The sequence below is a fragment of the Flavobacterium oncorhynchi genome (genome assembly GCF_002217355.1).
Classification (GTDB): domain Bacteria; phylum Bacteroidota; class Bacteroidia; order Flavobacteriales; family Flavobacteriaceae; genus Flavobacterium; species Flavobacterium oncorhynchi.
Genome location: NZ_MUHA01000024.1, coordinates 1 through 57671 on the forward strand (window position 1 = coordinate 1; position 57671 = coordinate 57671).

Sequence of the window (57671 nt, forward strand, 5' to 3'; positions counted from 1 at the left end):
TTAGCGTGCTTTGCGGTAAATTTTTCTTCTGCTCGAAAGAACATAAAACTTGAAACAAAAACTACTTCAATATCTGTGCAGCGTGTTCTTTTGTTTTTACTTTTTCTATCACTTCTTCAATAATTCCCCTTTCATTAATTACGAAGGTTGTTCTGTGAATTCCGTCATATTCTCTTCCCATGAACTTTTTTGGTCCCCAAACTCCAAATGCATTGATTACTGATTTGTCTTCATCTGCTAATAACGGAAAAGGAAATTCGTATTTATCTTTAAATTTCAATTGCGCTTTCTGACTATCAGCACTCACACCCAAAAGCTCATAATTATTCGCTTTAAAACGTTCAAAATTATCTCTCAAATCACAAGCTTCAGCCGTGCAACCAGGTGTGCTCGCTTTTGGATAAAAGAAAACTACTAATTTTTTTCCAGCATAATCTGCTAGTTTATGTGATTTTCCGTCTTGATCTATTCCTGAAAAATTTGGTGCATTGTCGCCGGCTCTTAGTGTTGTCATATCTTTTTATTTAAAATTTTAGATTTCAGATTATTGATTAAACAAAGATAATCACAAGTCTTAACTCATAACTTATAATTCATTATTTTTACGTCTTTAAAAATAAGGAAATGAATAAAGAAGCTCGCGTGCAATTTGTTATAAACACTTTAAAAGAACTCTACCCTACCATACCTGTACCGCTTGATCATAAAGATCCTTATACACTGCTAATTGCTGTGTTACTTTCAGCACAATGTACCGATGTTCGCGTTAATCAAATTACTCCTCTTTTGTTTGCAAAAGCTGACAATCCATATGATATGGTGAAAATGTCTGTAGAAGAAATTAAAGAAATTATTCGACCATGCGGTTTATCTCCAATGAAATCTAAAGGAATTCATGGTTTGTCTGAAATTTTAATTGAAAAACACAATGGCGAAGTGCCGCAAAGTTTTGAAGCATTAGAGGAACTACCAGCTGTTGGTCATAAAACAGCAAGTGTTGTAATGTCTCAAGCTTTTGGAGTTCCTGCTTTTCCTGTAGATACTCATATACATAGATTGATGTACAGGTGGAATCTTTCGAATGGAAAAAATGTTACGCAAACTGAAAAAGATGCTAAACGATTGTTTCCTAAAGAAATATGGAATGATCTACACCTGCAGATTATTTGGTATGGACGCGAATACTCACCTGCACGAGGCTGGAGTTTAGAGAAAGATATTATCACAAGAACAGTTGGAAAAAAATCTATTATTGAAGAAATGACAAAAGTGACGAAATAGAAAAAGGCACAAAGTTTAAAACCTTTGTGCCTTTTTTATCTTTATTCTTTAATCATTAAAATTTACATACCACCTTTTAAGGCATTATATTCTTTTGTCATATCAAGTGATCTGTAAACTCCCAAAAGTGTTTTTGTAGCTTCTGAATTTTTTGGTTCAATGGCAAGTACTTTCTTCAAATACGGAATCGCACTGCGGGTTACATCATCTTTTACTGCACTCAATTTATCATATTTCTTCATTTCTGCCGGCGTTGTTCCTAAAGATGAAATTTCATCGGCTAAATCTTTTTTCTGCTGCAATTTTAAGTACGCTAAATTTATATAAGCATCAATATAATTTGGATTCAACTCCAGAACATAATTATAAATCATTTCTGCTTTAGCATACTCTTTCTTTTCTAGATAAGAATAAGCTAGATTATTATTAATCTCAATCTTTTTTGAAGGAACCGATTCTGTTCTTGGCTTTTCGTAAACTCCTTGCTGAATAGCAGCTTCTCGGGCTTTTGGCGAAACAAACATATCTTCTTCTTTTGTTTTCTTGTTTGTTGCATAGTACAAAACTCCTTTTCCTGAAAAATTGATTTTTTTGAGCTGCTCATAATATCGTATCGCTGAATCAAAATCTCTGGCATTTACAGATGAAGATGCGGCATTAAATAAGTTCAGTGTATCTTTTTTATCAAACAAATAAACTTTATAACTTTTCTCTGCGCTTTCTTTAAATTTACCCGCATTAAAATCTGTCATTGCTCCATTAACCAAATTAGATTTCATCTCTTTTAGCGCCAAATTTGCTTTAACAGTAAATTTAAATTTACCTGATTCATTTTCGTATAAAAATACATCTTGATAAGCTTGTGATGCCAATGTAAAATTACTGGCCGCATCAATGTTTTTTCCAGCTAAATCTTTTAATACATTTCCTTTTAAAAAGTAATAATCAGATTTATCCTCATCAGAAGCATTGAGTATAAGATATTCTGTTTTATTCAAAATTGTTAAAGCTTCTTGACTTTTTCCTTTCTCATACAAGGACTGCGCTTCTTTAATTTTATCTTTTTGAGCAAATGCTCCAATTGTTACCAATAGTAAAGTTGATAACAGGATTAGTTTTTTTTTCATTTTTGGTTAGTTTTGGTTGGTTGTTAAATAGACTTAATGGCTGTTTATAAAAAGAATAAGCATCAAAAAAAAAGACGCCAAAACTTTTATTTAATATACTCTGGTACGCATATTAAAAAACAAAAAACTCTTTTTCCATCAAAAAAATAGTAGAAACCAATAATGATCTCTTCTATTATCTATCTGACTTACAACAAACAAAACAATGAAGCGTAATTTTTTTCCATAGATTATCGGTGATTTGGGTTAAACGTTTTTTCTTAAATATTAACATTTATATCTAAAAACGAGCTTCTACACTTTAATAATAAAAACTTCATGTTTTAATAATATAAATGAAATAAATAATACTTTTTAACTAAACTAAAATTAAATCTCGAACAAATAAAGAAAACCTGATTAAAATATGAAAATTTAACAATACAGAATAAAACTATACAAAAAATCTGATATTGTTTGTGAAGCAAAAAAGACTAAGGTTACTTTTTTTGCCATTTAAAATTTAAATTCATCAGACTGATGAGATCAATTACCAGGGAGTTTAATAAAATAAAAAACTCACTATCTGTATTTAAATACAAATAGTGAGCTTTCAACCAAAACGACCATTTGGTTTTCTTTCGAAATAAACATCCGACTGGGCAAGCGGGCTGTTTAATTTGCTATAATTTCAAAACTTTTATTTTCAATTTTCACAACAGTTAAAGCTTGTGAATAATTCAACAAAAAAGAAACTACTTCTTTTTTAGGTTTTAAATCTTTAGCAGCTGCTGCTTTTTTTGAGTAAATTTTCGCCATACCAATAAAATGTTTTATACTAGTATAACGAGCTTATATTCAAAATAGTATTAGTTGGTCAAAATAATTTGATGTTTATCGATAATTTTTCTCAAATTCATCAATGCATAACGCATTCTTCCTAATGCAGTATTAATACTCACATCTGTTAACTCCGAGATTTCTTTAAAACTCATATCCTGATACATTCTCATTACCAAAACTTCTTTTTGATCGTCTGGCAGCTCTTCGATTAATCTTTTTAAATCTACTTCAACCTGATCTAAAATCATTTTGTTTTCGATGTTTAGCGAATCATCAGACATGATTGAGAAAATCGAAAATTCTTCGGTTTCTCTATACATTGGCATTTTTTTGGTTTTACGAAAATGATCCACAATTAAGTTGTGTGATATACGCATAACCCAAGGCAAAAACTTACCTTCTTCATTATATGAATTGCTTTTTAAAGTTTTGATAACTTTAATAAATGTGTCTTGAAAAATATCGTTTGAAATATCTCTATCAGCAATCTTCGAATATATAAAACCATATATCTTAGATTCGTGTCTTTTTATCAATGTCGCAAGAGCACCTTCGTTGCCTTCGACATAATTTTTCACTAATAGAGCGTCTGGAATATGCAGATCAGCCATAATACTTACTTTTTTAGGTTCTATAATTTTGGAGTAAATTCTCTAAAAAGTAATTTTATTGTATAGGCGTATCTTTTTTATAATGTTAATATTGTGACCAAATTTAACAAATTATTATTTTAAAAAGCAAACAAATGCAATAATAATTAACATTTAACCGTTAAGTTTTTTAACACATCGTTCTGTTTTGTTTTAAATCATTAAAAAAAATGGAAATTTTAGTAAGTACAACGCTTTTCAAAAACAAGCGTAAATAACTTACATTTAAACATTTATACTATTCAAATCTGCATTATTTATAAATTTCGCGGTCAGTTTTTTTATTGATATACTCTTACGTAATCTATATAAAACTTTTGCGGAAAAATGGCATCGTCTACTTCTGGTCCTCCAAAATTTCCTCCAACTGCCAAATTCAAAATAATATAAAATGGCTTATCAAAAGGCCAGGTATCTTCGTTTTTTATAGAAGGATTAAAGGTATATACTAAAGTTTTGTCTACAAAAAATTCAATTTTATCTTTATCCCACTCAATAGCATACACATGATAACCTTCTTCAATATTTAAAACTTCAGTTCTTTTAGTGTTGATTGTATTCCCGTGACTGTCTTGTGTATGAAGTGTCGTGTAAATCATGTGAGGATCTTTGCCCACATATTCCAGAATATCAATTTCACCGCTTTTTGGCCATTGCACCTCGTCAATATTAGCGCCAAGCATCCAGAAAGCAGGCCATATACCTTGTCCTACGGGCAATTTTGCTCTTGCTTCTATCTTGCCGTATTTAAACTCTTTCTTACCTTTAGTTGTAATTTTTGTCGAAGTATATTTATTTCCTTCTTTTCTGGCTTCGATTACCAAATTGCCGTCTTTTATTTCATGATTAATTTTGGTATAAATCTGCCTTTCATTATTACCAAAACCACACGAATTCGGGCAGCCGTCGCCAAGTTCAAAATTCCAAAACTTTTCATTTATCTCTTTCTTATTGAAGTTTTCTTCCCACACTAATTTCCTTTTTGCTTCTTGTGCGTACGAAAAACTATAAATGAGTATCAATAGGACTATTTTATTCATAACTATTACTTTAGAAATTATTAAAACAGTTCTAAAATAGAATATTTTATAAACACTAACCGTTTTTTAATCAAAAACTTTGAGATAAGAAATTGGAGCTAACAATGTGATTCTGTTAAAATTTGGAACAATATCCTTAACTAAACTCAATTCAAAATTGATTACTTTTGTAAAAATTGACATTTTTTATGCAAATCGATCTTTCTACACTCGACCCAAAACAAAATATTATAATAAAAGGAGCACAAGTACATAATTTAAAAAATGTAGATGTTGCTATTCCGCGAAATAAACTTGTTGTAATTACAGGTCTTTCAGGATCAGGAAAATCAAGTTTAGCATTTGATACTTTATATGCCGAAGGACAACGTCGTTATGTAGAAAGTTTATCTTCATACGCACGTCAGTTTTTGGGGCGTTTAGACAAACCTAAAGTAGAATACATTAAAGGTATTGCGCCTGCAATTGCAATTGAGCAAAAAGTGAATACCACAAATGCTCGTTCTACAGTAGGAACTTCAACAGAAATCTACGATTATATTAAACTTTTGTTTGCCAGAATCGGGCGCACTTATTCTCCTATTTCTGGTCAGGAGGTTAAAAAAAATACTGTTTCTGATGTGGTCTCTGATGTAAAAACATTGGAAATCGATAGTAAATGGCTCCTTCTTGCTCCTATTCATCTTGAAGAAGGACGACAGCTCGAAGATAAACTTAAAGTGTTATTACAACAAGGTTTTGCTCGTATTCTGGTCGAAAATGAAATGGTGCGTTTAGATGAATTTTCTACAGAAAACCTACATCAATTAGACAACAAAGATATTTTATTAATTATTGATCGTATTGTTGTAAAGGAAGAGGAAGAATTTTACAACCGTCTTGCTGATGCTGTTCAAACTGCTTTTTTTGAAGGAAAAGGAATTTGTTATCTGCAAGAATTGGGTTCAGATAAACGATTTTCTTATTCTAATAATTTCGAATTAGACGGTATTACTTTTCTTGAACCAAATGTTCACTTATTCAGCTTTAATAACCCGTATGGAGCCTGTCCTGTTTGTGAGGGTTATGGAAATATAATTGGCATTGATGCCGATTTGGTTGTTCCTAATACTTCACTGTCTATTTTTGAAAGTGCTATTTATCCTTGGCGAGGCGAAAGTATGAGCTGGTACAAAGATGAATTAGTAAAACATGCCTATAAATTTGATTTCCCAATTCACAAACCTTATTTTGAACTTTCTGATAATCAAAAAGACTTAATTTGGACAGGAAATCAATATTTTCAAGGTCTAAACAGTTTTTTTAAAGAACTTGAAGAGAAAAATTATAAGATACAAAATCGTGTAATGCTGTCGCGCTACCGCGGAAAAACGAAATGCCACGCTTGTCGCGGAAAACGCCTTCGCGAAGAAGCTTCATATGTAAAAATCAACGAAAAAACAGTTTCAGATTTAGTTGATTTACCAATAAAGCATTTAGTTACTTTTTTCAAAAATATCGACTTAAATACTTACGAGCAGCAAATTGCCAAACGTTTGATGGTCGAAATCAATAATCGTTTATCGTTTTTAACTGAAGTTGGTTTAGATTATCTTACCTTAAACCGAAACTCTTCAACACTTTCGGGAGGAGAATCACAGCGTATTAATCTAGCCACTTCATTAGGAAGCAGCTTGGTTGGCTCTATGTATATTCTAGATGAACCTAGTATTGGATTACACCCAAAAGATTCTGAAAGATTAATTAAGGTTTTGCTTTCGCTTCGTGATTTAGGCAACACTGTAATTGTGGTAGAACACGATGAAGATATTATGAAAGCGGCTGATATGATTATTGATATTGGTCCTGAAGCTGGAACTTTTGGAGGGAAATTAGTTGCTCAGGGAACTTATGAAGAAATCCTAAAATCAGATTCGCTTACTTCTAAGTATTTAAATGGAGATTTAGAGATTTCAGTTCCTCAAAGAAGAAGAAAATTCAAAAACCATATTGATATTATTGGTGCAAGAGAGAATAACTTAAAAAATATTAATGTTACTTTTCCTTTAGATATTTTAACTGTGGTTACAGGAGTTTCAGGAAGTGGAAAAAGTACTTTGATTAAGAAAATCCTATTTCCTGCAATGCAGAAAAAACTGGAAAATGCTGCTGAAAAAGCAGGGCAGTTTAGTGAAATTAAAGGCTCTTTCTCGCAAATAAAACACATTGAATATGTAGATCAAAACCCGATTGGAAGAAGCTCTAGATCAAATCCTGTGACTTACATAAAGGCTTATGACGATATTCGTGATTTATATGCTAAAGAAAAATTATCAAAAATAAGAGGTTATCAGGCGAAACATTTCTCTTTTAATGTTGACGGCGGACGTTGTGAAACTTGCAAAGGAGAAGGCTCTATAAATGTTGAAATGGTATTTATGGCTGATGTTTCTCTGCCTTGTGAAACCTGCGGAGGAAAACGATTCAAAAAAGAAATCTTAGAGATTAATTTTGACGATAAAAACATCAACGATATTCTGACTATGACGATCGATGATGCTATTGCTTTTTTCGAAAAAAATAAACAGACAAAAATCACGCAAAAATTACAGCCTTTACAAGATGTTGGTTTAGGATATGTGCAATTAGGTCAATCATCCTCTACTCTTTCCGGTGGTGAAGCACAGCGTATCAAATTGGCCTCATTTTTAGTAAAAGGAGCTACAAAAGATAAAGCTCTATTTGTTTTTGATGAACCAACAACGGGACTTCATTTTCATGATATTAAAAAGCTTCTGGCATCATTTGATGCTTTGATAGAAAAAGGACATTCAATAATTGTGATTGAACATAATCTTGATTTAATAAAATGTGCAGACTGGATTATCGATTTGGGACCTGAAGGCGGAGAAAACGGTGGTCACTTATTGGCCGTAGGAACTCCCGAAGAAATTGTTAAAGTAAAAGAATCTGTTACAGGAATTTATTTGAAAGATAAACTGTAGTTTTCTATACTTCAAAAAAAGAAGCCATAAATTGTATCAGCTTATGATACTAATTTATGGCTTTGTTATTTTAAAATTAGGAACGTTTACGCCAGTAAACATTTTTCTTCAAAAGGAAAACCATCTTCATCGATGGCAACTAGTACTTTTTTTTGTTTTGAGGCCTCGATTGTAAGATACAGCCATGCAAATGACCATAATCCGAGGGTTAAACAAAAAATAATAAAATTCAAACCGTGGTTAACTGCTTTTCCGCCCTTTGAAAGAACTGCGAAAAGTAATTCATCATTTCTCTCTTCTAATACAAATCCGTTATGAACTTTGTTTGAAATCATATTCGAAAACACCTGTACACTTTGTTCCGGACTGAGCTGATTGTTTTTCATAATCCTTCATTTTGGTTTAGTCTGTATGCGAAATTTTCTAAATTCTCAACAATTCCCAATTAAGTACTGCATTCAAAAACAAACATCAGCAGAACCTTTTTATATTCTATTAAACCATTTAGTTTTTTTTCAATAAAATGGAACGTTAAAAATTTAACCTAAAATTATATTTTAAAATTAAAACTACAAAATAAACAACTGTTAAAATTGATTCTTTAAAACAGTATATCAATACATTAACAATAACTTAATCTTTATTTCTAATGTTAAATGATGAAGGTTTATAATCATTTTTTAAATAATTTTCTGGTATAGTGGTCATGTTACCGTCTCTTAAAGCACTATAATGCGGCGACATAATTTCGATTCCAGCTTCATTAAAAGAATCTTGAATATTTTGATGCAATGAAGAATAAATTAAAGGCTGTTTTGTAGGTTGTTTTGTATAAACGTTTATTTGATACGATACATAAAAGTCGTCTAAACTGGTCTGTAAAACAAAAGGCGGCGGTGTCTGTTCGATCATTTGTGTTTTTAGTGCAGCATCTATCAAAGCCTTATGGATATCTTTCCACGGAACATCATATCCAATGGTAACTGTTGTATGGATTAATAATCCATTATTAACCTGTTTTGTATTTGATGAATAATTGGTTGAAGTACTTGATAAAACTGTTGAATTTGGGATTGTTATATCTTCAAATTTAGGCGTTCTAATTCTGGTAACTAAAGCTGTTTTCTCGATTACTTCACCGCTTACATCTCCTATTTTTATAAAATCACCTATTTTAAACGGACGCATATACGTAATTACTAAACCTGCAACCATATTCGCAATTGCGTTTGAAGAACCTAATGAAAATAAAACCCCGACAAATACAGATACTCCTTTAAAAATTGGCGATTCTGAACCAGGCAAATACGGAAAAATAATAACTACCATAAAGGCAAGCAATAGAAATCTAACAATATTAAATGTAGGCATTGCCCAATCGTTGTAGAAACCGTCAATTTTAATATTCTCTTTTTTAATTTCTTCAAAAAAGAACTTAATCACTTTTATGGTATATCTAAAAATAACAACAATAACTATAATGGTGACTAAACTTGGCAGAAAATCAACAAACCCCATAACGGCTGATTTTGCAGGCGTAAGAATCCAACGCAGCAACGTTGTCGTGTAAGCTTCTGTAGCAGGAAAAATGCTAAACAACAGCGGAAGTGAAAGATAAACTATTAAAACAAGAATAATACCTTTTACAAAACTATACAACTGCATTCCGAGCGCCTGTTGCTTTTGAGGCGATAAAATTTTAATATTATTGTAATTAAAGCCTTTAAAATACTTGTCGCTGTTTTTTAGAATATAGAGTTTTACTCGGTTAAAAAGTTTACCAACAAAATATAATATACTGCCTATAATCAAAATCAATAAGGCTGTATACCCAAGTCTTTTTGGCAGCATCGAATAATTTTCATTTTGATAAATTACTGCTTTCTTTATTAAAGACAAATTGCGTTTTGCAATAAATTCTTGGGTTTGGTTTTCAGCTTTTGCATCGACGTCAAGAATTGACATAATAATAAAATCATCTTTATAAACTATGTCTTGAGAAATATCTGAAGGAATAATTACAAGTGAATCTGAATCAAAAAGTGAATCCTCATAAAGTTTTCTAATTTTTTCGGTAATCGCTTTCGCCCTGTTTTCGGCAGAAAAAGAACCCACTTTGTTATAAACAAAGAATAAAGTATCCTTAAAAGGATTTACTGGAAATTTTGCTTGTTTTAGTTCAACAGCAGCTTTTTTTGATACATCTAGACTATCTTTTTGAGCAAAAGCTAGAGATGAAAATAAAACAATGAAAATCGCTAAAAAACAAAGTAATTTCTTTTTCATAAATGTTAGCTGTAATTGGTCCTTTCTAACAAATATAAAAACAAAATAGATTCAAATTTAAATTACTTTACTGTTTCGCAATAAAATCGTATTAAATTTTAATTCCGATTTTTCTTAAAATGGTATCGATTACTTTATTAATATCTGGCGAAATATTAAATTTATAATTCAGATACACATATAAAATGGTTACCAAAATCGATTTCAAAGCAATACTAATCAATTGATAAAATGGAAACTCCCAGAAATAAAATAATAGAAACAACACAAAAGTTAATACCATTGATGAAATTGTCTCTTTTGTAAAAGGGTACAAATGAAGTTTCTTTACCACAAAAAGAAGTTTTGCTAAACTGTATAGAGTAATTGATAGTAAAGTTGCAAAAGCCGAACCGAATATTCCGAAAATTGGAATAAAAATCATGTTTAAAATGACAGTAAGAACAACTAACATTAAACCAAGATACAAAACCATTCGGTAGTATTTTGTATTAAAAATAATAGCATTATTGTTTCCTAAAATCAGGTCAAAATATTTTGATAAACCAATCATAAATACAACCGAAATTCCGCCGCTGTATTCTTTAGGCACCAATTCATAAAGCTGATTGATGTTGACAAAAATACACAGCATTACAAATCCACCTACCATTTGTAAATTGATAGAAGTCTTTTTATAAAGTATATTCAATTCATCATACTTATTTTCATGCATTAATTTTGCCGTTATCGGATAAACGATTTGATGCATCGCACGACTTGGTACAGAAATTACCAAAGCAATGTAAGTCGCCACAGAATAGAACGCAATATTCTCAATCTGCATATATTGGTTTAGCATCATCTTATCGCCATCTAAAAGCAAATTAGCAACGCTTCCTGATAAAATAATATAAAAGGTATATATTAATATTTCTCTTGTATTTGCTGGTATTGTAAACTGAAAAGTTGGTTTCTGAATGCTGAATGCATATAGCATAGTTATCAAGAATGCCAAAAAATACAAACCTGCTGTTGCGTACACAAAACCTTCTACGCTAAGCCAATCATAATAAACGCCTATTAATAGGAATAATGAAAATAATCGCAATCCAACTTCTTTTACAAAGTTTCCAAAAACGGAATGCATATTTACTCGCAGCCAAGCATAAAAAATTTCAAAATACGCCATACATAATCCTATAAATGGTATTAACCAGATATAACTTTTTACGATTGCATTCTTTTTTGACACGAAGAATAAAATCTCGTCATAAAAAACAAGGCCAATCAGTAAAATTGGTATTATTAACAAAAGGGGAAATAAAACAGTAAAAGATAAAAAACGAGATTTTTCCTCTTCGGTTTTATACTGCGAATAAAATTTTACTAATGTATTTTGCATTCCAATCGCAAACAAAGGCATGATAACATTTGCGCAAGATGTCACATAATTAGTTAAACCATAAAAGGTTGCTCCTAAAAAAACAGGATATAAATAAAGTGTATTAATGGCTCCAATTCCGAAACCTATATAGGTAATAATAGTATTTTTGAAAGACTGATTTAAGACAATACCCATTTTTTTGATTGCAGAGTTTAGATTGTAGAGTTTAGATTTTTGATTTTCTGCTCTCTTTTAATTTTGAAATTGTTGTTTTAACTAATTAACTGTGCTAATTGTTTGGTAAGGTTTTTTCTTGAATATTGCTGTAAACCAACACCATAAGATTGTAATTTTCCTTCCAAAAATTGATTATAAAAGTTCAAAATTACACTTTTTAGTTTCACTTTTTCAGAATAATCAAAAAATACTCCTGTATTAGTTTCTGTAATAATATCGGCAAAATCAGAACCTTGCGGACCAATCGCAATTATTGGTCGATTTGAGACCATGTATTCAAACAATTTTCCTGGTATAATACTTTTAGTATCCTCTGAATTTATTTCGATTAAAAGTAAAACCTGTGACTTTTTTTGATGCGCGATTGCTTCGTTATGCGAAACATATCCTAAAAGATTTAAATAATCATTCAGTTTAAATTCTTCGATAGAATCTAAAACTTCCTGACTTACGGCACCAATTAATTTAATTTCTAAATGGTTTTTAAAATCCGGAATTTCCTGAACCAGTTCAACAAGACATTCCCATAAAAACTTTGGGTTTCTCTCTGATAAAAATGAACCAATGTGCGCAAGAGTAAACTTCGTGTCGAGTGGTTCTTTCTCTACTTTTTCGAGATCATAACCATTTGTAATTACTGCTATTGGTTTATTGGTAATAACCTGAAATTCTGTTTTTGTAGTTTTACTCGTTACAATAATAGTGTCAGCCGTATTAAGAACTTTATGTTCTAAATTTTTATGCTTTTTTGCTGCATAATTTGACAAACGAAGTGATTTGTGATAGCCAATTGTTGTCCAAGGATCACGAAAATCTGCAAACCATTTTACATTTAGCTTTTCTTTTAATTCTAAACCAATTAAATGCAAACTATGTGGCGGTCCAGAAGTTACGATCGTATCAATATTATTTTCTTTAATATATTTTTCAAGATAAGAAACCGAAGGTTTTACCCAAAAAACACGCGCGTCTGGAATAAAAAGATTACCACGAACCCAAAGAAAAGTCTTGTCTAAAAATGTCTGCTTTTTTTTATGCGGAAAAATTCCCGAGCTTATCTTCTTCGTTTTATTTTTCGAAAAAATAGAAGCCAATTGATAAGGCTCCCAAATTTTATTTTTTAGTACAATTACTTTGTCAGATATTTCACTTACCAAACCTTCATCTACAATTGGATAAGTTGGATTCTCTGGAACATAAACAATAGGTTGAACATCAAATTCTGGAAGATACTTTACAAATTTCAACCAACGTTGTACTCCCGGTCCTCCTGCTGGTGGAAAATAGTACGTGATAATTAAGAGCTTCTTTTGTTCCAAGGAAAATTGTTTATTGTTTAAAAGTGTAAATATTTAGGCGTTATTAAGACATAACAATCATTTTAAGAGATTTTTACTCTAAATCGTCTATATCATTGTTTGTTTTTCCTAACTCTTCAATATCTATAAGATCTTTAGGTCTATTTGATGCTTTTTTAGCAATTATTAAACTATCGTAATCAATAAAATAAACTGGAGTTTCTCCTATCATTACAATTGTAGCATCATTTAATAATGAAGAAAAAGTTTTATCTTCTAATCCTTTTACAGCGGTCATAATATCTAATCTCAAACCGTAATTTAAACTAAAATCAGTCCAGCCAGGAATAAACTGCATCGTTTCAATAGTTTCAAAATCTCCTAAGTTAATTGACTTTAGAGCTTTTCTTAAATTAATTCGATTTTCAATAGTATCTTCTAAATAAATATCAATATCACCAGTACTTCTGTTATAGCCATAAATGTTTACAGCAAATCCTCCAATAGTTATATATTTAACTTTGTTTTCAAAAAAACTATTCCAGATAGCGATTATTTGCTCATTCATCGTTTTTTAGATTGAATTACTTTGGCTGTTCTCAAAGTGTAAGACACTTCGATAAGAACCATCAATCTCTCTAATCTTTGCAAGTAAGAAAGGGATCTAATTTCTGCTATCCTATTAGCTTCTAACTCTTTTGGAGTACCAAAACTTAACACACTTTTTTTCATTATTTAGTTTTTAAAACACGTTAGTAAAGGTACTAAATCATATGAAAACCAAATTTAAAAACAAACAAGAGTTTTAGTTTTCTGTTTTCTTACTTTTTCTTTCAAAATAAATCCCGCCAATTAAAAGCAACACCATTCCTATTGAACTAGCCAAGTTAATGACTCCTCCTGTTTTTACAACCTGAGGTTCAAACTTAAACTCAATAGTATGTTTTCCTGCAGGAACTTCCATAGCTCTTAAAACATAATCAACAGGAAAATGATCTGTTAATTGACCGTCAACATAAGCATTCCATCCATTTTTATAATACATTTCAGAAAAAACAGCCAAAGCATCGCCTTTACTGTCTGATTGGTATTTAATATAGTTTGGTTTATATTTTACCACTTTAATTGTTCCAGTTGTATCCCATTGTTTTTTCAATCGGGCATTTCTAAATTTACCTTCATGTTCACGTACATTGAATACTGCAACTTTTTTAGTATCGATATAATTCAAAGCTTTCATTACATCGTCTGGTTTATTAACCAATTTTACTGAACTTACAAACCAAGCATTTCCATTTGCATCAGGGTTTTGCGTTGGAATATCTTTACCCTCTTTATCGGTTTGAATAACATACTTAACATTTAACATATTAAGTATTTCCAAATTCATGTTTTTATTTTTATTCGCAATTTGGTAATCAAATAACTGTTGTATTCTTCTTGGTTTTGCAGCATGATAACCACCAATAGAATGATGAAAATAAGAAGCTCTTGCACTTGACATATTTCCGCTCATTTCAAAAACTCTATAATGTGTAGTATCCTTTAATATTTCAACATCTGAAGGTGTTTCTTGAAATGGAGCAGCAATTTGAACAGGGCTCACAAAATCTTTAGCCGAAACATATTTTTTATCCACAAAAAACAAATCAAAAATCATCAGCACAGCAACAATTATTAAAGCTGCAGTCTGAGAAAATTTATTTTTAATAAATAACCATAAAACTCCAAAAGTTACAATTATAAAAAATCCAGATCGAAGTAAATCTGCAGAATACAATGACATTCTATCTTCCTTCAAAGCATCAACAAAGGCTGGTCCGTAACTTTCTAAAAAGTATTGATCATTCATTCCTGTAAAGTGAAAAGAACTTTTTGCAATTACTAAAATAGCAATGATTCCTAATCCAAAAACGCCTGTCTGAATTAAAGCTTTTTGCTGTAGTTTTGGTTCTTCTTTAGCTTTAAAGAACGATTGTAATCCCATTACTGCAAGTACAGGGAAACATAATTCTAAAATTACTTGAATAGAAGATACTGCTCTAAACTTATCATACATCGGAACATAATCTATAAAAAAGTCGGTCAGAAAAGAAACGTTTTTTCCCCATGAAAGAACTAATGAAACCAATGCTCCTGAAAGAAATACGTATTTTATTTTTCTATCATCAATAAACAATGCTAAAACTGCCAAGAAAAAAACAACAACTCCAATATAAGCTGGTGCGGCAACAATAGGCTGGTCGCCCCAATATGTAGGCATTCCCGATACAAAATCTTCAGCTTGACTTGCCGGCACACCCTGCTCTATCATAAACGAATACATACGACTGTCAATACCAACATTTTCATGGTTTGAACCTCCAAAAAGTCTCGGCGCAATTAAATTAAAACTTTCTGCGATTCCGTAACTATATTCGGTAATATATTCTCTACTTAAAGCATTTTCGTTTGTTTTTTTAGTTCCGTCAGGATTAAAAGTTAATTCGCTGTTACTACGAGTACTAAATTTAGCATATTCGCTGGTAGCCATTAAATTAGCTGCATTAGCACCAATAGCAAAAATTCCAGCTACAGCCAGCGTACCTATTGCAATTAAAAGTGGTTTGTATTCTTTATTCTTTATAAAAGTAAAAGCAAAATAACCCGAAAGTATCAATAAGAAAATCAATAAATAATAGGTCATTTGAAAGTGATTCGCATTAACTTCTAATGCAACCGCAAACATGGTGAGCAGACCTCCCCAAATATACTTTTTTTGAAAAACGAGTATAAATCCAGCAATAACAAGAGGCATATATGCAATTGCATGCGCTTTTGCATTATGACCAACTCCAAGAATTATAATTAAATAGGTCGAAAAACCAAAGGCAAGTGCGCCGATAAAGGCTTTTAATGGATCTGTTTTTAAAACCAATAACAAACCATAAAACCCTAAAAAATATAGAAAAAGATAATCTGCAGGACGTGGTAAAAAACGCAAAAGATCGTCAATTTTACCAATAAAATCATTAGGATAATTTGCTCCTAACTGATAAGTAGGCATTCCGCCAAAAGCAGAGTTTGTCCAATAAGGTTCCGTGTGTTCAGCAGCCCTGAAATCATTCTGCTCTTTTGCCATTCCGGTATATTGAGCAATATCTGACTGAAAAATCTGTTTTCCTTGCAGAACAGGATAAAAATAAATTAATGATACAAGAATAAAACCCAGAATTACAAGGGCATGCGGATAGAACTTATTTACTATTTTCAATTTTGGCAGGTTTGGTTAAATGATGAATCCTATTTTTTAGGATACAAACTTAATCTATTTCTTCGTAATCAACATAGTCCCCAACCTTTTTGGTTTCGCGAGGATTTTTTGCATTAGCGGTATCGATGATTATCTCATCTTTTGTAGTGTTACGAGTTTGCTGCCAAGAATTATCTTGACTATATTGTTGTTGTCTCTGAAAATTTTCTCCTGCTTTTTCAACTGCTTTTTTTACCAATACTGGCAAAAAGATTCTAGCTAAAAATTTAAAAATATAATAAAATGCTATTATATAACATATAGCTTTTATTAAACCTGAAAAAGATGCTTCTTGCATAATTGTATAATTTTTGTCAAAATTAATAAATCCATTGTTTAAAATTAAAATATCAATCTTAAATAAATAATAAAATATAGTACATTTGAAATGCGTTATAGCTTTTTAATCAAAAAATACATTTATGTTGAAAATTAAAAACTTACTTTCTACATCTCTTCTTTTAATACCACAATTTTTCTTTGCTCAATATACTGATGTAATAAACTCAAACAGACCTGGCGAAACTATGTCTGCTTATTCAGTTGGAAAATCTGTTATTCAAGCAGAAATTGGCGTTTATGGTATTAAAGAAAAACATGATTTACTAGACTACGACGCGAGTGGTTTTGGTACGGATTTTACAATAAGATATGGTGCTTTTTTAGAACAGTTAGAATTTATTGTTGATTTGCAATATCAAATGGAAAACTTTGATACTCCATACACCAGCTACAAAAAAAACAATTTCAGACAAACTGTTTTAGGGGCTAAATACTTAATTTACGATCCTTACAAAAATTATAAAGACGAAGTAAACATCTACAGCTATAAAGCCAATCGCAGTTTTAAATGGCGTGAGCTAATTCCGGCAGTTTCAATATTTGCAGGAGCAAATTTTGTTGGTGCGGACAATCCTTATTATTTCTCTCGTGATGGCGAGATTTCTCCAAAAGTTACCTTGGTTACACAAAACTTATTTGGAGGCGGAAGATGGGTTTTTGTAACCAATATTATTGCTGATTATATTGGCACTGATTATCCAAGTTATGGTTACGTATTAACTTTAACACACGGATTTAATGCAAAATGGTCTGGGTTTGTTGAAAATCAAGGATATAAAAGTGATTTCTACAGTGATGCAATCGTTCGCGGCGGCGCAGCTTATCTTTTATCGCCAAATATGCAGATAGACGCTTCGATAAGTACAAATTTTAAAAATACTCCATCTGTTTTATATGGCGGTGTTGGTTTTTCTTGGCGTTACGACGGATGGTATAAAGAAAAACAAATCGAGCTAAAAAATAATGAAAGGGCTAAAAAGAATCCTGAAAATGAAAAAGAAATAGATTATCAGGCAAGAGAAAGAAAACGCAAGGCTAAGTACGAATAAATTTTAATAACCAAACTCTCTGAGCTAAGAGAATTTTTATAATACCACCTTAATGATTACAATTAAAGAAGCTAAAACTAAAAAAGAATTAACCGAATATATCAAATTTCCGTTTTCGTTATACAAAGACAATCCATATTGGGTTCCACCTATTATTGCTGATGAACTAGAGTCTTTTGATAAAACCAAAAACCCTGCGTTTGATAATGCCGAAGCTTACTTTTATCTTGCTTATAAAAACAATGAAATTGTGGGAAGAATTACAGCAATTATCAATTGGGCCGAAGTAAATAATCAGCATAAAAGAAAAGTTCGTTTTGGATGGTTTGATGTAATTGATGATATAGAGGTTACAAAAGCATTACTCGAAAAAGTATATGAATTAGGAAGAAAACACAACCTTGAACATGCCGAAGGCCCAATGGGTTTTTCTAATTTAGACAAAGTTGGTGTTCTTACAGAAGGTTTTGATCAAGTTGGAACGATGATTACTTGGTACAATAATCCATACTATGTAACTCATTTTGAAAAACTAGGTTTTCAGGTTGAAAAAGAATACATCGAAAGTATATTTCCATTTTCGAATGTAAAACCAGAATTTTTTCTTAAAGCACAAGCCTTAATTAAAAAACGCTACGAACTTAGAGCTCTTAATTTCACTAAAACAAAAGATATTATGCCGCATGTCGACAAAATGTTTGATTTGTTTAATGAAAGTTATGCCAAATTAGCTTCGTTTGTTGCGATTTCAGATGTTCAAAAGGAGTATTTTAAAAAGAAATATATCAGTTTTATCAATCCTGAATACATAAAATTTGTAGTTGATAAAGATGATAACTTAGTCGCTTTCAGTATTGTTATGCCAAGTTTTACCGAGGCACTGCAAAAAGCTAAAGGAAAACTTTTCCCATTTGGTTTTCTTCATCTTTTAAAAGCAAGAAAGAAAAGTAAAGATGTAGTTTTTTACCTTATCGGTGTTCACCCAGATTACCAAAACAAAGGGGTTACCGCAATTATTTTTGATGAATATTTCAAAACTTTCTCTGAAAAAGGAATTGTAAATTGTATCAGAACTCCAGAATTAGCAGAGAATACTGCAATTCATTTACTATGGAAAAACTTTGATCCAAAAATTCACTGCCAAAGAAAAACATATTTGAAAAATCTTTAAAAAAATTAGCTATCGAAATAGGCATTTCGTTTTAAACATAAAAAATCCATTCGCAATAAACGAATGGATTTTTTGTATCAATGACATTTTTACTATTCTACTTTACAATCTACTTTAGTCAATGTATTTTTCTGATCAAACTTTAGTTTGGTTTTATCCTTAAAAGTCACTTTATCATTAGCTTGAATAACATCTCCAAATCCTTCTATTAACGCTCCGTCTTTTTGCAGAAATGCAACTTCTCGCACAGATGAAACTCCTTCAGAAGTAAAAGTATAATCAGCAATAAGCGTATCGCCTTTCATGTTTCCAATTAGAGTTCCTTCATTTTTATCTTTTCCAGATATATTATAGTTTAATTTTCCGTTTACCTCTTGGTGCGAGTTTACATTAAAACTCAATTCAATCACATTTCCATTTGTTCTTAAAGCATAACATTGATCACCTGCTGGTTCTTCTATTTGAGCCTCTTTTGGAGCGCTTGGAGTAATTTGAACCGGTTCTGTATCTGTTGTTTTTTTACAAGAAACTAAAACAGTCAAAATTAGAGTCGTTAGTATAAGTAGCTTTTTCATAATTATTAATTTTATTTTCTGATTACAAATTTAAAGTTACTTCAAATAAAAAAAATCCATTCGTATAACAGAATGGATTTTTTTACATAATTTCCATTTAAGGAAATATTATTTTTTAAATTAACTACGAAACGTCAACAGTTGTACGCTCTGCAATTTCTTTATAAGTTCCGCTAACTAATTTTTCGCGAATCGCTTCAAATGCAGTTAATGTTTCTTCAATATCAGCTAAAGTATGTGAAGCTGTTGGAATCATTCTTAACAAAATAATTCCTTTTGGGATAACTGGATAAACAACAATAGAAAGGAAAATACCGTAATTTTCTCTTAAATCGTTTACCATTACCATTGCTTCAGGAATACTTCCTTCTAAATAAACTGGTGTAATACAAGTGTTAGTATCACCAATATTAAATCCTTTTTCTTTAAGTCCGTTTTGCAATGCATTTACATTTTCCCAAAGTTTATCTTTGATTGAAGATGAATTACGCAATAATTCTAAACGTTTCAATGAACCAATTGTTTGGATCATCGGAAGCGCTTTAGCAAACATTTGCGAACGTAAGTTGTATTTTAAATAATCAATAATATTTTTATCTGCTGCAACGAAAGCACCAATATTAGCCATTGATTTTGCAAAAGTCGAGAAGTAAACATCAATATCGTCTTGAACTCCTTGCTCCTCACCTGCTCCAGCACCTGTTTTACCAAGAGTACCAAAACCGTGTGCATCATCAACTAATAAACGGAAATTGTATTTTTGCTTCATTGCAACAATTTCTTTCAATTTACCTTGTTGTCCGCGCATTCCAAAAACACCTTCAGTAATAAACAAAATACCACCGCCAGTTTCTTCTGCCATTTTTGTAGCACGCTGCAGGTTTTTCTCCATACTTTCAAGATCATTGTGCTTGTAAGTAAAACGTTTACCCATATGCAAACGAACTCCGTCAATGATACAAGCATGCGAATCAACATCATAAACAATGATGTCATTTTTAGTTACCAATGCATCAATGATAGAAACCATTCCTTGGTAACCAAAATTTAATAAATAAGCTGATTCTTTCATTACAAAAGAAGCCAATTCATTTTCTAATTGCTCGTGGTAAGTTGTGTGTCCAGACATCATACGAGCTCCCATTGGATAAGCTGCTCCAAATTGAATTGCTGCATCAGTATCTGCCTTACGAACTTCTGGGTGATTTGCTAAACCTAAATAATCATTTAAACTCCAGTTTAGGATATTTTTTCCGTGAAATGTCATTCTAGGACCTAACTCTCCTTCTAACTTTGGGAAAACATAATAACCTTCTGCTTGAGAAGCCCATTTTCCTAAAGGTCCTTTATTTTCTTGAATTCTTTCGAATAAATCTTTTACCATAATATAGTGTAGTAATATTTTTAACTTAATCAGCGAGCAAAAATAATCATTATTATTCTAAAATTCAGACAGTCATTTATTTTTATTTAAAAAAAAGCCATCATTCATAAATATTTTTTTTTGCATTTGAATTCTACAAATCAAGAAAAAAAAACTCAAAAACCAAAGTTATCAATATTGTAGTTTATAGTATTTTTTTTATATTTGATACTCAAAGTATTCTTTCATATATTTTTTTAACAGTCTGATTTAGTTTTAGTGCTGTTTTTTATTTCTGTTTTTTTATCCCCGAATAGCTGCCTTTTTTTTGAATAGTATAAACATTTTGAGTTAATATAATTTTACCAAAAAATGATAATTCTACAATTAATTAAGCGAAACATTAGTAACCATTCTATGACTTTTATCATAATAAAAGACAAAATAGTCTTTTATTTTTGATTAAAATTTAAAATGAAAACAAAACCAATTACTTATGGAAAAGAAACATACCATTCAGATTAAAATGAGTCTCTTTTTAAGCTTACTCTTTATTGCTCTTTTTTTAGGAAGCTGTAAAAAAGAAGAAGCTAAAAACTATGCAGATATCATGACCGAAGGAGAAATGAATGCAGAACTTACTGCACCTCCTATGGTTCCAAAACCAGTTGGAAACAGAACTGCTATGAAGTTAAAACTTAACATGGAAATTAAAGAACAAGAAGGTACAATGACCGATGGCGTAAAATATACGTATTGGACTTTTGGAGGATCTGTACCGGGAAGTTTTATTAGAACACGTGTTGGAGATGAAGTCGAATTTCACTTAAAAAATCATCCAGACAACAAACTGCCTCACAATATAGACTTACATGCCGTAACTGGTCCAGGTGGTGGTGCAACCTCATCACTTGTGGCTCCGGGACATGAAAAAGTCTTTAGTTTTAAAGTAATTAATCCAGGCTTATATGTTTACCATTGTGCTACTGCTCCAGTAGGAATGCATATTGCAAATGGTATGTATGGTTTAATTCTAGTAGAACCTGAAGGCGGACTTCCTCCTGTTGACAAGGAATACTACGTTATGCAGGGAGATTTTTATACTCAGGGAGAATATGGCGCAAAAGGATTACAAGCATTTGATATGAACAAAGCTGTAAAAGAAACTCCAGATTATGTAGTATTTAATGGAAAAGTAGGAGCTTTAACAAATGGCGGCGAATTGACTGCTAAAGTAGGCGAAACTGTTCGTTTATATGTTGGTAATGGAGGTCCAAACTTAGTTTCCTCTTTCCACGTTATTGGTGAAATATTCGACAGTGTTCATGTTGAAGGCGGAAGTGTAATTAACAAAAATGTTCAAACTACCTTAATTCCTGCCGGCGGAGCTGCCATCGTCGATTTTAAAGTTGAAACTCCGGGAACTTTTATATTAGTTGATCACTCTATTTTTAGAGCGTTTAACAAAGGAGCTTTAGGAATGCTGAAAGTGGAAGGAAAAGAAAACAAAAACATTTACTCAGGAACAATTCAAGAAGGTATTTATTTACCTGAAGGCGGAACTATTCAGAAAATGCCTGGAGGATCAGCTGCAAAAACAGCAATTCCAAAACGTACTGTTGCTGAAAAAATTAATATTGGAAAAGAAATTTTTGGAACGACTTGTTTTGCTTGTCACCAATCTGAAGGACAAGGAATCCCTGGTACTTTCCCTCCTCTAGCAAAATCAGATTATTTAAATGCCGATCCAAAACGTTCTATCAATACTATTTTACATGGTTTAACCGGAGAGGTTACTGTTAATGGTAAAAAATACAACAATGTAATGCCGGCTCAAAATTTATCTGATGATGAAATAGCAAATGTTCTTACTTACATCTATAACAGCTGGGGTAATAATAAAACCGAAATAACACCAGAAATGGTAAAAGCGCTAAGATAACAGCAACATTTTTCGCATGAAAAAAAATATTTTCATTCTTATTTTTTTCTTGATGCTTACAGGATTAAAAGCTCAAGAATCTGGAATGGTTCCGATAAAAGAGGGCTCGTTTGTCCCTCTTTACGGAGCCACCACCAAAAAACCTGTAGTTGTAAAATCGTTCTACATGGATATTTATCCTGTTACAAATAGTGAGTTTTTAAACTTCATCAAAAAAAATCCTTCGTATGCAAAATCTAAAATAAAAGGGATTTTTGCTGACAAAAGTTATTTGTCGTATTGGACTAATGATTTTGATTTTGGAAGTGCAAATCCTAAATCACCAGTAACAAGTGTTTCTTGGTTTGCGGCCAAAAAATACTGCGAATGCCAAGGAAAAAGATTACCTACAATGGATGAATGGGAATATGTGGCTATGGCCGATGAAAAAAAAGTCGACGCCAGAACTAAAAAACAATTCAACGAATACATCTTATCTTGGTATGAGAAATCGAGAACATACGAAAATCAAATTGGAAAAACTTTCAAAAATTATTGGGGAGTTTACGATATGCATGGTTTAGTTTGGGAATGGACATCCGATTTTAACAGCATTTTTTTATCTGGAGAATCGAGAAAAGACAAAAGCAGCGACAAGAATTTATTCTGCGGAAGCGGTTCTGTAAATGCAACAGATTTGATGGATTATGCGGCATTTATGCGTTACGCTTTTAGAGGAAGTCTTAAAGCACAGTATTCTACTCGAAATCTAGGTTTTAGATGTGCCAGCGATACAAACCCAAAACGATAACTTAAATTACTTTCAAATGAAAAAAACAATAATTGCTGTATTTATTCTCTTACTCTCTTTGCAAAGCTGTAAAGAGTCTGACAAGAAAAAAGATTCAGCACCAGTAAACAAAGAGATTAGTGATTTATCAATTTACAATTTGCCATCAAAATGGACAACTCAGTACGGGAAAGATATTGAATTGAAAAGTCTAAGAGGAAACGTTCTTGTTATGGTAATGATTTACACTAGTTGTAAAGCTGCCTGTCCAAGATTAGTAGCAGATATGAGAGATATTGAATCAAAACTTGATAAAAAAAACAAACAGCATGTAAAACTTATCTTGGTGAGTATTGATCCCAAAACTGATACCCCCGAAAAACTAAAAGATTTTGCAATTGCCAATAAAATGAATCAAGATCCCTGGCTGTTTTTACGTTCATCAGAAGAAAACACTCGTGAGTTTGCAGCAGTTTTGGCTGTTAATTACAAGCAGATATCTCCCATAGATTTCTCACATTCTAATATTATAAGCGTTTTTAATCCAGATGGAGAATTGATATTTCAGCAAGAAGGTTTGGGCGTAAACAATGATAAAACCATAACAACAATAAATCAAGAAGCAGAAAAAATTTAGAAATAGTAAATAGGTTGATTAGTAGAAAAACAAGAGTAGATTTTAGGAATGGATCGGCTCTTGTTTTTTGTTTATAAAGCCTTTAGATAAATGTCGCCCCGCTGGGGCTTTTACATATCGCAAACAAACATTCTATAAATATATCGTCCTGCTGGGACTTTTTTGTTTTACGAATGACCTTTTCTTATTGACATCATCATTAAAACTAATCCCAAAACAAGAAGCAAGCTAAATATCAAAATACTTTGATAATAAAACTCCATCGTGCCTTTTCCAAAAAAGAAAAGCCCTCCTTGAAAAAATAACAAAACTTCGGTAGCAATATATCCTAAAATAAAGCACTTTGCTCCATTTTTCATTAAAGAAGAATTACCTGAAAGCATCTTATTTTGGACTAAAATTCCAAACAAAAAACCAGTTATAATTCCTAAAGTTGTTAAGTGAATAAAGCCAATTACAAAATTTCTGATTTGATGTGAAACTTCGGCAATATTTGGGAAAATTGTCAATAATTGAATTCCTATTTTCAGGAATAAAGAACACAAAGCCAAACTATAGAACAACATTGCAGTTCGATTCAAATTGGCTTTAAAATCAATTATTTGAGGTTTCAGCATTTTGTAGAAGTAAATAAAAGCGAACAATTGCAGTATCACTCCAAGAATATTAATCCAATTCAAAATGTTATTTTCCACAAACCATCGAATAGGAAATGCAACTGTTAAAAAGATCGAAACGACCAAAAGAGAGTAAAACATCTTAAACTTTTGTTCCTCAATTACATGCTGAAACTGTTTTAAAAACAGAGCTAAAACGGCAAACAAAAACCAGCCGTTAAACTGAAAATGGAGAAAAAACTGAATTGCTATTTGATAAAATGCACTTTGCTTGCCAAGCGTACTAACTGCAGGACCTAAACACCAAACCCCAAAAGTGGACAAAACCATAAATAAAACAGCCGTTTTTAAAAATCTGACTGCAGGAGTTTTGTCTTTAAAACTATCTTTCCAAACCAATCTGCAAAAAAGATAACTCAATACAATATGCATGGTTGAAAAAATGATCGAAAACAAGGCATAACCCTGAACAGGAAAAGTAACCATCATTCCGATAACTGCAATTTCGGTACACCAAAATAAACGACCATAAATAGGCCTCTCACTTTTTTCTTTCGGAATAAAAAAGTGTACAATTAAAACATAAACCATCATATAAACCCAGCCCAGCATCGCCACATGAGAGTGCGCATGCAACAGAAAACTATAGTTTATGAAGTTTAAAGGAAAAAGATACACGTACCGCATTAACAACCCGAAAACACAAGCAATCAAGAAATTAAAAAAACAGCAGATAATCCAGTTTTTTTGAGAATACATTTTAAATAATTCCATTTTTAAGAATATTAAAAGTAGTAAATAGTTGCCATAAAAAACACCGATAATACTCAATATCTTGACATTTATCGGTGCTTTTCAACTATTAAAATTTAATCGTTATTCTACTTCAACAAATTCTTTCTCTAGAGCAACAGCTTTGGGAAACAAGATATTATTCTCTAAATGAATATGTTTATGTAAATCTTCTTCAAACTCTTTAAGCATTGCAAAAGTTACTCTGTACGTTGTACAAGCATCTGCTGGAGGCGTATAGTTATTTGTCAAGGCAGCTATTTCTCTAAAACGTTCTCCCTCATTATCATGCTCATGCATCATCATTGCAATTGGGTTGGATACCGTTCCAAAAGAAGGCTGTGATAAAACTCCATCAGATTCTTTTGTTTTAACCATTCTCTTTACAAAAGGGAATAAAACTAATTCCTCTTTTTTCATATGCTGAGACAATTCTCCTGCACAACCTATAAACAACTCATTTATTCTAAATAACTCAGGATGGTTTGCTCCGTGTACTTTGCATAATTTATCTAGGAAAGCAAGAAGTGTCTGCGATTTCTCCTCTACATAACGATGATGTGTTTTCTCAATATAATCTGCTAATAAATCTAAAGGCCAAGAATTAAAGTCTATTGAACCATTATTCTCTGATTGCAAAACCTCATAAACACTTTGCAGCAAAGCATCAGAATCTATTTTTTGTTTTTCGCATACTTCAGTTACCGTTCTGTTTCCTTTACAGCAAAAATCAATTCTATATTTTGAAAACACTGCAGCGGTTCTAAAATCCTGAGCTACAAAAGATCCTATTGTTTTATTTTTTAAATTTTCCATGATAATCAATTTTTAATTTTTATTTGTTTTTATTTTTTAAGGTCAGGTCAAATACAAACCAAGCCATTGTTATAAATCCGATTCCGAATATAGAATCTCCTATTGCGCGAAGCCATTTTAAGGTAATCATTGCCGGCTGCTGCATTAACTCAGAAGAACGAGCGTACCACATACCGTGATCGATACTTTCGATTGCCTGCCAAACTCCTATTGGAAGCAAACTCAATATTGCCATCAAGAACAAACCAATATTTAAGCTCCAAAAAGTAATTTTAAGCAGTTTAGTATTCCAGTTTACATTTCTGTATAAACTTCTCAATACAAATAATACTAAACCTATTCCCAGCATTCCATAAACTCCAAACAAAGCAGTATGTCCGTGCAATGGCGTAGTATTTAAACCTTGTACATAATAAAGTGCGATTGGAGGATTAATAATAAATCCGAAAATTCCAGCTCCGAGAAAATTCCAAAATGCCACAGAAATCATAAAATAAATCGGCCATTTGTAGTCAGCAATCCATTGTGTTGATTTTGAAATTTTATAGTTTTGATACGCTTCAAATCCAATTAAAGTTAAAGGCACAACTTCTAAGGCACTGAAAGTAGCTCCTAATGCCATAATTGCAGTTGGAGTTCCTGAGAAGTACAAATGGTGAAAAGTTCCCAAAATACCTCCTGACATGAAGATAATTGTTGCAAACAAAACATTTAATGTAGCTGTTTTAGTTTTCAATAATCCTAATCGAACAAACAAGAAAGCAATAACAACCGTTGCAAATACTTCAAAGAATCCCTCAACCCAAAGGTGAACAACCCACCATCTCCAATATTCGGCAATAGCCAGATTTGTTTGTCTCCCCCACATTAAACCAGCTCCATAAAACATGGCAATTGCAGTACAAGAAACTAGGAATAAAATGATTAGATTTTTTTCTTCTGTTTTTTTCTTTAAAACTGGTATTAATGGACGAATCATTAAAGCAAGCCATAAAAACAATCCAATCAAAAGGAAAATCTGCCAAAAACGACCTAAATCAACATATTCATAACCTTGGTGACCAAACCAAAAGTTTTGTACTAAATTCAATTTCTGCATTACGCCAAACCATTGTCCAGTCATTGAACCTAAAACAATTATCAATAAAGCAACGAATAAGAAGTTCACTCCAAAACATTGAAATTTAGGATCTTTCCCCGAAACTGCTGGTGCAATATACAGTCCAGTTGCAAGCCAAGCTGTCGCAATCCAGAAAATAGCCAATTGTGTATGCCATGTTCTTGTTACTGCATAAGGTAAAATTTGATCGATTGGAATACCGTACAAACCATTTCCTTCAACGCCATAATGAGCCGTTATTATCCCGAACACCATTTGTAAAACCATTAACAAACTAACGATCCAGAAGTATTTTGTAACCAATCCCATCGATGGAGTTTTACCTTGTTTAATGATTGGATCTTCTTTTGGAAGTGGAAATTCTTCTTCTTCACCCGATTTTGCATGATAAAACACTAAAATACCAACACTTAAAATCAACAAAATAATACTGACACCAGACCAAGCTAAAAGTTCTTTAGTAGCTTTATTGCCCACTAATTCATCTGCCGGCCAATTATGCGTATAAGAAATATCTGAATCAGGACGATTTGTAACTGTTGCCCATGTTGCCCAAAAGAAAAACGCATTCATTTTATGCATTTTATCTTCATCTTTAATAGAGTTTTTAGGAATTGCGTATTCCTCTCTCTGTTTATCAAATTTTGGATCATTGGTAAAAAGACCTTTATAATATTCACTCAAACCTTCAATCGCAGCAACACGATTTTCAGATATAGTAAGAACTCCTGTATTTGGATCATATCGATTGGTTCGCACATCTTTTTGCAAACGAACTTTTAAGGCCGATTGTTTTTCTTCATCAAGTTCATCAAACTTTTTATTGAAGTCCTTTTGGGCAAATTTATCCAGTATAAAAACTGCCTCACGATGAAGCCAATCTGCTGTCCAATCTGGTGCAACATAAGCACCGTGACCCCAAATTGAGCCAACTTCCTGTCCGCCTATACTCTGCCAAATATTTTGTCCGTCCTTAATTTCTTCTTCAGAAAAAATAACTTTTCCGCTATCAGAAACAATTTCTTTTGGAACTGGCGGAGCCTGCTGATAGATTTCGTAACCGTAATAACCTAATACAGAAAATGATATAGCCATTACTAAAATAAAGACTATCCACAATTTTTTTTCTCTTTTCATTTCTAATCAATTCAATAAAAGACATTTTTATCTTTTATTTGTTTTTAAAAAAACTCCAAACCTTGTTTAAAGGATTCGGAGTTTTGGTTATTTACTCAACAATCAATACGCCTTTCATCATAGCCACGTGACCAGGGAAAGAGCAGATAAATGGATATGATCCTTTTTTATCAATTGTAAACTCAATCGTATCTTCTTCTCCTCCTCCTAATAATTTAGTATGAGCAATAATTGAAGCTTTTTCAGATTCTGGAATAAAATCAGTTGCTTTTGCATCATTAGCTTTCAAAGCAAAAGCCGCTTGATCTGTACCTTCTTGAAGAATAACTAGATTATGTCCCATCGCTTCTTTTGGGATTTTACCAACATGTTTTAAGGTAAGCGTAATTGGTTTTCCTGCAACTGCTTTCAATTCATTGGTGCTAAACTGCATTTGGTCATTTCCTTCAATAACTAATACATTTTCTGCGGTTGAAGTTACAGGAGCAGCTTCTCCTTCTGTTGAAGTTTCTGTTTGCTCTTCAACTGGTGCAGTTTCTTTTTTACCGCAAGAAGTTATTGTTAAAAATCCCATTAGGATTAATAGTGAAATTTTGGTTTTTGTATTCATTTTTTTAGGTATTTATTTAATATTAATCGTTTATATTCAATGTTTTTAAAAAAAAGTCTCCTGATTTTACTCCTAATGCCAGCTGTTCAAGAGTAGTTTTGGTAAGCATCTCTAAAAGTAAACCTCTAATCTTTTTAAATTCATGATGAACTGGACACGGATGCTCTTCAGAACATTCTTTTAAACCAATACCACAGCCCTTATAAATTTTATCTCCATCAATGGCATCTACAATCTGAATTAATTTTATAGTTTTCAATGCCTCATTCGAAACTTCGAATCCTCCTCCAACTCCTTTAGCCGAATGAATTATTCCGCTTTTAGTCAAAATCTGCATAATTTTAGCCGTAAATGGTTCCGGAGAATCAATTTCTTTTGCTACATCTTTTATTCCAACCCTTATTCCTTTAGAAGATTTTGTTGCAATAAAAATAGAAGCCCTAATTCCGTACTCACACGCTTTTGAAAACATATCTCATTAATTAATTCCATACAAAATTATCTAATTTTATTATAAAAGACAAATTTATCTTTAATTAATTTTCTAAAACAAAAACTTATTTATAACCAGAATAATTTAGAAGTGCTAAAACACTTATTTGACTTAAAATTCACATAAAACCCAATTTTAATTTTAACTTTGAGAATACTAATTTTTCTAATATTGAAATAATGGCTTTAAGCAACTCAAAAGATCTAAAATTAGCTGTTCTTATTGATGCAGATAATGTACCCTACAGCAATGTAAAAGGTATGATGGAAGAGATCGCAAAGTTTGGCACACCAACTACAAAACGTATTTATGCTGATTGGACAAAGCCAAATGCAAACGGATGGAAATCTGTATTATTGGAGCACGCCATTACTCCTATTCAACAATATAGTTATACGGTTGGAAAAAACTCATCAGATTCAGCCTTGATTATTGATGCAATGGATTTACTTTATTCAGGGAAACTTGATGGTTTTTGTATCGTATCAAGCGACAGTGACTTTACCCGTTTAGCGGTGCGTCTTCGAGAATCTGGTATGAAAGTAATTGGTATAGGCGAAAAGAAAACACCAAGTTCTTTTATTGCCGCCTGCGACAGATTTATCTATATTGAAGTTCTAGACGGTGCAATTCAGAAAAAGAAACCCAAAACCGTTGTTGCTGCAGATACTAAAAAACTGGTTGAAAAACCTGCAGAAAAAGCATTGCATAAAATTGATAAACAAACCATAGAACTTATCGAAGCCACTATTGAAGACATTGAAGATGATGACGGCTGGGCATTTTTAGGTGATGTTGGAAATTTGATTGTAAAGAAAAAACCCGAATTCGACCCTAGAAATTACGGATTTTCTAAGCTTACGCCAATGCTGAAATCACTTACTGATATTCTAGAAATCGACGAAAGAGAGTCTGACAAAAAAGGCATTAAACATGTCTATGTTAGATTACGATTCAATTAATTAAAATTTTACCTTATTAATACTTTAAAAACATGAGAAAAAAATTCTTTATCTACGGATTCTTATTGTTTCTAATTGTTGCAGCAATTTACTATTATACTGGACGTGGTTTTTTATTAGTAATAATTCTTCCAATATTATTACTTGTTGGTGCTTACAATGCATCTCAAGAAAAACATGCCATTTTAAGAAACTTTCCTGTTTTGGGATATTTCAGATATTTATTTGAAATGATCGCACCCGAAATTCAACAATATTTTATTGAAAGATCTACAGACGGAAAACCTTTCTCCAGAAACCAACGCTCATTAGTTTATCAAAGAGCCAAAAATATTGATTCAAGTACACCTTTTGGAACGCAGCAAAATTTAAACACTGAAAGTTATGAAGGAATAAAACATTCTATCTTTCCAGCTAAAGTGAACGAAGAATTACCTCGTGTTTTAGTAGGTGGAAAAGACTGTAAACAACCTTACTCTGCTTCTTTATTTAATGTTTCTGCGATGAGTTTTGGTTCGCTGAGCGAAAATGCCGTTCGCGCTATAAATATTGGAGCGCAAAAAGGAAATTTTTATCAAAATACAGGCGAAGGTGGATTAACTGAATTTCATCTTGCCGGCGGAGGCGATATTACTTGGCAAATTGGTACAGGATATTTTGGCTGTCGTGATGCCGAAGGAAATTTCAGCCCAGAAAATTTCTCTGAAAAGGCAAATCTTCCAAATGTAAAAATGATCGAAATTAAACTTTCTCAAGGCGCAAAACCAGGACATGGAGGCGTACTTCCAGCAAAAAAAAATACAGAACAAATTGCAAAAATTAGAGGAGTTCAACCACATACAATGATTCTTTCTCCTCCGGGGCATCATGCTTTTTCTGATTCTAAAGGGTTGATTCGATTTATTGCACAGTTACGTGAATTATCAAACGGAAAACCTATTGGTTTTAAATTGTGTATTGGTAACACGGCTGAATTTGAAGCAATCTGTCACGAAATGATCGCTGAAGATATTTATCCTGATTTTATAACTATTGATGGTGCCGAAGGAGGAACCGGCGCAGCTCCTTTAGAATTTGCTGATGGCGTTGGAATGCCATTTGAACCTGCTTTAATATTCGTAAACAAAACATTGATTGGATTAAATATTCGTGACAAAATACGCATTATTGGAAGCGGAAAAATTATTTCCGGATATTCTATTCTGCACGCCATTGCTTTAGGTGCAGATATGTGTAACAGTGCTCGCGGCTTTATGTTTTCACTTGGCTGTATTCAAGCTTTAAGATGTCATAATAACGAATGCCCGACTGGAGTTGCTACACAAAACAAAATGCTCATGAAAGGTTTGGTCGTTACAGATAAATCAGATCGTGTTTATCATTTTCATAAAAACACACTTCATTCTGCAAACGAACTTTTGGCCGCAGCAGGAAAAACCTCTTTTGCCGATGTAGATATTAATATATTTATGCGTGGTGATGAATTTACCAATTTATCAGAGTTGTATTTCCCAGATAACCTGACAAATGTTACCAAAATAAATTAAATAGAAATGCCTCTTTATTATTTAAAGAGGCATTTTTTTTATAACTCAAACTTTACCAAAATAACTTTTGAGTGCACTTAATAATTATTTTATAAAACTCATAAAAAGAGTTTAATTCAGTAGTTCTGGCAAAGTTTCTTTATTTATAATCTGTTTTACAAAAACGGTATTATCATCTGCCAAAAAATAGGCATCAAACTGAATCCCTTCTTCCACCAGATCTTTTGGTATTTGATTTTTCTTTATCATTTCCTTTAATAACTTATCAAACACAATTCCCGCCGCTAATTTATTAGGAGCGTTTTGTTCTAAATTAGTTTCAAATCGCAGTTCAATTTTATCATCATTGATATATCCTCGAGCTGTTGTCAGTGTAACATTTTCAGCTTTAAAATTAGGTGCTGCAGCATTATAAGAAGTTACAAATTCCTGAAGCTTTTGCTTAGCATTTTTACAGCTAATAACCATTACTGTCATTATAAGGACAAGCGAGATTTGAGTGATTTTCTTTAACATAATCAATTTTATTTAATTTTTTGAAGTCTTAAAAGTGCTTCAAGATAGTAATAATCTGCGTAATTTATTGAATTTGTAAATTCATAAGATAAAGCAGATCTGTTTATTTTTTTATTAATTTTTAACTCCTTTTCATTATAATTTAAAATTTTACAAAGAGCGATAACTTAAAAGATTAATTGTAATTTTGCTTGAAGCAAAAAAGTAAACTTGAACAAAACCCGAATACAATATTCCGTTTTACTTCTGACTATTATTCTTTTAGGAATTCTTTCAAGGAAAATCTCATTTATTCCGTTATGGATTGGTGATTTTCTATATGCAATTATGATTTATTTTCTGATTCGAATCTTGTTTACCCATAAAAAAGCCATTTTTATAATAATCTATTCTCTACTAATATGTTACAGCATTGAGTTCTTGCAGCTTTATCAAAGCGACTGGATCATATCACTCAGAAAAACACTTTTTGGAAGATACGTTTTAGGACAAGGTTTTCTTTGGAGTGATATTCTTGCTTATACATTTGGAATTGCTTTTGTCTTTTTAATCGAAAAATTCACTTTAAAATATAATACTCATGAAACTCGTTTTCGCTTCAAATAATTTAAATAAAATCAAAGAAATTCAAAGTATTCTTAACGGATCTATTCAGCTTTTAAGCTTAGAAGATATTGGCTGTCATGAAGAAATTCCGGAAACGGCAGATACAATTGAAGGCAACGCCATTTTAAAAGCTGATTATGTAACTGAAAAATACGGTTACGACTGTTTTGCAGATGATACGGGCTTAGAAGTAAAAGCTTTAAACGGAGAACCGGGTGTTTATTCGGCAAGATATGCGGGTGAACAGAAAAATGCCGATGATAACATGAATAAACTTTTGGATGCTCTAAAAAACGAAGAAGATCGCAGTGCACAGTTCAAGACCGTTATTGCATTAAATTTAAATGGCGCTCAGCATCTTTTTACCGGCTTGGCTAAAGGAACTATTACTTTGAATAAAACTGGAAATCATGGTTTTGGATACGATCCTATTTTTCAGCCCACAAATTATAATGAAACTTTTGCCGAACTATCAGCTGAAGTTAAAAATAAAATCAGCCATCGTGCAAAGGCAACTGAGCAACTTATTGATTTCCTGAATAGAACAAAATAATTGTTTAAAATACAACATTTTAAGGAACAAAATTGATATTTCAAGACGTTTTTTTTTCGATTTCTTTCAAAAAATCATTTTACACTAAACATAACTTTTTGATAATCAAATCATAACAAATACATAATTCTTAAAATTGCATTAGTTTATCTGAATAATTAACAGTAATTTTGCACCCTATTTTAAAAACACATATGAATAAATTTGAACAATTAGGATTGAATGAATCGTTACTGAAGGCGATTTTAGATCTAGGATTTGAAAATCCGTCAGAGGTACAGGAAAAGGCGATTCCCCTATTATTGGAAAAAGACACGGATATGGTTGCGTTGGCTCAAACAGGGACAGGGAAAACGGCAGCTTTCGGTTTTCCGCTAATTCAAAAAATTGATGCCGACAACAGAAATACACAAGCATTAGTTTTATCGCCAACACGCGAGCTTTGTTTACAGATTACTAACGAACTTAAAAACTACTCTAAATACGAAAAAGGTATTAATGTGGTAGCAGTTTACGGAGGAGCTAGTATTACAGAGCAGGCAAGAGAAATAAAAAGAGGAGCACAAATTATTGTGGCTACTCCAGGAAGAATGCAAGACATGATTAACAGAGGTTTAGTTAACATTAAAAACATAGATTACTGTGTTCTTGATGAGGCTGACGAAATGTTAAACATGGGATTCTACGAAGATATTGTATCTATTTTATCAGATACTCCAGACGAAAAAAGCACATGGTTGTTCTCTGCAACAATGCCGCAAGAGGTTGCTAGAATTGCAAAACAATTCATGAGTGAACCTGTAGAAATTACTGTTGGAGCTAAAAACTCTGGTTCGTCTACAGTTTCTCACGAATTTTACTTAGTTAACGCTCGTGATCGTTATGAAGCTCTAAAACGTTTGGCAGATGCTAACCCAGATATTTTCTCTGTGGTTTTCTGTCGTACAAAAAGAGATACTCAGGCTATTGCCGAAAAACTTATTGAGGATGGATACAGCGCAGCTGCATTGCACGGAGATTTATCTCAAGCGCAGCGTGATGGTGTAATGAAATCTTTCCGTGGAAGACAAATTCAGATGCTTGTTGCTACTGACGTTGCTGCACGTGGTATTGATGTTGATAACGTAACACACGTTGTAAACTACCAATTACCTGATGAGATCGAAACGTACAACCACCGTTCAGGACGTACTGGTAGAGCTGGAAAATTAGGAACTTCTATTGTAATCGTTACAAAAAGTGAGTTACGTAAAATTTCTTCTATCGAAAGAATCATCAAACAAAAATTCGAAGAAAAAACAATTCCATCTGGAATTGAAATCTGCGAAATTCAATTATTACACTTAGCTAATAAAATTAAAGATACTGAGGTTGATCATGAAATTGACAACTATTTACCAGCAATTAACAATGTTCTTGAAGATTTATCTAAAGAAGAATTGATCAAGAAAATGGTTTCAGTAGAATTTAATCGTTTTATTGCTTACTACAAAAAGAATAGAGATATTTCATCTCAATCTTCAGGAGAAAGACGTGAAAGAAACGATTCTGAGCCAAGAGAATTCAATAATAATGGAGCAGTTCGTTATTTTGTAAACATCGGTTCAAGAGACAATTTCGATTGGATGTCGCTTAAAGATTACTTGAAAGAAACATTAGACTTAGGTCGTGATGACGTTTTCAAGGTAGATGTAAAAGAAGGTTTCTCTTTCTTTAACACTGATCCTGAGCACACTGACAAAGTTATGGAAGTATTAAACAACGTTCAATTAGAAGGACGTCGTATTAATGTTGAAATCTCTAAAAATGACGGAGGCGGAAGACGCGACCACAATAACCGTGGCGGTGGAAGAAGTTCTGGACCAAGAAGAGAAGGAAACTTTGCTCCAAGACGTGAAGGTTCTGGCGGAGGATTTAGAAGCGACAGAAACTCTGCTCCTAGAGAAGGTGGTTTTAGAAGCGACAGAAACTCATCTGCACCTCGTAGAGAAGGTGGTTTCAAAAGAAACGAAGGTGGTTCTGATAGAGCTCCAAGACGTTCTGAAAGCTTTGGTGATTCACCAAGACCAAGAAGACCAAGAAGAGATTAATTCTTTAATATCTTAAAATATAAAATCCCAAATTCCAGACATAATTGGAATTTGGGATTTTTTTATGTTCAGAATCTTATTCTCTACAAGTGAATTTGTAATCCAAAACAATGTAATTTAATCTTATTATCCTTTTTTATTTAAATACTAAAAGCACCGCTGCTGTCTTTGTTAATTTTCTTATAATTATATTCAAAGACTGCGAAATATTTAATCTCTATTTACTACTTTTAGTGCTTTAAATCAGGATATGAAATATTTCGCAGTTTTCTTTTTTATGCTATTCTCTACCGTTAGTTTTGCGCAGGACATCGAGCCTACAACCCCGCAAAGAGTTTCGGGTTATATTATAAACGACGATAGTAAACAACCTCTTCCAAACGTAAACATCATCAACACCAACAAAGTACGCGGCGCAAAATCTGACGCAAAAGGGTATTTTGAAATTGATGTACAGCCTAATGACACTATTCACTTTTCGCTGCTAGGATTTCAATCTCTTAGAATTAGAGTAACAAATGACTGGATAAAAAATAAAGTTACCCGCATTCAACTTACCGAAAAAGCGATAGCGCTTGAAGAAGTTATTATCGCTCCTTTTACTTTAACAGGATATCTTGAAGTCGACTCAAAATTAATTCCTACAAAAGAAAATTATCGTTACAGTATTTCTGGTCTTACGCAAGGTTATGAAGCAGGCGAATATTCTCCTAATGCATTTGGAAAAGTATTAGGTTCTATTTTCAATCCGGCTGATATGCTCTATAATTTCTTTGGAAAAAACGGAAAAGAACTCAAGAAGCTAAAGGATATGAAGAAAGATGACACGATTAGAAACTTGCTAGAAACTAAATATGACCGCGAAACCATTGCTGTACTTTTAGGAATAAGTAAGGATGAAATCCCTGAAATTATGCATCGTTGTAACTATTCAGATGCTTTTATACAAACAGCAAATGACCTTCAAATTTTAGATGCCATCAGCGGCTGTTATGAACAATATAAAGTACTTAAAAGGAATTAAAATTTTACTCTTACCATAAATACAGAAATCCTCAATTTTAAATTGGGGATTTTTTTATGCTCATTAGGATTTTAAAAAGTTATATTTACTTATTAATCAATTAAAAACAACTAAAATAAATATCTAATGGCAAAAGGTCAAGATGCTAAAAAAACAGCAAAAAAAGAACCGCTAAAAACGGCTAAAGAAAAGAAAGAGGAAAAAAGAGAAAAGAAAAATGCTCCTAAAAGAGATTAAAAATAAGTATTCAGTGAGCAATTCTTATAATGTATAGAATTTAAAAAGTGTTCAGCTTTTTAGTTATCAGAAAACTGAACACTAAAAAACTGAACACTAAATTACTCTTATTTAACTGGAATATTAGAAAGAATTTCTAATACGAATTTCCAATATTTTTGAGCAGATGAAATACTAGCTCTTTCATCTGGCGAGTGTGCTCCATGAATTGTTGGTCCAAAAGAAATCATATCCATTTCTGGGTAATTTGTCCCTAAAATTCCACATTCTAAACCAGCGTGACAAGCTACAACTTTAGGCTCTTCACCATTTTGTTTTTCGTAAATTTCTTTTAAAACTTCCAAAATTTCCGAATTGACGTTTGGCGTCCATCCAGGATAAGATCCTGAAAGTTCTACATCACATCCTACTAATTCAAAAGCAGAACGTAAAGAGTTAGCCAAATCAAATTTAGAAGATTCAACAGAAGAACGCGTTAAACATCCTACCAATATTTCACCGTCTTTTATAATAACGCGAGCAATATTATTTGATGTTTCAACCAAATCAGCCATATCAGCGCTCATTCTATAAACGCCGTTATGAGCCGCATAAATTGCTCTAATAATTCCTTCCTGAACACCTAAATCCATTACTTTTTCAGGCAGATCTGTCTTAACGATTTCTATCGATAAGTTTGGTTCAGTTGTTTTATATTCTGCTTTAATATCATTAATGATTTCCTGCATATCAAAAAGATATGCTTCATCAAACATTTCAGAAATAATCACTTTAGCAACACTTTCTCTTGGAATTGCATTTCGAAGACTTCCTCCGTTAATTTCCGCAATCTGTAAACCAAAATTTTCAAAAGCATCAAACAACAAACGATTCATAATTTTATTAGCATTCCCTAATCCTTTATGAATATCCATTCCTGAATGACCTCCGTTTAAACCTTTTACAGTTATTGAGTACCCAACAGAACCTTCTGGAACTTCTTCATCATGGTAAGTTCTTGCAGCCGTAACATCAATTCCTCCAGCACATCCTATATCAATTTCGTCGTCTTCTTCAGTATCCAGATTCAATAAAATCTGCCCTTGAAGAATTCCTCCTTTTAGGTTTAATGCTCCAGTCATACCTGTTTCTTCATCGATTGTAAACAAAGCTTCAATTGCAGGATGCGCAATTGTTTTACTCTCTAAAACTGCCATAATTGTAGCAACTCCAAGTCCATTATCTGCACCAAGCGTTGTACCGCGAGCACGAACCCAGTCACCATCTACATACATATCAATTCCCTGCTTATCAAAATCAAAAACTGTATCTGCATTTTTTTGGTGCACCATATCAAGATGCCCCTGCATTACGATTGCTTTTCGATTTTCCATTCCCGGAGTTGCTGGTTTTCTAATGATTACGTTTCTAATTTCGTCTTCAAAAGTTTCTAAACCTAAGCTGTTTCCAAAGTTTTTCATGAACTCGATTACACGCTCTTCTTTTTTTGATGGACGTGGAACTGCATTTAAATCTGCAAATTTGTTCCAAAGTTCTTTTGGTTCCAGATTTCTTATTTCCTGACTCATTATATTTTGTTTGATGTTTAACAATTAAGATTGTCAAAGTTACAAAGTTTATACTTTTTTCCGCCACGAATTTCACGAATTAGCATTAATTATAGTGAATTAAAATATAACTTCAACAACACTTAAGATTCTTGCATAATTAGAAAAACATTAATTAATGAAAATTATAGGAATTCGTATTTTACTTTTTTTTTATCAATCAATATTGTATTTATATTTACGTATTCAAAATTTAAACTGTGAAATCAAAATACATTCTGCCGTTATTTTTACTCTTGCAAATTATTGTTTTAAAAATTCTGCCTTATTTTTCAGATTATGTCGAAGGTTTTTACAGCAACAATTTATTTGTTAGAATTTCGCACTTCTCAAGAACACTTTTAGGAAAAATTCCCTTTTCTGTAGGCGATTGCATTTATGCAGTTCTTATACTTTCTGCAATAGTTTGGTTTTGGAAAATAAGAAAAACATGGAGAGCAGATTGGAAAGATCATATTTTAACGATTTTGGGCAAAATCTCCATTTTTTATTTTTTCTTTCATCTTTTATGGGCTTTCAATTACTATCGCGAGCCTCTTTTCGCAAAAATGGAAATCAAAAGAGAATATACCGATGCCGATCTTTTAGCTTTTACAAAACGGCTAATCGCTAAAACTAATAAAATTCAGTTCGATATCACTAAAAACAAAAGTGAAAAAATTGTTTTTCCGTATTCGCAAAAAGAATCTTTTAAAATGATTTTAAACGGCTATAACAATCTTGCACAAGAACATCCTTACTTTAAATACGAAATTCTAAGCGTTAAAAAATCACTTTTCAGTACACCATTAACGTATATGGGTTTTGGCGGTTATTTAAATCCTTTTACTAACGAAGCTCAAATTAATGATTTACTGCCAATGTATAACTTTCCGCAAACCACAGCTCACGAAATGGCACACCAGATTGGTTTTGCGAGTGAAAATGAATGTAACTTTATTGGTGTTTTAGCATCTGTTAAAAACAACAATCCTTATTTCCAATATGCTGGTTACAGCTTTACATTGCATTACTGCTTAAGTATTTGGAAGTATAAAAACGAAAAAATCTTTACTATTCTAAAGAAACAAGTAAATCCTGGAATTCTAAAAAACTATCAGGAAAGTCAGGATTTCTGGAAACAATATGATACTTTTATTGATGAAGGTTTCCATTTTATTTATGATAGTTTTTTAAAATCAAACAATCAGAAAGACGGAATGGAAAGCTACAGCAAGTTTATAGATTTGACAATTAATTATTACAAAACACGACAACTGTAGCAAGCTGCCACGAATTGCACGAATTTTTAAAAACTAAAACTCAACTTTATCTTTATCATTTTGATAAGTAATTCGAGAAATTTGCGAAATTCATGGCGAAAAATAATCAAGTCTTGTAACAAAATAGATTTCAATACTACTAATACTTTTATGACCGAAAACCTAGAACAATCATTTGTTGCGCAATTGCAGGCAAATCAGAATATAATCCACAAAATTTGTCGATTATATACTGCCGGCGAAGATGCACACAAAGATTTGTTTCAGGAAATCACCATTCAGCTCTGGAAAGCGTATCCAAAATTTAGAGGCGACAGTAAATTTTCGACTTGGACTTATCGCGTTGCTTTAAATACAGCAATTACTCTCTATCGCAAAACCAAAAGGACTATATCTACCGTAGATTACGAAAGTCATCAGCATTTTGTAAAAGATGTTGACTACAACTATGAAGAAGAAGAGCAGATTAAATTAATGTACAAAGCTGTTTATCAGCTAAACGATATCGAAAAAGCATTGGTCTTTATGTATTTAGAAGATAAAGACTATCAAGAAATAGCTGAAACTCTAGGAATCAGCGAAGTGAATGCGCGCGTGAAAATGAACAGAATTAAAGGGAAACTTAAAAAAATATTAAATCCTTAAAAATTATTATGAAAGAACTGGATTTACTAAAAAAAGACTGGAAAAAGAACTCGGATTCTTTTGAGCAAATTTCTGAAAAAGAAATCTACAAAATGATTCATAAAAAATCATCTTCTATTGTGAAGTGGATTTTAATTATAAGCATTCTGGAAATTTCTTTTTGGACTTTCTCCAATTTATTTATCAATACTGATGATGTTTTACAAAAAATGAATCATCCGGAAATTGTGGCTGCACTTGAATACTTGACTTATATGAATTATTTAGTGGGATTAATTTTTGTATACATTTTCTATAAAAACTATACAACAATTTCGACTACAGTGGCTACCAAATCTTTAATGAGTACCATTTTAAGAACTAGAAAAACAGTTCAATATTATGTTTGGTACAATTTAGGAATGATTGTAGTTTCCTCTATTTTCAGCTTTTTTATAGGATATGTCTACAATCCAGATATGGCGTTTTTCCAAGAAAAACTTGCCCAAGATGGCAAGGCGATGCTTTTTACGGTTGGAATTTTAGTTTTTGTAATACTTGGTTTCTTTGGATTATTCTGGTGTTTCTATAGATTACTGTACGGAACTCTTTTACGAAGATTGTATTCAAACTACAAGGAGTTGAAGAAAATTGATCTTTAGTTTACAGTTGCAAAGGCGCAGAGAAACAAAGGCCCAAAGGTTTTTCTTTAAATAACTAGAAAGTACCAAGCTATTTTTTAAACTTGAAATGTGAAACAAAAAAACTAAAATCTAGTATCCATTTTCTGGAGCCTTATAACTCCATCTTCTCATTTCATTAAGTTCTTCCTCAACTTTGATCTCTTCAGCAGGAATTACTTTTAAAAATGACGGATGCTGCTCGATTGCATATTCAACTTTTTCTACAATTTGTTCGATTGTATCGTTTTCATAATCAATCTCAAGTGGTTCTTTTATTATAAAAGACTGCAGAATATTTTTCTTTTTTAAACGAAGTCCTTTTTTATCAAATGAACGGCGAAATCCATCAATAACAATAGGAACTACAATAGGTTTATGCTGTTTTATAATATGCGCTGTTCCTTTACGAACCGGTTTAAATGACTTTGTTGTTCCTTGCGGAAATGTAATTACCCAGCCGTCCTCGAGCGCAATACGAATATTTTCAGTATCGTTTGGGTTAACATCACGTTTTTCAGTAACATCGACACCTTTTGAGCGCCAAGTTCTTTCAACAGTAATTGCTCCAACATAAGCTAAAATTCTTGGCAGTAAACCAGCTTGCATTGTCTCTTTGGCAGCGACATAATACAAATTCATTTTAGGCTGCCATAAATAACCAATGTTCTTAATAGTATCTTGACGTCCGCTTAAACTTGCGTTAAACACATGAAACATTGCTACAACATCGGCAAAATAAGTTTGGTGATTGGAAATAAACAATACATTATTATCTGGTAATGTTTTAATGATTTCAGATCCTTCAATCTGCAATTCATTAAAACCTCTGTATCTTCGGTGCGTCATAGCTCCCAAGATTCGGATTAACCATTTCTTGATAAATAATATATGTCCGAAAGGATTTCGTTTAAACAATCCCATAACTTTATTTTCTGTTTTTGAGGTTAGGACGCAAACATACAAAAATAAATCGTTTAGCAGTACTTTTAGGCAATTTCAAAAATAAACTACTATAAATATGAATATCAAATTGTTAAATTAAATATTTCAAAATTTATTATCAAAACCAGTTTTTAAAACATCTCTCAGTTCGCTTAAAATCATTGCTGTTGCTCCCCAGACAATATGATTTTGAATATTAAATGCGGGAACTAAAACATCATTTGCATAAGAAGTTGATAATGTGGCTTCGATTATAATTTCGTCGCTTAAAAAAACGGATAAAGGCAATTCTATAATTGCAGCAACTTCGCGAATATCTGGGTAAAATGATAATTCTTCATGTGAAATTCCTAAAAACGGATGCACCAAAAAATTACTTGGCGGAATGTACATTGGTGTAAAATCCTTGATAACTTCTATTTTATCAGGAGAAACACCAATTTCTTCATGCGTTTCTCTTAATGCGGTTTCTCTAAAATCTAAATCTGTGTTTTCATATTTCCCGCCGGGAAAAGCAATTTGCGATGAATGTACACCATTATAGGCATTTCTAACGATCAAAACCAAATGCGTTTTATCCTTCTTTGGATACAACAGCATCATAACAGCTGCTATTCTAGGATTCTTTGTCTCTAGATTAATATTTTTTAAAGCTTCAAGACGTTCTTTTGGAGCCATTTTCATGTGTGCTAATTCTGCCGGCAGTTCAATCGGAATTAAATTAGGAACAAATTTCAAAAAGTCTTGAAAATCCATATTCAAAGTTTATTTTTGTATTATTAGATTCTGTTTAGATTTTATNNATAAAATCTAAACAGAATCTCAAATTAAAATATAAATATACTCTAGAAAATGCGGTTCTACAAGTTTTCTAAAGCAAAGCCATAAAAATAAAATGTACAGTAAAGAAGAATCACAAAGAATAAAAAGAGAATTTTGGGTGGCTTTTGCCGAAAAATACCCGAGAAAATGGGTTCTTTATGATACCAAGATAAAAGATTTCTCTTTCAAGTTTTATGTAGACAATAAAAAAGCTCAGGTTTTAATTGATATCGAACAACGAAGTGATGAAAAGCGAAATGCTTATTTTGAAAAATTAGAAGCCTTAAAAAATATTCTTGATGAAGAATTCATCAAAGATTTAGTTTTTGAAAAAAATCACACTTTAGAAAGCGGTAAAACGATTAGTAGAATCTGGGTCGAGAAAACTGGAGTCGGTTTCAGTAATCGTAATAATTGGGATGCTATTTTTGATTTCTTCAACGAAAACATGCATGCTCTGGAAATGTTTTATCTAGAGTATGATGAATTTATTAAGGATATTGATGCTTAAAAGAGGTATTAAGATTTTGAGATTCTAAGGTTCTAAGATTTTTCTGAACTCCACACCGTAAACAGAAATCATTACTTTTTGTTTTTCAAGCTCTTCAAGAAAGAATAAAACATCCTGAAATGGTTTTTCAAAATATCTTGTTAAGTGGTAAAAGTCTTTTGTTGTTTTAAGAAACTCGTAAAAAAAATAAGGATCAATATTTCCAACACTTTCTCTATTCCCTAACGAAACCTCAAGAGTTTGCTCTGTTGTCAAATTTTTAAACATGCAATGTTCACCATGAACATCAAAATACCAATTATCACTAAGAGTTTCGTTACCGTTTAATATATCAGCATTTTCAATTTCATAATAATGGCCTGCTATTATTTTGTCTTTCTCCAGCTGATCGGTCTCATTTATAAGTTTATTAATCAATTCTTCGGCAATGGTTTTAAAAGTATCCATTGCTGCTAGTAATTGATTTACAACATTAGTTTCAAGCTTCATCATATAATTACAATCAGCCTAGACATTAAAAATATTATAAACAATAATATGATCGTCGTAATTGATATAAAGCTGTTTACGATAATCTTGCTTTTTACGAGTTATAATTGAAAGTTTACATTCTTTTCCGTCATTGTCTTTGCACATAAAGGAATACACAATATCAGTATCATTTTCTTCGCGTTCGATATAATCTAATATTTTAAAAAGCTGTATTTCTTGTGAGTACACAACAATTCTGTGCTTATCTGTATCTAAAACAACCGAAAGATTTACTAAGTCAAGATTGGACCACTCGCCCCATTTTCCTTTTTCTGTTTTTTCTAAGACACTAAAACCCGAGGTTTTAAAATGATAAGATTGACCTTGAGCATAATGCAATCCAAAACCTAAAAACAATAATACTAAATAAGTGCGTATAGAATTCATATAAATTTCTTGCGGGTAATTAAAACTCAAATGTAGCTTTTTCTTTGCGTGCAGATTCAAAATCGACTATCATTTCTTGAACAATTTGCTCTACAGGCAAAATTTCGTGAATTAATCCCGCAACCTGTCCAATCTCTAATTCGCCTTCTTCAAGATCTCCTTCAAACATTCCTCTCTTAGCTCTCGCCCTACCTAATAGCTGAACTAAATCTTCTTTAGATGGACATTTTTCATACAAGTCCTGAACATCTTGATAAAACTTATTTTTTACCAATCTAACAGGAGCTAATTCCTTCAATGTCAACTGAGTTCCTCCCTCTTTTATATTAACTATTGTTTGCTTAAAATTATTGTGAGCCGAAGATTCTATTGAAGCTGCAAAACGGCTTCCAACCTGAACGCCATCGGCACCCAAAATCATTGCCGCAAGCATCCCTCTTCCTGTTGCAATTCCGCCGGCAGCGATAATAGGAATCTGCACTTTTTCTTTCACCATCGGAATCAAAGTCAACGTTGTTGTTTCTTCACGTCCATTATGACCTCCAGCTTCAAAACCTTCAGCAACAATAGCATCAACACCGGCTTCTTGGGCTTTTAAAGCAAAAACACTGCTGCTTACTACATGAACTACAGTAATTCCTTTTTCTTTTAAAAAGGAAGTCCATGTTTTAGGATTTCCTGCAGAAGTAAAAACGATTTTAACTCCCTCTTCGACCACAATATTCATTATATCTTCAATATTAGGATATAACATAGGAATATTAACGCCAAAAGGTTTGTCTGTCGCCTTTTTACATTTTTGAATATGTTCTCTTAAAACTTCAGGATACATTGATCCAGCGCCTATTAGACCTAAACCGCCTGAGTTACTAACAGCCGAAGCCAGTTTGTAACCACTGTTCCAGATCATACCGCCTTGTATTATTGGATATTTTATATTGAAGAGTTTGGTAATTTTGTTCATGCAGATTGGGCTGTTATTGTTTGATTATTTTTCCTGTCTTATGCAGACCTTCACTATCAAAAGTATAAAAGTAAAGTCCGCTGGTTAGAGTTTCAACAGAAAGTAATGGATTTTGATTTGTGATTTCTTTTTCTATTAATTTCTGCCCTAAAATAGAGTAAATTGAAACTGATGCTTTAGGATTAGTAAATGAAAAAGAAATATTAGTTTGAACTGGATTTGGATAAACCAAAAAATCGGCAGCATATTGAAACGTTTCTACACCTAAGGTTGAACCAAAATTTGGAATTCCGTACCCATAATTATTATCAGGACTAGTATAGCGATCTGCAGACTGCAGTATCATTTGTCTAATTTCTTTGTTATTTTTTGATGGAAAAGCCTGCCAAAGACAAGCTGCCATTCCTGCCATTATTGGACAAGCAAAAGAAGTTCCATTTGTCGTTCCGATATTTCCCGCTGCATTAGAAACAACCGCCGCAACACCTTGAGCCATAACATCCGGCTTAATTCGATTATCAAAACTTGGCCCGATAGAACTTGAACCTGCTTTAACTTTTGAAGCATTAACAGAACCTACGGTAATAACCGAAACCGCATCTGCGGGCCCGCCAATATGCGGCTCTGCAGTTGTTCCTTCATTTCCAGCTGCAGCCACTACAATCATTCCCTTACTAAAAGCTATTTCAGCACCTCTTGAAATAAAATTTGTTGTGCCATTCATATCGCTGTAGGTATGACTATAACTAGGCTCGTCATATCCAAAATAGCCTAATGAGGTTGTAATAATATCAGCTCCAAAAGCATCTGCCTGCTCTGCCGCTTCAACCCAATACGATTCTTCAACAGGATTTTCACTGGCATTATCTTCTGTAATAAACAAATAATAAAAAGCATCGGGCGCAGTTCCCACCAAAGAATTTTCCGTATAGCCGCCCATTGTAGACAAAACTGAGGTTCCATGACTGTTGCCAGAATAAAAATCAGCACTTCTATTTACATAGTCGTAACCGCCTAAAATCAAATTATTATCTCTTAATCTCTTAAAAGGCTGCGCTGTATTAACTCCTGGAAAACCTCCGTCTAAAACAGCAATTATTTTACCTGAACCTGTATAGTTCTGTTGATGCAATACTTGCCCATTCAACATTTGAATTTGATTTGCCGAATTCCCGTAAGCATAATCAATTGTTGTATTTAGCTTTTCTTTTGTTTTTGCCGCAGCATGAACAGCTGCTGGTTTTGCTGTTGTGTTTAAAGCTTTATTAGCAAAAACTATTTTATCAATAAAAGCAAAGGATTTTAATGTTGTAATATTGGATTGCGTACCTCTAATATGAACTGCATTGAGCCATTTTGACTGCGCCATTACAGAAATTCCCGTGCTTGCTTTAACCTGATTTACATAGGTTATTTCAATGGGAGCATCTGAAATATTTAAGGCAATATTTTGTTTTGTACGACGGTCTAAAGATCGTTGTGATAATGTTTGTGATGGATTATTAAAAAAGTCCTGAGCATTTGGTTTTCCAGTAAAATATACCCAAGCATCTTCACTCTGAGCAAATGCCAAAGTGGAAACGAATATTAAAAGAAAAACAAAATAATGTCGCATAAATACTTTTTTAAAAGGAAAACCCCGTAAAAAAGTATAAAGCTAAGAAATTACTCCCGAACCAACTAATTCATTTTCTAAATACCAAGCTGCAAATTGACCTTCGGTAATGGCAGATTGAGGCTCTTCAAAACGAACATACATTCCATCTTCAAATTGATGTAAAGTGGCTTTTTGCAAAGGTTGACGATAACGAATTCTAGCCATTACTTCCATCGTTTCACCAGTTTTCAAAGTCAAATCTGTGCGAATCCAATGTATTTCAGATTTCCCAACAAACAAGGCTTTTTTAAATAAACCTGGATGATTGCTCGTTAATCCTGTATAAATAGTATTGGTATCAACATCAGTCGCAATAACAAACAAAGGATCTGTGGTACCGCCAACATTTAGACCTTTTCGTTGTCCGTTAGTAAAATAATGTGCTCCTTGATGATTGCCCATTATTTTTCCCATTGTTGGAATATATTGTGGTTTTTGAGCTTCTAATTTTAATTCCTCTTCCAGTGATAAACCAGCTGGTTTCTCGATATTGTAAATCGGATCGTTTTTATCTATCTGAACAATTTTACCTTCTTTTGGCTGTAATTTTTGTTGTAAAAATTCTGGCAGACGTACTTTTCCAATAAAGCATAATCCTTGCGAATCTTTCTTTTCGGCAGTAACCAATTCCATTTCAGCAGCTATTTCACGAACTTCTGGTTTAGTTAAAGCTCCAATTGGAAACAAAGCTTTTGATAATTGTTCTTGCGATAATTGACATAAAAAGTAAGATTGATCTTTGTTAACATCATTTCCGGCAACTAATTGATATACCGTTTTTCCGTCCACTTCAATTTCACTTTTTTGGCAATAATGTCCAGTTGCAACATAATCTGCTCCCAGACTTAATGCAATTTTCATAAACACATCAAATTTGATTTCGCGGTTACAAAGCACATCAGGATTTGGAGTTCTTCCTTTTTCATATTCATTGAACATATAGTCAACGATTTTTTCTTTGTATTGCTCGCTTAAATCAACAGTTTGAAACGGTATGCCAAGTTTTTCAGCAACTAATAAAGCATCATTACTATCTTCTAACCAAGGACATTCGTTAGAAATAGTAACTGAATCATCGTGCCAATTTTTCATAAAAAGCCCAATAACTTCGTATCCTTGCTGCTGTAATAAATAAGCTGCAACACTAGAATCTACTCCACCTGAAAGACCAACAACTACACGTTTCATTTTAAAATGTTTATATTTTACAAGGGTGCAAAGGTAAGCCAAATTATAGATAATTGCAGTAGTTTTAATTGGTTTATATAATCCTACGGTAGATAAAACTTATTGTTTAATTAATTACTTTTATTATTCAATAAAATCGTCATGCAAAAATACATTTACACTCTGTTATTCTATTTTGTTTTGATGTCTTTAAGTGCTCAAAAGCACTCGTCAACACTATCAGATTATGAAGCTTTTAAGGCATTTAGAGGAAAACCTTTGTCTGATAAATTTTCGAATATAGAATCTGTAAAAGTAATCTATGATTTAAGGAAACAGAAAATGTATTATTTCAACAGTACATTGATTCCGCTTCATTATGATTTTGCACTAAATTATCTGCATTACAATCAAGATTTAGAAGTTTTTAATAATGAGAACTACAGCAATACTCAAAAAGACCGTGACTTTTTACTCGGAAATTTAAATCATATAAAAGGAACAGATAAATGGATTTTTGAACTCGCAGCTTCAGATCGTATGCCGATCCCGCTTATAGAGCGCTTCTTTAATCTTGTGATAAATTCGACTTTTATTGGAAAAAAACTAAAATTCTATTTGAACAATCCTGAGCAAATGGAATGGTTTCAGCAGAATAAGTTTAAAATTCCCTGCGTAAAATCAGATTATATCTTTAATGAACTTACCTACCAAGAAGTGGTTTCTGGAAGTAATATTGGTATCCTAAAACAATATAAAATCAAAGATTTAGAACGGATCAAGCCCAATTCGAATGAAATTGTAATTTTAGACGGTACGCCAGATGTTTTGCCTAATGTAAGAGGAATTATTGTAAATGAACTGCAAACGCCATTAAGCCATTTAGTTCTTTTAGGAAAAAACCGAAAAATCCCTATTATGGCTTATACTAAGGTTTTTAAAGATACAAACATCAACAAACTGCTTTCTAAAAAAGTGGAATTAAAAATTGAAGTTGATACTTTTTTCATCAAAGAAACAGATAAAAAAATAGTCGAAAAGGTAAATTCTAAAAAGAAGGAACTTACAATTGACAACACCGTTACTGATCTCGTTGATTTATCTAAAATCCCAAAAAAGGGAGTAAATTATATTGGATCAAAAGCTCAAAACATGGCTTATTTAATTGCTGTTTCGAAAGAAATTCCATTTAAAACACCAGAAAATGCACATGCAATTCCGTTTTATTTTTATACCAAACACATTCAAAAAGAATCAATTTCGCCATTAATCAGTGAACTTTTAACTTCCACAAAGAAAGATTCAGCGATTTGGGTCAACAAACAATTGAAAAAAATTCGGGATGCCATCAAAAAGGAGCCTGTTGATCCTTTATTAATAGCAAAACTAAATGAAACATTTAAAAATGCTCAATTCAAAAACTTTAGATTTCGCTCCTCAACTAATGCCGAAGATCTTGATGATTTTAATGGTGCTGGATTATACGATTCTAAAACAGGAATTTTAGGCGACAGCATTAAAACTTTCGAAAAAGCCATTAAACAAGTCTGGGCCAGTGTTTGGAACGAAGCTTCGTATAACGAAAGAGAACTTTTTGGAATCGATCAGCATAATATAGCAATGGGGATTTTAGTACATCGTTCTTTTCCCGATGAATTAGCCAATGGCGTTATCATTACAAAAAACATCTTCAGAGAGAACTTTCCAGGTATTACGGTTAATATCCAAAAAGGAGAAAACTCTGTTGTAAAACCCGAAAAAGGCGAAATCTGCGAGCAATTTGTCGCTTATCATTTTAATTCTGGAACTAATGATGACGATTTTGATATTGATTATACTTCAATTTCAAATTTAAACAATAACGAGCCTTTACTGAGCCGAAAAGAAATGAGCCGGCTTTTTCTTGTGAGCAGCAAAATTGAAGAAAAAATGTATCGTTACTGGCGGAAAAACACCTATCATCCAGTTGATATTGAATTTAAAATTGTGGGAGAAAACAGAGATCTTTACATCAAACAGGTTAGACCGTTTAATGAATAATCAATAAAAAACTAACAGATCAATTTCATTTGAAACGGTATTGACCAAAACAATTTTAAAGTCAAAATCTTCAAGATTAATTTTTTCCTGAATTGCTTTTCTAATGTTTCCGTTTTCTAAAGAAAAATCGCTTATCAGCGGGATTTTTACATCTACAGTATTCAAATACTTTGAAGCTTTTTTATTGACGATCATCGAAGCTGCGATATAAAAACCGATTATGATGATTTGGAAAAATAAAAGGATCTCGATTTTTTCAAAAGGATACATAATATCTAAAATCGAAAGTGTGATAGTGGCAAAAAGAAAAATTATTGCATTTACAGTAAAAGACTGTGTTCTAAACCTAAGAATAGAAAAAATAGCAAACAAGCCAAATCCTATTCCAACACCAATTTCTATTTTGGTAAACAAATAGCAAAGTGAAAAGGTACAAAGACCAACGATAACCATCAACGGATTTATAGTTTCATTATCTTTTCTGTTAGAGAAAAAATACAAAACCAGAATTGAAAAAAACAATAATAAAAATCTTCCAATAAGTTCGTTTAAATCCATTTACTCAAAGTATTAGTAAATCAAATTTAGAAAAAAGATTGCTACAAACTTCCAATTCTAGTTTAAACAAAAAAAAGTCTGCCACGAATACCCCTAATTTGTACAAATTTTTATAAAAAAGTAATTCGTGGAAATTAGTGGAATTCGCAGCAAAAAATAATCTGCAATAAATTCTTTATTCTTTTATTGGTTTTGAATCAGCTTGATAACTGCTTTTAGGGTCACTCATGTTTACTTCTTTGAGTAACTTTCCACCAGCATAAAATTGCCACATCCCAGCTTTTTTTCCATTCACAAACTTTCCTTTTGAAGCTACTGCTCCATCAGAATCATAAAAAACAGCATCACCGTTATACAAATTATCTTTATAAGTCGTTTGCTCTAGAAGCTTTCCGTTTTGCCCGTATTTTTTATAAACCCCATCTTTGCTCCCATTCTTATAAGTCATTTCTTCGGCAATTTTAGAATCTGGATAATAAATAAATTTCATCCCTTCCAATTTTCCATTTTTATAGTTTTCAAGCATCATAACTATTTTAGAAGCTTTATGATAATACTTCCATTCGCCCTCATGCGCTTTCCCAACTTCCTTACCTTCGCTTACTTTATTCTTGCTCTGATCAAAAAATGTTGTATATGAACTTCCATCATTTGCAGTAAAGTCACGTGTTGCAATAACATCGCCTTTTTTTGTATCATCAAAAAATTTAAAAACACCAGTCTCTTTTCCGTGACTGAATGTTCCTTCATAACGAGGACGTTTAGAAACTTCATAAACTCCTTTCCAAACTCCATCTTTCTTACCGTTTACATCATTTTTATTAAAATCTTGTGCAGATAAAAAACAGGTGCATAAGAAAAGTAATCCTACTATTATTTTTTTATAAATCATATTGTAATCAATTTTAAACTTTAACGAAAATGAGGTTCATAAAGTATAGCATAGATATAAAAAAATCTCGACTGAATCGAGATTTTTTTACTTTCTTATTTCTTTTTATTTTGAGCTTTTGCAGCTTCTTGTTGTTCCATTACATCTTGAAGACGCTGTTGAAACTTACTTGGTTTCTTTGGCTCTCTCAATTTGTTTTCTTGAATTTGAGCATGAATTTTATCACTGTCTACAATGTAGTTTTTAATTACAAACATGATTCCTATTGTAATTAAGTTAGAGATAAAGTTGTATAAACTTAAACCAGAACCATAATTATTGAAGAAAATTAACATCATCAATGGAGAAACATAAATCATGATTTTCATCATTTTCGCCATATCCGGCATACCTTCTTGCTGAGGCGCTGCCATTTGCTGATCTCCTGAAGTCATTTTCATGTAGAAGAAAATTGCAATTGCCGCCAAAATTGGAAACAAACTAATATGATCTCCATACATTGGAATATTGAAAGGCAATTTAGCAATAGCATCAAAAGATGATAAATCGTCTGCCCAAAGGAAACTTTTTTGTCTCAACTCAAATGCAGCTGGGAAAAACTGAAATGACGCATACATAAACGGAAGCTGAATCAATGCGGGAATACATCCTGCCATTGGGTTTACTCCAGCTTTATTGTAAAGTTTCATTGTTTCTTGTTGTTTCTTCATTGGGTCTTTTTTGAATTTTTCTCCCAACTCTGAAATCTCTGGACGTAAAACTTTCATTTTAGCCTGTGACAAGAATGACTTATAGGTAATTGGCGACATAGCCAATTTGATAATAATGGTAAACACTATAATCGCAATTCCTAATGACAATCCAATTGTTGAACTTAAAAATCCAAACAACGGAATAAAAATCCATTTATTAATCCATCCAAAAATCCCCCATCCTAATGGAATGATTTTCTCGAAGTTTTTATCGTATGATTTTAATGTTTTATAATCTGCTGGACCAAAATACAAACTCATTTTATAATCAACCTCTCCATTTGAAAATGCTAAAGGTAAATTTGCTTTAAATTGTTTTGTAAAAACAGTATCGATTTTTTCGTCTTTAACTAAATCATCTGATTGCAATTTAGAGGTAGCAAACGGTTTTTCTGAAGATAAAATAGTAGTAAAGAAATGCTGCTTAAAAGCTACATAACTTAAATTCTCAGGATTCTCTATTTTTCCTTGACCTGTATGATTTACATAACTATACTTATCATCACCATATTTATAGTTGATCTCTGCATATCGATTTTCATAAGAAATACTCTTTTCATTTCTATATGTTTTCAAATCCCATTCTAAGTTCAATGGTTTAGCAGAATTTAAAACTCTATTTAATCCTTGTGAACGAATATCAAAACCAACTAAATAATCATTTGGTTTCAATACGTATTTGTACTCTAAGAATTCATTAGCTCCCGCTTTCAAACGCATTGACAAAACTTGATCTGCACCAATTTTCTCTAATGTCGGCTCAAAATATAAATCTTTAGAATTTAATGTTCTGTTATCTGTAGTAAGAAGCTGTAAATTTAAGTTGGAATTGTTGTTTTTGATTAGTTCAACTAATTGACCAGAACCTTTTTTAAATCTTTCGAATTCTTTAAGCGTTGCTTCAACTATATAACCACCCTTATTAGCGATTTTAAGTTTAATCTTTTCGTTTTCGATTGTTGTAAAAGACTCTTTTGCAGAAGGAAGCGTAGCAGAATATGCGAAACCACCTAATGTTTTTTGCAATTGCGCTAATTGTACAGTATCACCAGGAGTTGCAGCAGCAGCAGTTGATGCAACAGCAGTTTTTGCTTTATCAGCCTGAGCTTGAGCTTCTTGTTTAGCAACTAATTCTTTCTTGGCTTTTTCAGCAGCAATTTCTTTCTCAGAAGGCTGATTTTGATACATAATCCAAATCAAAATTCCGAATATCAATACAAAACCAATGATTGAATTAAGGTCTAATTTTTTTTCTTCCATTATAATTTAAAAAAGTTATTCGTTGAAGCTTATTAGTAATGAGTTTAACTCAAAAGTTACATCTTCTAGAATATTAATTATTATTTTTTATGTGCATTTACTGCAGCTGCCACAAAGTTTACAAAAATTGGATGTGGGTTTGCAACTGTACTTTTGTATTCTGGATGGTATTGTACACCAATAAAGAATGGGTGATTTTCCAGCTCTACAATCTCTACTAATCCTGTATCAGGATTAACTCCAGAAGCTTTTAAACCTGCTTTTTGCAATTCATCTGCATATTTGTTATTATACTCATAACGGTGACGGTGACGCTCTGAAATTGTTGTTTCACCATATATTTTATGTGCTAAAGTATTTGGTTTAATATCACATTTCCAAGCTCCAAGACGCATTGTGCCCCCTTTGTCTGTAACCGTTTTTTGCTCTTCCATCAAATTTACAACCGGATGAGCCGTTTTTTCGTTCATTTCTGTTGAGTTAGCATCAGCATAACCTAAAATATTTCTAGAATATTCGATAACAGACATCTGCATTCCTAAACAAATTCCGAAAAACGGAATGTTATTTTCACGTGCGTAACGAACCGCTTCAATTTTTCCTTCAATACCTCTTTCTCCAAAACCTGGAGCAACTAAAACTCCATCAAGAGTTCCTAATTTCTCTTCGATATTATCAGCATTGATATGCTCTGAGTGAATAGAAATTACGTTTACTTTAGTTTCATTTGCAGCTCCTGCATGAATAAACGCCTCTAAAATAGACTTGTAACAATCCTGCATTTCTACATATTTTCCAATCAAACCAATATTTACGGTATGTTTTGGATTTTTTAATCTGCGTAAAAAAGTATTCCAGTTTTTTAAATCTGGAGAAGCTTTTTTAGGTAAATCTAATTTTTTCAAAGCCACAACATCTAATCCTTCTTCAAGCATTAAATTTGGAACTTCGTATATTGTTGAAGCATCGATCGATTGAATTACTGCTTCTTTTTTTACATTGCAAAACAAAGCTAATTTTTGACGTAATTCCTGAGACAATTCATGCTCTGTTCTACATACTAAAATATCAGCTTTGATACCACTTTCCATCAACGTTTTTACAGAGTGTTGTGTTGGTTTTGTCTTCAATTCACCTGCAGCAGCCAAATAAGGAACTAATGTTAAATGAATAACAATTCCGTTATTTTCACCCAATTCCCAAACTAATTGACGAACAGATTCTATATAAGGCAATGATTCAATGTCACCTACAGTTCCACCAATTTCAGTAATAACAATATCGTAATCGCCAGATTTACCCAGCAATTGCATTCTGTCTTTGATTTCGTTTGTAATATGAGGAACAACTTGAACAGTTTTTCCTAAAAACTCCCCTCTTCTTTCTTTTTCAATTACCGAAAGATAAACTCTTCCTGTAGTTACGTTATTGGCCTGAGAAGTAGGAACGTTCAAGAAACGTTCGTAGTGACCTAAATCTAAATCTGTTTCAGCTCCATCATCAGTAACATAACATTCTCCATGCTCGTACGGATTCAAAGTACCTGGATCCACGTTAATATACGGGTCAAATTTTTGAATTGTTGTACGATATCCTCTTCCTTGTAACAATTTTGCTAAAGATGCCGCGATAATACCTTTTCCTAATGAAGAAGTCACACCTCCTGTAACAAAAATATATTTTGTTTGATTCATTCTGTTGTTGTTTGTATGTAGTTGTGTAAAAAACTTGGCAAAAGTACAAATTTAATTAGACAATTTATACAATAGACTTCTTAGATTTTTAGAATTTTAGATTGCACGATTTTTGCCTTTTTCAAATCAAAAGAAAACCATTCAATATATTAACCTTTATCTATCTTTTATCATTTTTTCAAACAATAAAACTAAAATTTCATCCAATTATATAAAAATCCAACAATCTAACAATATGTATTATGGTTTCGGATACTGCTTCTTAATATTCCGAATCAACTCTTCCAAACCATTTAATTTTAACTCATAAATTAACTGAAGCTGCTGTCCTAATTCTCCTTTTGGAAATCCTTTATTATGATACCAAACGACATAATATTCAGGTAAATCTATTAAAAAACTACCTTCGTATTTTCCGAAAGGCATTTTGGTGTGCGCTAATTTTATAAGAAGTTTTTTGTCTTGCTCCATAGTTTAAAAGAAAAAAGAAGCAAGAAGAAAGAATTGATCTTTCTTCTTGCTTCAATTATATGCAAAGCTATTATTATTTTTTATTATTTCACTACTCCTGACAGCTATCGGGATAAAAAGATTAAAAAAAATTATCGCCACCAATTCACGAATTAAGTTTAGTATAATTCATGAATTTGTGGCGAATAAAAACTTAATCTTAGTTCCTCAGAACCTTAGTGCCTTAGCATCTTAGTAATGCCATCTCACAAAAGCTTCCATAGCTGCATAAGTCGCCAAACCTAATTGGTGATACAAAGCTGCTGTTTCTGCATTTCTGTCTTCGGCTCTCTGCCAGAACTCTCTAGCATCTGTTCCTTGAAAAACAACTCCATCTTTTTGAGATTGGTGTTTAAAGATTCCATGACGTTTTGCTAAAACTTGGTCTGGACTCATTGGCACAGCCATTTCAACCTCGTCAATTCCCCATTCCTGCCAAGCTCCACGGTATAACCACAACCAACAGTCGTCCATGAATGATTTTGGTTTTAAAGCTTTTACTGCTTCAAAAATAGCATCTAAACAAACTTTGTGTGTTCCGTGCGGATCTGCTAAATCTCCTGCTGCATAGATTTGGTGCGGTTTAATTTTTTCAATTAAATCCATTGTTAACTGAATATCTTCCTGCCCAATTGGTTTTTTTTCAATTGTTCCTGTTTCATAAAACGGAAGTTCCATGAAATGAATCTGCTCGTCTGGCAATCCAACAAAATGACTTGTTGCTCTCGCTTCACCTTTTCTAATTAATCCTTTAATATAACGTACTTCAGGAATATCAATTTCACTATTCTTTTTATTCTCTAAGAATGTTTGGGCTTTTTTATAGATGTTATCAGCCTCTTCGCTTTTGATTCCGAATTTTTCATTGTAATCAATTACGAATCTAGCAAAACGCAACGCTTCATCATCAGCAACAGCAATATTTCCAGAAGTTTGATATGCTACGTGTACTTCATGTCCTTGCTCTTGCAAACGCATAAAAGTTCCTCCCATACTAATGATATCATCATCTGGATGCGGGCTGAAAATCAAGACACGTTTTTTAGCAGGTTCTGCTCTTTCTGGACGATTTGCATCGTCTGAATTTGGTTTCCCGCCTGGCCAGCCAGTAATTGTATTTTGTAATTTATTAAAAATCTTAATATTAGTATCGTATGCTGGACCTGAATCAGCTAATAAATCGCTCATTCCGTTTTCGATATAATCAGCATCAGTAAGCATTAAAATTGGTTTTTTAAGATCTAATGCCAATCCCAAAACTGCTTTTCTTGTTAATTTATCAGTCCATTCAATTTTCTCAACAAGCCAAGGTTTGTTGATTCTTGTCAGTTTTGAAGATGCTTCTTTATCTAAAATAAAAACGGCATTATTGTGTTCTTGCAAGAAAGAAGCTGGAACACGATTTGTAACTTCGTCTTCAACTGATCTTTTTACAATATTTGCTTTTCCTTCACCCC

Annotated in this window: 52 protein-coding genes (1 of these 52 running past the window's edge); 18 read left to right on the forward strand and 34 right to left on the reverse strand. The window is 32.3% G+C overall.

The genetic code is table 11. From position 1 onward, the window contains the following. Positions 1-61: 61 nt before the first annotated feature. Complete coding sequence (bcp, locus tag B0A75_RS14865) at positions 62-514, reverse strand: thioredoxin-dependent thiol peroxidase (protein ID WP_089055072.1); 453 nt, start codon at positions 512-514, stop codon at positions 62-64. A 110-nt stretch (positions 515-624) separates the two neighbouring features. Between bcp and B0A75_RS14870 the strand changes: the two genes are divergently transcribed. Next, positions 625-1281, forward strand: coding sequence for an endonuclease III domain-containing protein (locus tag B0A75_RS14870; RefSeq protein WP_089055073.1), 657 nt, complete (start codon positions 625-627; stop codon positions 1279-1281). Positions 1282-1343: 62 nt separating this feature from the next. On the opposite strand, the gene B0A75_RS14875 is transcribed toward B0A75_RS14870, so the two are convergent. The 4 genes from B0A75_RS14875 to B0A75_RS14885 form a co-directional block, all read right to left on the reverse strand. Next, a complete protein-coding gene (locus B0A75_RS14875; protein WP_089055074.1) occupies positions 1344-2408 on the reverse strand; it encodes a tetratricopeptide repeat protein in 1065 nt (354 codons plus the stop codon). 654 nt (positions 2409-3062) lie between these two features. After that, entirely contained in the window at positions 3063-3206 is a 144-nt protein-coding gene (locus B0A75_RS20530; RefSeq protein WP_164973677.1) for a hypothetical protein, read from the reverse strand. A gap of 50 nt (positions 3207-3256) precedes the next feature. Next, positions 3257-3841: an RNA polymerase sigma factor gene (locus tag B0A75_RS14880; RefSeq protein WP_089055075.1), complete on the reverse strand. Its 585-nt coding sequence runs from the start codon at positions 3839-3841 to the stop codon at positions 3257-3259. Between the two features lie 320 nt (positions 3842-4161). After that, complete coding sequence (locus B0A75_RS14885; protein ID WP_089055076.1) at positions 4162-4920, reverse strand: glycoside hydrolase family 16 protein; 759 nt, start codon at positions 4918-4920, stop codon at positions 4162-4164. A gap of 188 nt (positions 4921-5108) precedes the next feature. Here B0A75_RS14885 and uvrA point away from each other — a divergent pair, with 188 nt between their 5' ends. Beyond that, positions 5109-7904 (forward strand): excinuclease ABC subunit UvrA, encoded by a 2796-nt coding sequence (gene uvrA / locus B0A75_RS14890; protein WP_089055077.1) that lies wholly within the window; start codon positions 5109-5111, stop codon positions 7902-7904. Between the two features lie 86 nt (positions 7905-7990). Here uvrA and B0A75_RS14895 read toward each other — a convergent pair whose 3' ends face one another. From B0A75_RS14895 to B0A75_RS14925, 7 genes are all read right to left on the reverse strand, one after another. After that, on the reverse strand, positions 7991-8290 hold the full coding sequence (locus tag B0A75_RS14895) for a hypothetical protein (RefSeq protein ID WP_089055078.1): 300 nt from the start codon (positions 8288-8290) through the stop codon (positions 7991-7993). Positions 8291-8537: 247 nt separating this feature from the next. Beyond that, positions 8538-10190, reverse strand: coding sequence for a mechanosensitive ion channel family protein (locus B0A75_RS14900; protein ID WP_089055079.1), 1653 nt, complete (start codon positions 10188-10190; stop codon positions 8538-8540). 91 nt (positions 10191-10281) lie between these two features. Then, positions 10282-11751, reverse strand: coding sequence for an oligosaccharide flippase family protein (locus B0A75_RS14905; RefSeq protein ID WP_089055080.1), 1470 nt, complete (start codon positions 11749-11751; stop codon positions 10282-10284). A gap of 77 nt (positions 11752-11828) precedes the next feature. After that, entirely contained in the window at positions 11829-13112 is a 1284-nt protein-coding gene (locus B0A75_RS14910; protein ID WP_089055081.1) for a glycosyltransferase family 4 protein, read from the reverse strand. A gap of 73 nt (positions 13113-13185) precedes the next feature. After that, on the reverse strand, positions 13186-13659 hold the full coding sequence (locus B0A75_RS14915; RefSeq protein ID WP_089055082.1) for a DUF6036 family nucleotidyltransferase: 474 nt from the start codon (positions 13657-13659) through the stop codon (positions 13186-13188). Positions 13660-13896: 237 nt separating this feature from the next. Continuing rightward, complete coding sequence (locus B0A75_RS14920; protein WP_089055083.1) at positions 13897-16344, reverse strand: YfhO family protein; 2448 nt, start codon at positions 16342-16344, stop codon at positions 13897-13899. Between the two features lie 49 nt (positions 16345-16393). Beyond that, complete coding sequence (locus B0A75_RS14925) at positions 16394-16681, reverse strand: DUF4834 family protein (RefSeq protein WP_089055084.1); 288 nt, start codon at positions 16679-16681, stop codon at positions 16394-16396. Positions 16682-16805: 124 nt separating this feature from the next. Here B0A75_RS14925 and B0A75_RS14930 point away from each other — a divergent pair, with 124 nt between their 5' ends. Next, the gene (locus B0A75_RS14930) at positions 16806-17774 is read left to right on the forward strand and encodes a transporter (RefSeq protein ID WP_089055085.1); all 969 of its coding nucleotides are present in this window, start codon (positions 16806-16808) and stop codon (positions 17772-17774) included. Between the two features lie 52 nt (positions 17775-17826). Continuing rightward, positions 17827-18945, forward strand: coding sequence for a GTP cyclohydrolase (locus B0A75_RS14935; protein ID WP_089055086.1), 1119 nt, complete (start codon positions 17827-17829; stop codon positions 18943-18945). 92 nt (positions 18946-19037) lie between these two features. On the opposite strand, the gene B0A75_RS14940 is transcribed toward B0A75_RS14935, so the two are convergent. Together B0A75_RS14940 and B0A75_RS14945 are read right to left on the reverse strand one after the other, a co-directional pair. Further along, a complete protein-coding gene (locus B0A75_RS14940) occupies positions 19038-19520 on the reverse strand; it encodes a hypothetical protein (RefSeq protein ID WP_089055087.1) in 483 nt (160 codons plus the stop codon). A gap of 124 nt (positions 19521-19644) precedes the next feature. After that, positions 19645-20904, reverse strand: a complete 1260-nt coding sequence (locus B0A75_RS14945) for an aminotransferase class I/II-fold pyridoxal phosphate-dependent enzyme (RefSeq protein ID WP_089055088.1) — start codon at positions 20902-20904, stop codon at positions 19645-19647. Between the two features lie 505 nt (positions 20905-21409). Between B0A75_RS14945 and nirK the strand changes: the two genes are divergently transcribed. From nirK to B0A75_RS14960, 3 genes are read left to right on the forward strand one after another with little or no spacing between them, the layout of a single operon-like run. Further along, positions 21410-22825 (forward strand): copper-containing nitrite reductase, encoded by a 1416-nt coding sequence (nirK, locus tag B0A75_RS14950; RefSeq protein ID WP_394335290.1) that lies wholly within the window; start codon positions 21410-21412, stop codon positions 22823-22825. Positions 22826-22841: 16 nt separating this feature from the next. Further along, complete coding sequence (locus tag B0A75_RS14955; protein WP_089055090.1) at positions 22842-23615, forward strand: formylglycine-generating enzyme family protein; 774 nt, start codon at positions 22842-22844, stop codon at positions 23613-23615. Positions 23616-23631: 16 nt separating this feature from the next. Continuing rightward, positions 23632-24231, forward strand: coding sequence for an SCO family protein (locus tag B0A75_RS14960; protein WP_089055091.1), 600 nt, complete (start codon positions 23632-23634; stop codon positions 24229-24231). A gap of 167 nt (positions 24232-24398) precedes the next feature. On the opposite strand, the gene B0A75_RS14965 is transcribed toward B0A75_RS14960, so the two are convergent. The 5 genes from B0A75_RS14965 to B0A75_RS14985 form a co-directional block, all read right to left on the reverse strand. After that, a complete protein-coding gene (locus tag B0A75_RS14965; RefSeq protein WP_089055092.1) occupies positions 24399-25622 on the reverse strand; it encodes a hypothetical protein in 1224 nt (407 codons plus the stop codon). A gap of 102 nt (positions 25623-25724) precedes the next feature. Further along, a complete protein-coding gene (gene ric / locus B0A75_RS14970) occupies positions 25725-26456 on the reverse strand; it encodes an iron-sulfur cluster repair di-iron protein (RefSeq protein ID WP_089055093.1) in 732 nt (243 codons plus the stop codon). A gap of 19 nt (positions 26457-26475) precedes the next feature. Next, the gene (locus tag B0A75_RS14975) at positions 26476-28713 is read right to left on the reverse strand and encodes a nitric-oxide reductase large subunit (RefSeq protein ID WP_089055094.1); all 2238 of its coding nucleotides are present in this window, start codon (positions 28711-28713) and stop codon (positions 26476-26478) included. A gap of 91 nt (positions 28714-28804) precedes the next feature. Then, complete coding sequence (gene azu, locus B0A75_RS14980) at positions 28805-29323, reverse strand: azurin (protein WP_089055095.1); 519 nt, start codon at positions 29321-29323, stop codon at positions 28805-28807. 22 nt (positions 29324-29345) lie between these two features. After that, positions 29346-29795: an RrF2 family transcriptional regulator gene (locus tag B0A75_RS14985; RefSeq protein ID WP_089055096.1), complete on the reverse strand. Its 450-nt coding sequence runs from the start codon at positions 29793-29795 to the stop codon at positions 29346-29348. Positions 29796-29995: 200 nt separating this feature from the next. Here B0A75_RS14985 and B0A75_RS14990 point away from each other — a divergent pair, with 200 nt between their 5' ends. Both B0A75_RS14990 and B0A75_RS14995 read left to right on the forward strand, forming a co-directional pair. After that, entirely contained in the window at positions 29996-30778 is a 783-nt protein-coding gene (locus B0A75_RS14990) for an NYN domain-containing protein (RefSeq protein WP_089055097.1), read from the forward strand. A gap of 32 nt (positions 30779-30810) precedes the next feature. Continuing rightward, positions 30811-32325 carry an FMN-binding glutamate synthase family protein gene (locus B0A75_RS14995; RefSeq protein ID WP_089055098.1) on the forward strand — a complete coding sequence of 505 codons (1515 nt, stop codon included), beginning with the start codon at positions 30811-30813 and terminating at the stop codon, positions 32323-32325. Between the two features lie 111 nt (positions 32326-32436). Here the strand turns inward: B0A75_RS14995 and B0A75_RS15000 are convergent, their stop codons facing one another. After that, on the reverse strand, positions 32437-32841 hold the full coding sequence (locus B0A75_RS15000; protein ID WP_089055099.1) for a hypothetical protein: 405 nt from the start codon (positions 32839-32841) through the stop codon (positions 32437-32439). A gap of 210 nt (positions 32842-33051) precedes the next feature. On the opposite strand from B0A75_RS15000, the gene B0A75_RS15005 reads away from it, so the two are divergent. The 4 genes from B0A75_RS15005 (at position 33052) to B0A75_RS15020 (ending at position 37114) form a co-directional block, all read left to right on the forward strand. Then, the gene (locus B0A75_RS15005; protein WP_089055100.1) at positions 33052-33447 is read left to right on the forward strand and encodes a ribosomal maturation YjgA family protein; all 396 of its coding nucleotides are present in this window, start codon (positions 33052-33054) and stop codon (positions 33445-33447) included. Continuing rightward, positions 33422-34000 carry a non-canonical purine NTP diphosphatase gene (locus tag B0A75_RS15010; RefSeq protein WP_089055101.1) on the forward strand — a complete coding sequence of 193 codons (579 nt, stop codon included), beginning with the start codon at positions 33422-33424 and terminating at the stop codon, positions 33998-34000. The genes B0A75_RS15005 and B0A75_RS15010 overlap by 26 nt, the downstream gene beginning before the upstream one ends. A gap of 194 nt (positions 34001-34194) precedes the next feature. Continuing rightward, the gene (locus B0A75_RS15015) at positions 34195-36090 is read left to right on the forward strand and encodes a DEAD/DEAH box helicase (RefSeq protein ID WP_089055102.1); all 1896 of its coding nucleotides are present in this window, start codon (positions 34195-34197) and stop codon (positions 36088-36090) included. Positions 36091-36340: 250 nt separating this feature from the next. Further along, a complete protein-coding gene (locus tag B0A75_RS15020) occupies positions 36341-37114 on the forward strand; it encodes a carboxypeptidase-like regulatory domain-containing protein (protein ID WP_089055103.1) in 774 nt (257 codons plus the stop codon). 344 nt (positions 37115-37458) lie between these two features. Here B0A75_RS15020 and B0A75_RS15030 read toward each other — a convergent pair whose 3' ends face one another. After that, positions 37459-38919 (reverse strand): aminoacyl-histidine dipeptidase, encoded by a 1461-nt coding sequence (locus B0A75_RS15030; RefSeq protein ID WP_089055105.1) that lies wholly within the window; start codon positions 38917-38919, stop codon positions 37459-37461. Positions 38920-39158: 239 nt separating this feature from the next. On the opposite strand from B0A75_RS15030, the gene B0A75_RS15035 reads away from it, so the two are divergent. From B0A75_RS15035 to B0A75_RS15045, 3 genes are all read left to right on the forward strand, one after another. Then, on the forward strand, positions 39159-40220 hold the full coding sequence (locus tag B0A75_RS15035; protein WP_089055106.1) for a DUF3810 domain-containing protein: 1062 nt from the start codon (positions 39159-39161) through the stop codon (positions 40218-40220). Between the two features lie 150 nt (positions 40221-40370). Next, entirely contained in the window at positions 40371-40865 is a 495-nt protein-coding gene (locus tag B0A75_RS15040) for an RNA polymerase sigma factor (protein ID WP_089055107.1), read from the forward strand. An 8-nt stretch (positions 40866-40873) separates the two neighbouring features. Next, positions 40874-41506 (forward strand): hypothetical protein, encoded by a 633-nt coding sequence (locus B0A75_RS15045; RefSeq protein WP_089055108.1) that lies wholly within the window; start codon positions 40874-40876, stop codon positions 41504-41506. A gap of 111 nt (positions 41507-41617) precedes the next feature. Here B0A75_RS15045 and B0A75_RS15050 read toward each other — a convergent pair whose 3' ends face one another. After that, positions 41618-42448: a lysophospholipid acyltransferase family protein gene (locus B0A75_RS15050; protein WP_089055109.1), complete on the reverse strand. Its 831-nt coding sequence runs from the start codon at positions 42446-42448 to the stop codon at positions 41618-41620. 126 nt (positions 42449-42574) lie between these two features. Next, positions 42575-43225, reverse strand: a complete 651-nt coding sequence (locus B0A75_RS15055; protein WP_089055110.1) for an NUDIX hydrolase — start codon at positions 43223-43225, stop codon at positions 42575-42577. 139 nt (positions 43226-43364) lie between these two features. On the opposite strand from B0A75_RS15055, the gene B0A75_RS15060 reads away from it, so the two are divergent. Then, complete coding sequence (locus B0A75_RS15060; RefSeq protein ID WP_089055111.1) at positions 43365-43802, forward strand: DUF4268 domain-containing protein; 438 nt, start codon at positions 43365-43367, stop codon at positions 43800-43802. A 24-nt stretch (positions 43803-43826) separates the two neighbouring features. Here B0A75_RS15060 and B0A75_RS15065 read toward each other — a convergent pair whose 3' ends face one another. Genes B0A75_RS15065 through mnmA form a run of 5 tightly spaced genes read right to left on the reverse strand, consistent with a single transcriptional unit; the run spans position 43827 to position 48529 of the window. After that, entirely contained in the window at positions 43827-44294 is a 468-nt protein-coding gene (locus B0A75_RS15065) for a DUF6896 domain-containing protein (protein WP_089055112.1), read from the reverse strand. Positions 44295-44309: 15 nt separating this feature from the next. Next, positions 44310-44720, reverse strand: a complete 411-nt coding sequence (locus tag B0A75_RS15070) for a hypothetical protein (RefSeq protein WP_089055242.1) — start codon at positions 44718-44720, stop codon at positions 44310-44312. Positions 44721-44739: 19 nt separating this feature from the next. Next, positions 44740-45684, reverse strand: coding sequence for an NAD(P)H-dependent flavin oxidoreductase (locus B0A75_RS15075; protein ID WP_089055113.1), 945 nt, complete (start codon positions 45682-45684; stop codon positions 44740-44742). A gap of 13 nt (positions 45685-45697) precedes the next feature. After that, on the reverse strand, positions 45698-47299 hold the full coding sequence (locus B0A75_RS15080) for a S8 family serine peptidase (RefSeq protein WP_089055114.1): 1602 nt from the start codon (positions 47297-47299) through the stop codon (positions 45698-45700). Positions 47300-47341: 42 nt separating this feature from the next. Then, positions 47342-48529 (reverse strand): tRNA 2-thiouridine(34) synthase MnmA, encoded by a 1188-nt coding sequence (mnmA, locus tag B0A75_RS15085; RefSeq protein ID WP_089055115.1) that lies wholly within the window; start codon positions 48527-48529, stop codon positions 47342-47344. 141 nt (positions 48530-48670) lie between these two features. Between mnmA and B0A75_RS15090 the strand changes: the two genes are divergently transcribed. After that, positions 48671-50548, forward strand: a complete 1878-nt coding sequence (locus B0A75_RS15090; protein WP_089055116.1) for a PEP/pyruvate-binding domain-containing protein — start codon at positions 48671-48673, stop codon at positions 50546-50548. Here B0A75_RS15090 and B0A75_RS15095 read toward each other — a convergent pair whose 3' ends face one another. From B0A75_RS15095 to nagB, 6 genes are all read right to left on the reverse strand, one after another. Then, the gene (locus B0A75_RS15095; RefSeq protein ID WP_089055117.1) at positions 50549-51106 is read right to left on the reverse strand and encodes a DUF4956 domain-containing protein; all 558 of its coding nucleotides are present in this window, start codon (positions 51104-51106) and stop codon (positions 50549-50551) included. Positions 51107-51281: 175 nt separating this feature from the next. Further along, positions 51282-51998 carry a toxin-antitoxin system YwqK family antitoxin gene (locus tag B0A75_RS15100; RefSeq protein WP_089055118.1) on the reverse strand — a complete coding sequence of 239 codons (717 nt, stop codon included), beginning with the start codon at positions 51996-51998 and terminating at the stop codon, positions 51282-51284. Between the two features lie 95 nt (positions 51999-52093). Beyond that, a complete protein-coding gene (yidC, locus tag B0A75_RS15105) occupies positions 52094-54010 on the reverse strand; it encodes a membrane protein insertase YidC (protein WP_089055119.1) in 1917 nt (638 codons plus the stop codon). 80 nt (positions 54011-54090) lie between these two features. Continuing rightward, positions 54091-55704 (reverse strand): CTP synthase, encoded by a 1614-nt coding sequence (locus tag B0A75_RS15110; RefSeq protein ID WP_089055120.1) that lies wholly within the window; start codon positions 55702-55704, stop codon positions 54091-54093. Between the two features lie 240 nt (positions 55705-55944). Then, positions 55945-56175, reverse strand: coding sequence for a DUF3820 family protein (locus tag B0A75_RS15115; protein ID WP_089055121.1), 231 nt, complete (start codon positions 56173-56175; stop codon positions 55945-55947). Positions 56176-56406: 231 nt separating this feature from the next. After that, positions 56407-57671, reverse strand: the 3' portion of a protein-coding gene (gene nagB / locus B0A75_RS15120) for a glucosamine-6-phosphate deaminase (protein ID WP_089055122.1). The gene runs 664 nt beyond the window's last position; only the last 1265 of its 1929 coding nucleotides appear in the window; the start codon falls outside the window, past its right edge; its stop codon occupies positions 56407-56409.

Bases quoted from the DNA above. Each gene is read 5' to 3' on its own strand.
- bcp (WP_089055072.1), bottom strand. From the start codon at position 514: ATGACAACACTAAGAGCCGGCGACAATGCACCAAATTTTTCAGGAATA.
- B0A75_RS14870 (WP_089055073.1), top strand. From the start codon at position 625: ATGAATAAAGAAGCTCGCGTGCAATTTGTTATAAACACTTTAAAAGAA.
- B0A75_RS14875 (WP_089055074.1), bottom strand. From the start codon at position 2,408: ATGAAAAAAAAACTAATCCTGTTATCAACTTTACTATTGGTAACAATT.
- B0A75_RS20530 (WP_164973677.1), bottom strand. From the start codon at position 3,206: ATGGCGAAAATTTACTCAAAAAAAGCAGCAGCTGCTAAAGATTTAAAA.
- B0A75_RS14880 (WP_089055075.1), bottom strand. From the start codon at position 3,841: ATGGCTGATCTGCATATTCCAGACGCTCTATTAGTGAAAAATTATGTC.
- B0A75_RS14885 (WP_089055076.1), bottom strand. From the start codon at position 4,920: ATGAATAAAATAGTCCTATTGATACTCATTTATAGTTTTTCGTACGCA.
- uvrA (WP_089055077.1), top strand. From the start codon at position 5,109: ATGCAAATCGATCTTTCTACACTCGACCCAAAACAAAATATTATAATA.
- B0A75_RS14895 (WP_089055078.1), bottom strand. From the start codon at position 8,290: ATGAAAAACAATCAGCTCAGTCCGGAACAAAGTGTACAGGTGTTTTCG.
- B0A75_RS14900 (WP_089055079.1), bottom strand. From the start codon at position 10,190: ATGAAAAAGAAATTACTTTGTTTTTTAGCGATTTTCATTGTTTTATTT.
- B0A75_RS14905 (WP_089055080.1), bottom strand. From the start codon at position 11,751: ATGGGTATTGTCTTAAATCAGTCTTTCAAAAATACTATTATTACCTAT.
- B0A75_RS14915 (WP_089055082.1), bottom strand. From the start codon at position 13,659: ATGAATGAGCAAATAATCGCTATCTGGAATAGTTTTTTTGAAAACAAA.
- B0A75_RS14925 (WP_089055084.1), bottom strand. From the start codon at position 16,681: ATGCAAGAAGCATCTTTTTCAGGTTTAATAAAAGCTATATGTTATATA.
- B0A75_RS14930 (WP_089055085.1), top strand. From the start codon at position 16,806: ATGTTGAAAATTAAAAACTTACTTTCTACATCTCTTCTTTTAATACCA.
- B0A75_RS14935 (WP_089055086.1), top strand. From the start codon at position 17,827: ATGATTACAATTAAAGAAGCTAAAACTAAAAAAGAATTAACCGAATAT.
- B0A75_RS14940 (WP_089055087.1), bottom strand. From the start codon at position 19,520: ATGAAAAAGCTACTTATACTAACGACTCTAATTTTGACTGTTTTAGTT.
- B0A75_RS14945 (WP_089055088.1), bottom strand. From the start codon at position 20,904: ATGGTAAAAGATTTATTCGAAAGAATTCAAGAAAATAAAGGACCTTTA.
- nirK (WP_394335290.1), top strand. From the start codon at position 21,410: ATGAGTCTCTTTTTAAGCTTACTCTTTATTGCTCTTTTTTTAGGAAGC.
- B0A75_RS14955 (WP_089055090.1), top strand. From the start codon at position 22,842: ATGAAAAAAAATATTTTCATTCTTATTTTTTTCTTGATGCTTACAGGA.
- B0A75_RS14960 (WP_089055091.1), top strand. From the start codon at position 23,632: ATGAAAAAAACAATAATTGCTGTATTTATTCTCTTACTCTCTTTGCAA.
- B0A75_RS14965 (WP_089055092.1), bottom strand. From the start codon at position 25,622: ATGGAATTATTTAAAATGTATTCTCAAAAAAACTGGATTATCTGCTGT.
- ric (WP_089055093.1), bottom strand. From the start codon at position 26,456: ATGGAAAATTTAAAAAATAAAACAATAGGATCTTTTGTAGCTCAGGAT.
- B0A75_RS14975 (WP_089055094.1), bottom strand. From the start codon at position 28,713: ATGAAAAGAGAAAAAAAATTGTGGATAGTCTTTATTTTAGTAATGGCT.
- azu (WP_089055095.1), bottom strand. From the start codon at position 29,323: ATGAATACAAAAACCAAAATTTCACTATTAATCCTAATGGGATTTTTA.
- B0A75_RS14985 (WP_089055096.1), bottom strand. From the start codon at position 29,795: ATGTTTTCAAAAGCGTGTGAGTACGGAATTAGGGCTTCTATTTTTATT.
- B0A75_RS14990 (WP_089055097.1), top strand. From the start codon at position 29,996: ATGGCTTTAAGCAACTCAAAAGATCTAAAATTAGCTGTTCTTATTGAT.
- B0A75_RS14995 (WP_089055098.1), top strand. From the start codon at position 30,811: ATGAGAAAAAAATTCTTTATCTACGGATTCTTATTGTTTCTAATTGTT.
- B0A75_RS15000 (WP_089055099.1), bottom strand. From the start codon at position 32,841: ATGTTAAAGAAAATCACTCAAATCTCGCTTGTCCTTATAATGACAGTA.
- B0A75_RS15010 (WP_089055101.1), top strand. From the start codon at position 33,422: ATGAAACTCGTTTTCGCTTCAAATAATTTAAATAAAATCAAAGAAATT.
- B0A75_RS15015 (WP_089055102.1), top strand. From the start codon at position 34,195: ATGAATAAATTTGAACAATTAGGATTGAATGAATCGTTACTGAAGGCG.
- B0A75_RS15020 (WP_089055103.1), top strand. From the start codon at position 36,341: ATGAAATATTTCGCAGTTTTCTTTTTTATGCTATTCTCTACCGTTAGT.
- B0A75_RS15030 (WP_089055105.1), bottom strand. From the start codon at position 38,919: ATGAGTCAGGAAATAAGAAATCTGGAACCAAAAGAACTTTGGAACAAA.
- B0A75_RS15040 (WP_089055107.1), top strand. From the start codon at position 40,371: ATGACCGAAAACCTAGAACAATCATTTGTTGCGCAATTGCAGGCAAAT.
- B0A75_RS15045 (WP_089055108.1), top strand. From the start codon at position 40,874: ATGAAAGAACTGGATTTACTAAAAAAAGACTGGAAAAAGAACTCGGAT.
- B0A75_RS15050 (WP_089055109.1), bottom strand. From the start codon at position 42,448: ATGGGATTGTTTAAACGAAATCCTTTCGGACATATATTATTTATCAAG.
- B0A75_RS15055 (WP_089055110.1), bottom strand. From the start codon at position 43,225: ATGGATTTTCAAGACTTTTTGAAATTTGTTCCTAATTTAATTCCGATT.
- B0A75_RS15060 (WP_089055111.1), top strand. From the start codon at position 43,365: ATGTACAGTAAAGAAGAATCACAAAGAATAAAAAGAGAATTTTGGGTG.
- B0A75_RS15065 (WP_089055112.1), bottom strand. From the start codon at position 44,294: ATGATGAAGCTTGAAACTAATGTTGTAAATCAATTACTAGCAGCAATG.
- B0A75_RS15070 (WP_089055242.1), bottom strand. From the start codon at position 44,720: ATGAATTCTATACGCACTTATTTAGTATTATTGTTTTTAGGTTTTGGA.
- B0A75_RS15075 (WP_089055113.1), bottom strand. From the start codon at position 45,684: ATGAACAAAATTACCAAACTCTTCAATATAAAATATCCAATAATACAA.
- B0A75_RS15080 (WP_089055114.1), bottom strand. From the start codon at position 47,299: ATGCGACATTATTTTGTTTTTCTTTTAATATTCGTTTCCACTTTGGCA.
- mnmA (WP_089055115.1), bottom strand. From the start codon at position 48,529: ATGAAACGTGTAGTTGTTGGTCTTTCAGGTGGAGTAGATTCTAGTGTT.
- B0A75_RS15090 (WP_089055116.1), top strand. From the start codon at position 48,671: ATGCAAAAATACATTTACACTCTGTTATTCTATTTTGTTTTGATGTCT.
- B0A75_RS15095 (WP_089055117.1), bottom strand. From the start codon at position 51,106: ATGGATTTAAACGAACTTATTGGAAGATTTTTATTATTGTTTTTTTCA.
- B0A75_RS15100 (WP_089055118.1), bottom strand. From the start codon at position 51,998: ATGATTTATAAAAAAATAATAGTAGGATTACTTTTCTTATGCACCTGT.
- yidC (WP_089055119.1), bottom strand. From the start codon at position 54,010: ATGGAAGAAAAAAAATTAGACCTTAATTCAATCATTGGTTTTGTATTG.
- B0A75_RS15110 (WP_089055120.1), bottom strand. From the start codon at position 55,704: ATGAATCAAACAAAATATATTTTTGTTACAGGAGGTGTGACTTCTTCA.
- B0A75_RS15115 (WP_089055121.1), bottom strand. From the start codon at position 56,175: ATGGAGCAAGACAAAAAACTTCTTATAAAATTAGCGCACACCAAAATG.